The following is a 57186-nucleotide window of genomic DNA, read 5'->3' as shown; positions in this document are numbered from 1 at the left end:
GCGGCGCGCTGGCTTCCGTGCGCCCCGACGACCTCGCGGCCGTCGCCATCAAGGCGCTGGTGGCGCGCAACCCCGGCGTGCGCTGGGAAGAGCTCGACGATGCCATCATGGGCTGCGCCAACCAGGCCGGCGAAGACAACCGCAACGTCGCCCGCATGGCCACGCTGCTGGCCGGCCTGCCGGTCGAAGTGCCTGGCGCCACCGTCAACCGCCTGTGCGGTTCGGGCCTGGACGCCATCGGCAGCGCCGCGCGCGCCATCCGCGCCGGCGAAGCCGGCCTGATGCTGGCCGGCGGCGTCGAAAGCATGAGCCGCGCGCCGTTCGTCATGGGCAAGGCCGACAGCGCCTTCTCGCGCAACGCCGCCATCTACGACACCACCATCGGCTGGCGCTTCATCAACAAGCTGATGAAGGCCCAGTACGGCGTCGATTCCATGCCGGAAACCGCCGAGAACGTCGCCGACGATTTCAAGATCAACCGCGAAGACCAGGACCTGTTCGCGCTGGCCAGCCAGCAGAAGACGGCCCGCGCCCAGCAGGAAGGCTTCTTCGACGCCGAAATCGTGCCGGTCTCGATCGCCCAGAAGAAGGGCGATCCGATCATCGTCGCCAAGGATGAACACCCGCGCGAGACCAGCATCGAGGCGCTGGCCAAGCTCAAGGGCGTGGTGCGCGAGGGCGGCACGGTCACGGCCGGCAACGCCTCGGGTGTCAACGACGGCGCCGCCGCGCTGCTGCTGGCCGACGAAAAGGGCGCTGCCCGCCACGGCCTGACCCCGCGCGCCCGCGTCGTCGGCATGGCCACCGCCGGCGTCGCGCCGCGCATCATGGGCATCGGTCCGGCGCCCGCCACCCGCAAGGTGCTGGCCCAGACCGGCCTGACGCTGGACCAGATGGACGTGATCGAACTGAACGAGGCGTTCGCCGCCCAGGGCCTGGCCGTGCTGCGCCAGCTGGGCATCGCCGACAACGATCCGCGCGTCAATCCCAATGGCGGCGCCATCGCCCTGGGCCATCCGCTGGGCGCCAGCGGCGCGCGCCTGGCCACCACCGCGATCAACCAGTTGCATCGCACCGGCGGCCGCTATGCGCTTTGCACCATGTGCATCGGCGTGGGCCAGGGCATTGCCCTGATCATCGAACGCGTCTGATTTTGCGGCGGCCTCCGCCCGGGCCGCGTCCACCGGCGCAAGCCGCCCGGCGCGCCGGGCGGACATGAAAAAGGGAGCCCGCGGGCTCCCTTTTTGCATGCCTCGCGGCGGCCGTCTCAGGGCAGACCGTCGATCTTGCGGCCAGACTTGATGCCGTGCGCCTCGTACCAGCCCTGCGCCATTTCCAGCGCGTAGCGCACCGGTTTCTTGGAACAATGGGCGTCGTCGGTCTGCGGGGCCATGTCTTCGATGTTGACGATCGTGCCGTCGTCGGCGATAAAAGCGATCGACAGGGGCAGCAGGGTATTGCGCATCCAGAAGCACTGCACGTCGGGCTGTTCGAACACGAACAGCATGCCGTCGTTGCCGGGCAGTTCCTTGCGGAACATGAGGCCATCGCGGCGGGTGGCTTCCGTGTTGGCGACTTCTGCGCGGATAATATGGATACCGGCCGCCAGTTGCGTGGTGGGCAGCGGCGCCTGCGGACCCGACGGGACCTGGGCGCCGGCCGCCAGCGGCAGGGCCAGCGCGGCGGCGCTCAGCAGTGCCGTTGCCGTCCTGCGCGATGCCGCTTTAATGAACGCCGTCTTGAACAACGTACGACCGACATGAAACAAAGCAGCATTCTTCAGCATAACCCGACGCAGTAATAAGAAAATAACAAGGCGGGGCCCGAAAGCCCCGCCTGATAATGGCGCAACCTTACCGTTGCGCTGTAAAGGGTAACTCAGGCAGCGGTGATATTGAGCGCCTGTTTGCCTTTGGGCCCCTGGATTATCTCGAAAGCCACTTTCTGGCCTTCTTTCAGGGTTTTAAAACCATTCATCTGGATGGACGAGAAGTGGGCGAACAGATCTTCACCGCCGTCGTCGGGCGTAATGAAGCCGAACCCCTTTGCATCGTTGAACCATTTGACGGTACCCGTCGATTTGGGATTGTCCCCTTGGACGGCGGTTGCGGTCGTATCAGACATGCGGACTGCCTCATTGAATCGTATGTTGACAGAAGGGCATCGCGGCCTAGACCCCTGTCCCCCCTCCGGCTTCCTGGCAGATTTTCGATGAGTTGAAAACCCCAGAATGCGTGGATAATGCGCCGCTTTTCTTTGCGGAGTCAAGTATGGAAACTACGCATTTCTACGTGTAATTTTGCGTAAGTTACATGCAAGCCGTCCCCTGATTAAATAGAATAGCCGCCCTATGAGTTCTACCTTGGATACCCAGCACGATTTGGCCGTCGAAAAGGCACCGGCCCGCGCCGCGCCGCCTCCGATGTACCAGGTCCTGTTGCTCAATGACGACTACACCCCGATGGAGTTCGTCGTGAAGGTGCTGCAGAAGTTCTTCAATAAGAATCATGAAGAGGCCACGCGCATCATGTTGCAGGTGCATCACGAAGGCCGCGGCGTTTGCGGCGTCTATCCGCGCGACCTCGCCGCCACCCGGATCGCCCAGGTGGCGCAGTATGCGCGGGCCCGCCAGCATCCCTTGCAGTGCGTGATGGAACCGGTCTGAACTCGCAGGAACAGCGCCGCCACGACTGGCGGCGTTCTGCTGTACAGGGTTGCAAAAGCAGGAACCGCGCACCGAGAAGCGCGCGGCATTATCAGGTCGGCAGCTCCGCCGCAAAGGAGCATTGCATTCGAGTAGGCGGGGAGGTTTGCCGTGAGTGGAAAGAACAGCAAGACCTGGCTGGCGGTAGCCGGCGCGATCGTGGTGGCCGGCGCCATCGGCGTGGGATGGTGGATGGGCAAGGGCGGCCAACCGTCCGCGCCCGCAACGCCGCAGACGGCTACGCCGGCGGCGACCACGGCCGCGCCCGCCGCGACGGGCGGCGCCGCCAAGCCCGAGGCCCTGCCGGCCACGGCCACGGTTGGCACTGCCGACGCCTTCGCGGTGCTCAATTGCCAGCCGCGCCAGTACAACGATTCGCTGGCGCTGGCGGTCACCTTCACGCAGCCGGTCGAGGCCAAGGCCGACCTGAGCAAGTTCCTGCAGGTCACCGACACGGGCGCCGCCTCGGGCAAACCCGACCAGGACACCGAGCGCAGCGCCAACGGCCAGCAGCCGAGCTCCGTCCAGCCGGGCGACGCCGCGCCCAAGGGCAAGATCGTCCAGGGCAACTGGGTGGTCGGCTCCAATCCGCGCATGGTGTATTTCCCCTACGTCCAGCCGCAACGCTCGTATTCGGTTTCGGTGCGCGCGGGCCTGCCGGGCCAGGGCGACAAGGTTGCGCTGGCCACCGGCTCGCACTGCGACGTGGTGACCGACGCCATGCCGCCTTCGTTCTATTTCGCCAGCCGCGGCGTGGTGCTGCCGGCCGGCCAGAACGGCGGCCTGCCGGTGGCGACCGTCAACATGCCCGAAGTCGACGTGCAATTCCTGCGCGTCGCGCCCGAGCGCGTGCCGGAACTGTTCGAGTCGGTGCTGGGCATCGGCCGCAGCACGGCCTCGTCGGATGAAGAGGAATCCGGCGGCTACGACGAAGACGATTGGCGCTATGCCGGCAACCGCAGCCTGAAGGGCTCGGTCAGCAACTGGGACCTGGACCGCCTGAATACGCTGACCACCAGCGTCTACCAGGGCCGCTTCCTGACGGACGACAAGCCGAACCGCCGCCACGTCACCTTCCTGCCGGTCGAAGGCATCAAGGAATTGCAGGAACCCGGCATCTACGTCGCGGTGATGAGCCAGCCCGGCCGTTTCCGCTATGAGTACCAGGTCACCTATTTTTATGTCAGCGACATCGGCCTGCACGCGCGCCGCTACAGCGATCGCATCGAGGCCTACTCGGTGTCGCTCAAGAGCGGCCAGGCGATCTCCGGCGCGCTGTTCGAACTGGTGGACGGCGCCGGCAAGGTGCTGGCCAAGGCCCAGGCCGACGGCCAGGGCCACGTGCGCTTTGACGGCAGCTTCACCAACGCCCGCGTCATCCGCGCCTCGCGCGACAAGGAAATGACCGTGCTGGCGCTGGCCGAACCGGCGCTGGACCTGTCCGAATTCGATACCGGCGGGCATATCTCCCGCCCCAACAACCTGTTCGTCTACGCCGGCCGCAACCTCTATCGCCCCGGTGAAACCTTCCACGTGTCGGTGCTGCCGCGCGACCTCGACGGCCGCGTGATGCCGCCGTCGCCGCTGACAGCAACCCTCAAGCGCCCCGACGGCCGCGTGGTCTCGACCAATCTGTGGCAGCCCGCCAAGGACCTGCAGGGCTACGTCGAACGCGCCATCGATCTGCCGCCGGACGCCCAGACCGGCGCCTGGATGCTGGAATTGCGCGTCGATCCCGCTTCGCGCGCGCCGGATGCCTCCTGGAAGTTCCAGGTCGAGGAATTCCTGCCCGAACGCATGAAGATGGCGCTGACCTCCGACCAGGACGTGTTGTCGCCGGACGACACCCTGACCGTCGACGTGCAGGGCGACTATCTGTATGGCGCGCCGGCCGCCGGCAACCGCCTGCTGTCCAGCTTCCAGGTCAAGCGCGACCGCTACGCGTTGCCGCAGCAATGGCCCGGCTTCATTTTCGGCGACGTGGACGATGATTCGCGCCGCCATTTCGAGGAACTGCCGGAAGCGGCGCTGGATTCGACCGGCGCCGCGCAACTGGAGGTCGAACCGCGCACCGAAGGCACCCATTCGCCGATGAAGGTGCGGGTCTCGGCCAGCCTGCTGGAATCGGGCGGCCGCCCGGTGGTGCGCTCGATCGAGCGCAGCGTCTGGCCCGCCGACAAGCTGATCGCCGTGCGTCCGCAGTTCGACAGCGATGTCGCGCGCGAAGGCGCCCCGGCCGCCTTCGAAGTGCTGCGCGTGGACGCGCAGGGCAAGATCGCGCCGCTGGCGCAGGCCCAGATGCGCCTGTACCGCGAGGAACGCCAGTACTACTGGCGCTTCGACGACCAGCGCGGCTGGAACAGCGGCTACACCGAAACCGAGGAACTGCTGGACTCGCGCGAGATCGCGCTGAAGGACCGCAGCCAGTTCACGGTGCCGGTCAAGTGGGGCCGCTACCGCCTGGAAATCGCCGATCCCGAGACCGGCGAAACCCTGCGCTACCGCTTCTACGCGGGCTGGGACGCCCAGGACGCCGACGCCATGGGCAACCGCCCCGACCGCGTCCAGATGAAGCTGGAAGGCGTGCCCGCCAAGCCGGGCGACAGCGTCAAGCTGACCCTGACGCCGCCGCACGACGGCCAGGCCCTGATCACCGTCGAAGGCGACCGCATGCTGTGGTCGACCTGGGTGGCCGTGAAGGCGACCGGCACGCAAGTGGAAATCCCGATCGACAAGAGCTGGAAGCGCCATGACCTGTACGTGGCCGCGGCGGTGTTCCGCCCCGGCAGCGAAGGCGACCGCGTGACGCCGGCGCGCGCGCTGGGCCTGACGTTCCTGCCGATCGCTAGCGCCGACCGCAAGCTCGACGTCAAGCTGAGCGCCGCCGCCAAGACCGAGCCCGAGACCAAGACCACGGTCCGCGTGAAGGTCGATGGCGCGCAGGGCAAGCAGGCCATGGTGACGCTGTCGGCGGTCGACGTCGGCATCCTCAACATCAACCAGTACCGCACGCCCGATCCGCTGGACTTCTTCTTCGGCAAGCACCGCTACGCGCCCGAACTGCTGGACATGTACGGCAAGCTGATCGAGAAGATGGACGGCACCAAGGGCAAGCTGAAGTGGGGCGGCGACGCCGCCATGCGCGGCGACAGCAAGAGCCTGCCCAAGAAGGTCAAGCTGGTCGACCTGTTCTCGGGTCCGGTCAAGCTCAACGACAAGGGCGAGGCCGACATCCCGCTGGACCTGCCCGACTTCAACGGCACGCTGCGCCTGATGGCCGTCGCGTTCACCGCCGACAACTACGGCAGCACCGACACCGAAATGGTGGTGGCGGCGCCGATCGTGGCCGAGCTGAACACGCCGCGCTTCATCACCCCGGGCGACCAGGCCGCCATCGCGCTGGACGTGACCAACCTGAGCGGCTCCGACCAGAAGGTGACGGTCAAGCTGGAAGCGCTGGATCCGGTCGGCATCGTCGACGGCACCCGCACCGTGACGCTCAAGGACAAGCAACGCACCACGCTGCGCTTCACCGCCAGCACCACCGGCTCGTATGGCCTGGGCCTGATGCGCCTGACCGTGGACGGGCAGGGCGGCGCCAAGCCGATCCACATCGTGCGCGAATCGGTGCTGCAGGTGCAGCCGGCCTACGCGGCCGAGCGCCAGGTGCGCCGTCTGCGCCTGAACCCCGGCGAGTCGAACACGCCGCAGGCGTCGTGGGTGGCGTCCTACTATCCGGACTCCACCACGGTCAGCATGACGGTCTCGAACCGTCCGCCGATCAACGTCAACCGCGTGGTCGAAGGCCTGCTCAACTATCCCTATGGTTGCACCGAGCAGACGATCAGCGCGACCCTGCCGTGGGTGCTGATCGACGAAGAAGCGGCCAAGCAGTTCGGCCTCAAGCCGCGCACCCAGGCCGAGCGCGAAGCCAAGGTGGCTGGCGCCATCGGCCGCCTGTCCGGCATGCGCAACGCCGTCGGCTCCTACAACCTGTGGAGCAGCTCGTCGGCGCGCGACGTGTGGCTGACGGCCTACGCCGTGGGCTTCCTGCAGGATGCGCGCGACAAGGGCTTCACCATCCCCGAGGCCTCGCTGGACCGTTCGCGCCAGTGGCTGCTGGAGCAGGTGCAGCAGAGCAGCGGTTCGTTCGGCACCTGGTCGGCCAACCTGAAGCGCGACTTCGAGTCGGGCCGCCTGGACAGCAGCGGGCTGAGCGTGCTGCGCGAAGACCATCGCCGCTTCGCCGGCCTGGCCACGGCCGCCCTGGCGCTGGCGCGTGACAAGAAGGCGCCGCTGTCGACGGTGCGCCAGCTGTTCGACAACTACCAGGACCGCGCGCGTTCGCCGCTGCCCCTGATCCAGCTGGCCGCCGCGTTCAAGCTGATGGGCGACGAAGGGCGCATGAAGAGCGCGCTCGACCTGGCCATGACGCGCGAATACGGCATCACCCGCCGCGCCAACAGCTACTACGACGACTGGCTCGGCGACTACGGCAGCGCCGTGCGCGACTACGCGCTGGCGTACGCGCTGGCCAACCAGTACGAGCTGCGCCACGACCGCGTCGAGAACCTGATGACGCAGCTGGCCGCGCGCATGGGCAACCGTTCGTACCTGTCGACGCAGGAACAGATGGCCCTGCTGCTGGCCGCGCGCGCCGCCGGCGGCGACAAGTCGACCCCGTGGCAGGCCGCGCTGACCGTCAACGGCGTGCGCAAGGAGCTGGAAGGCGGCAGGTCCGACCGCACCGTGTCGCTGAGCGCGGCCGAGCTGGCCGGCACGCAGTTGCTCAACACCGGCAGCCAGTCGCTCTTCATCGAGTACGACATCCAGGGCAGCCCGACCACGGTGCCCGCGCCGCGCAACGACGTGATCCAGCTCAAGCGCGGCTGGTATCGTCCCGACGGCAAGCCGTGGGATGGCGGCACGCTGCAGACCGGCGACATGCTGGTGGTGTGGGTCCAGGCCAGCGCCAACCAGAACATCCCGGATGGCCTGCTGGTGGACCGCGTGCCTGCCGGCTTCGAGGTCGAGAACCTGAACCTGTCGCAAAGCCCCGAAATGCAGGACTGGAGCATCGGCGGGCGCCGCGTGGCCGACGCAATGGCCGACCCCAACATCAAGCACCGCGAATTCCGCGATGATCGTTATGTTGCGGCGGTTTCGCTGGGTCGCGGCAAGGTGGACGTGTTCTACCTGGTGCGGGTCGTGACGCCGGGCCGCTACGCGGTGCCGTCGACCGTGGCCGAAGACATGTACCGGCCCGAGATCCGTGGCGTAGGCGAGCAATGGAGCACGGTCGAGATCCGCGATCGCAGCGCCAAGCAGCGTCCTTGAACACCGCCGCCACCCCGCCGGCGGGCGCCTCGCGCGCCCGCCGCTGGCGGCGGCGCGGACTCTTCGCGGCCAGCGTGTTGTCAGCGCTGGCCGCGTTGTTATTCGTGCTCGACCGCCTCTATCCCTTGCCGGCCATCGACTCCGGCGGCGCGGCCGTGGTGGTCGCCGCCGACGGCACGCCGCTGCGCAACTATCCCAGCCGCGACGGCATCTGGCGCTACCCGGTCAAGCCTGACCAGGTGTCGCCGCACTATCTCGATACGCTGCTGACCTACGAGGACCGCTGGTTCTACTGGCACCCCGGCGTCAACCCGGTGTCGCTGGCGCGCGCCGGCTGGCAATGGGCCACCAACCGCCGCATCGTTTCGGGCGGTTCGACCCTGACGATGCAGGTGGCGCGCCTGATCGACCCGCAACTGGCCGGCAAGCCGTCGCGCTCGATGAACGCCAAGCTGCGCCAGGCGTGGCGCGCGGTGCAGTTGGAAATGCACTACAGCAAGGACGAGATCCTGTCGCTGTACCTGACCCACGCGCCCATGGGCGGCATCGTCGAGGGCGTGGAAATGGGGTCGCGCCTGTGGCTGGGCAAGCCGGCGCGCGACCTCAGTCCGGCCGAGGCCGCCATGCTGACCGCCTTGCCGCAGGCGCCGTCGCGGCTGCGGCCGGACCGCCATCCCCAGGCCGCGCAGGCGGCGCGCGACAAGGTCCTGGACCGCATGGTGGAGCTGGGCCGCTGGACGCCGGCCGAGGTCGCCGACGCCAAGATCGAGCAGGTAGTGGCGCCGCCGCTGCGGGCCCGCTGGCTGGCGCCGCTGGCGGCGCAGCGCCTGTTGCAGGAGGCCGGCCGGCCGCAGGCGGGTTCGCGCCGTCCCGGCAGCCGTCCGCCGCTGCTGACCTCGACGCTGGATGCGGACATGCAGGCCGCGGTCGAGCGCATGTTGTTGGATCGGGTCGACAACCTCCCGCCCAAGGTTTCGATGGCGGTGCTGGTGATGGACAACGACACGCTGGAGGTCAAGGCCTACGCCGGTTCCGCCGATTTTTCCGATGATTCCCGCTACGCCCACGTGGATATGGTGCGCGGCGTGCGTTCGCCCGGCTCGACCCTCAAGCCATTCCTGTATGCGCAGGCGCTGGACGACGGCCTGATCCACTCGGAAAGCCTGCTGATCGACGCGCCGTTGTCGTTCGGCGGCTACGCGCCGGGCAATTTCCAGGCGTCGTTTTCGGGGCCGGTCAGTGTGGCGCAGGCGCTGCAACGCTCGCTCAACGTGCCGGCCGTGGACCTGCTGGACCGCGTCGGGCCGACCCGTTTCGCGTCGGTTATGCTGACGGGCGGGGTCTGGTTACGTTTGCCGGCCGGGGCCGAACCGAATCTGAGCTTGATTTTGGGCGGGGGCGGCACCACATTGGAAGAACTGGTGGGTGCTTATCGGGCCCTGGCCCGTGGCGGCATTTCCGGGCGCGCGCGCCTGCGGCCGGAGCAGCCCCGGGTCGAGTCCCGTATGATGAGTGCTGGCGCGGCCTGGATCGTGCGTGACATCCTGGAAGGCGGCGGCCACCCGGACCGGCCCTTTTATCAGTCGGGCAGCCCGGCGCGGCAACTGGCCTGGAAAACCGGGACGAGTTTCGGATTTCGGGATGCCTGGGCGGTCGGTGTGACCGACAGCTGGACGATCGGCGTGTGGGTAGGCCGGCCGGACGGCACCCCCAACCCCGGATTTTTCGGGGCGAATGTGGCGGCGCCGCTACTGCAGGATATCGTCGCGGCCCTGCCGGAAGGCGCCCAGCACGTGCGCGTGCGGCCCGCCACGGTGCAGCCGGTCGTGACCTGCTGGCCGCTGGGTTACCGGCTGGGCAGCGTGCCGTCGGGCGAATGCCCCGAGCAGCGCGCGGCCTGGGCCTTGAATGACACGGTGCCGCCGTCGTTCGCCGGCTATGCCGATGCCACCCAAGGGCCGTTGCGCCTGGGGGGCGTGGCCACCGGGTCGGTATTGCGGCCGGTGCCTGGCAGCGCGCAGGTGGCGGTGGATGTGGATGTGCAGGGCGCCGAAGGCGAAGTTTGGTGGATGCTCGATGGTCGCGTGGTGGGTCATGCCGCGTCGGGTCGTCCGTTTAATCTGGTGCTGACGCGGGACGGACGGTATACGCTTACCGTCATGGACGCGCAAGGCCGTCATGACAGCGTGGTTTTTGAAATCGCTGGCGTTACGCCCTGATCGGCATAGAATATGAATCGTGTATTTGCCCGCTTCGATGCGTTACGGAGGAAGCGTGATTTCCCAAGAGCTTGAAGTCAGCCTGCATATGGCTTTTGTCGAGGCCCGTTCGGCCCGGCACGAATTTATTACCGTCGAGCACCTGTTGCTCGCGCTGCTCGATAACGCTTCCGCCGTCGAAGTGTTGCGCGCCTGCGCCGCCAACCTGGATGACCTGCGCCGCAACCTGCGTCAGTTCGTTTCGGAAAACACGCCGGTGATCCCCAGCGGCGCGGAAGTCGACACCCAGCCCACGCTGGGTTTCCAGCGCGTCATCCAGCGCGCGATCATGCACGTGTCCGCGGGCGGCACCGGCAAGAAGCCGGTCACCGGCGCGAACGTGCTCGTGGCCATTTTCGGCGAAAAGGATTCGCACGCCGTGTACTACCTGCAACAGCAGGGCGTGACGCGGCTGGACGTGGTGAATTTCCTGTCGCATGGCATTACCAAACAGCCACAGGTGGAGTCCGCCGCCGTGCAGAAAGAGCAGCAAACCAATGGTGAAGAACAGGGCGAATCGCGCCAGTCGCCGCTGGACCAGTATGCGACCGACCTGAACGCCGCGGCGTTGGCCGGGCGCATCGATCCGCTGATCGGGCGCGAGCACGAAGTCGAACGCGTGATCCAGGTGTTGTGCCGCCGCCGCAAGAACAACCCGCTGCTGGTCGGCGAGGCCGGCGTGGGCAAGACCGCGATCGCCGAGGGCCTGGCCTGGCGCATCACGCGCGGCGAGGTCCCCGAGATCCTGCAGGCGGCCCAAGTGTTCGCGCTGGACATGGGCGCGCTGCTGGCGGGCACCAAGTACCGCGGCGATTTCGAGCAACGCCTGAAGGGCGTGCTCAAGCAGATCCGCGGCAATCCCGACGCCATCCTGTTCATCGACGAAATCCACACGCTGATCGGCGCCGGCTCGGCGTCGGGCGGCACGCTGGACGCGTCCAACCTGCTCAAGCCGGCCCTGTCCTCGGGTCAGCTCAAGTGCATCGGCGCCACCACGTATACGGAATACCGCGGGGTCTTCGAGAAAGACCACGCGCTGTCGCGCCGCTTCCAGAAGATCGACGTGGCCGAGCCCAGCGTCGAGCAGACCGTGCAGATCCTGCGCGGCCTGAAGAGCCGCTTCGAGGAACACCACAACGTGCGCTACTCGGCCGCGGCGCTGTCCGCCGCCGCCGAGCTGTCGGCGCGTTTCATCAACGACCGCCACCTGCCGGACAAGGCCATCGACGTGATCGACGAGGCCGGCGCCGCGCAGCGCCTGTTGCCGCGTTCGCGCCAGAAGAAGGTGATCGGCAAGGTCGACATCGAGAACATCGTTTCCAAGATCGCGCGTATTCCGCCGCAGTCGGTTTCCAACGACGACCGCAGCAAGCTCGCCACGCTCGACCGCGACCTCAAGACCGTCGTGTTCGGCCAGGACAACGCCATCGAGGCCTTGTCCGCCGCCATCAAGATGGCGCGCTCGGGCCTGGGCAAGCCGGAAAAGCCGATCGGCGCCTTCCTGTTCTCCGGCCCCACCGGCGTCGGCAAGACCGAAGTCGCGCGCCAGCTGGCCTTCACGCTGGGCGTGGAGCTGCTGCGCTTCGACATGTCCGAGTACATGGAACGCCATGCGGTGTCGCGCCTGATCGGCGCGCCGCCGGGATACGTCGGTTTCGACCAGGGGGGCTTGCTGACCGAGGCCATCACCAAGCAGCCGCATTGCGTGCTGCTGCTCGATGAAATCGAAAAGGCCCACCCGGACGTCTTCAATATCCTGCTGCAGGTCATGGACCATGGCACGCTGACGGACAACAACGGCCGCAAGGCGGACTTCCGCAACGTCATCCTCATCATGACGACCAACGCGGGCGCCGAGACCTTGAACCGTCCGTCCATCGGCTTCGCCAATTCGCGTGTGGTGGGCGACGAAATGGCGGAAATCCGCCGCATGTTCACGCCCGAGTTCCGCAACCGGCTGGATGCGATCATCCCGTTCGCGCCGCTGGATCGCGAGATCATCCTGCGCGTGGTCGACAAGTTCCTGATGCAGCTCGAAGACCAGTTGCACGAGCGCCGCGTCGAAGCCGTGTTCACCACGGCCCTGCGCGAGCACCTGGCCAAGGAAGGCTTCGACCCGCTGATGGGCGCCAGGCCGATGCAGCGCCTGATCCAGGACACCATCCGGCGCGCGCTGGCCGACGAGCTGCTGTTCGGCAAGCTGGTCGATGGCGGCACCGTCACGGTGGACCTGGACGAGGCCGGCAAGGTCACGCTGGACTTCGACGACCACGGCAAGCCGCCGTCGGCCGCCCCGGACAAGCAGGAAGTCGAGCTCGTCGAATAGGCCTATGACGACCGCGGAGAGCCAGCCGCTGATCGAGTGCGAGCACTGCGCAAGCATCTATCGCCGACATCAGCTCGAACCTGGCGAGACCGCCAATTGCGCCCGCTGCGGTGCCACCCTGTGGCGCTACAGCGGGCTTACTTTGTCCAATTGGCTGGCGCTTGCCATCGCCGCGCTGATCATCTTCGGCGTGGCCAATGCCTATCCGGTCGCCTCAATGTCGGTGCAGGGCATGGTGCAGCAGGCCTCGCTGCTCGATGCCATCGACATCACCTGGCGCCAGGGGCATTACACCGTGGCCGTCATGACCGGGCTGGCGGGCTTCGTGCTGCCGCTGGTGCAGCTGGCGGTGTTGCTGTGGGTGCTGGGCCCGCTGTCGCGCGGCGTCGAGCCGGCGGCGTTCCGGGGCGCGATGCGATTGCTGGGCCTGTTGCGGCCATGGTGCATGGTGCCGGTGTTCCTGCTCGGCGTGCTGGTGGCGGTGGTCAAGCTGGCCGGCATGGCGGCCGTTTCGCCCGGCGTCGGCCTGTTCGCCTTCGGCGTGCTCACTATCTTCCTGACCATGCTGGGCCGCCTGACGCCGCACGTGCTGTGGCGCTACGCCGAAAGCGACGGGGTGGTGCCGGTGCATGTGCCCGAGGCCGGCCCCGACGTGGTGCTGACAGGCTGTCATGTCTGTGGCCAGGTGCAGGCCGTGCCGCGCGACGCCGATCCCGAGGAAGAACACCACTGCGTGCGTTGCCACGCTGTGGTCCATTACCGCAAGCCCGATCACCTGAATCGCACCTGGGCCCTGTTGCTGGCGGCCGTGGTGTTCTATATTCCCGCCAACGTGCTGCCGGTGATGAAAGTCAGTTCGGTGCTGGGCGACAGCGCCCACACCATCCTGGGCGGCGTGGTGGAACTGTGGGACATGGGCTCCTGGGACATCGCGCTGATCGTCTTCATCGCCAGCGTGGCGGTGCCGCTGACCAAGTTGCTGGCGCTGATCCTGTTATTGTTGACCGAGCAGTGGCGCAGCACCACCAACCTGCGCCCGCGCACGCGGCTGTACCAGATGGTCGAATTCATCGGCCAATGGTCGATGCTGGACGTGTTCGTCGTGATCCTGCTGGCGGCCCTGGCCGATTTCCAGGGCCTGATGGAAATCAGTGCCGGCGCGGGCGCCGCGGCCTTCGGCGTGGTGGTCATCCTGACCATGCTGTCGGCCATGAGCTTCGACCTGCGCCGCAGTTGGGACCTGGAAGCGGTGAGTGAGTTGGACGCCACGGAGCCGGCAGCGGGCCGGCGCCCGGCGTCCGCTGGCGTGGAAGCGGGCTGAGTCCGGCGCGGCGCTGTCTGCCGCCTGGCGTTGTTCAAGAAGAAAAGGAAAAACCGATGTCCGACCAAGCACCTGGATCTGGTGAAGGGAAGTACGCGTCACCCACGATCTCGCGCAAGCGCAAGAGCCGGATTTCATGGATCTGGCTGGTGCCCGTCGTCGCGGCGCTGATGGGCCTGTCGCTGGTGGTGCGCACCTGGATGCAGGCCGGCCCCGACCTGTCGATCGAATTCAATACGGCCGAGGGGCTGGAAGTCGGCAAGACCCAGCTGCGCTACAAGGACGTGAACGTCGGTACCGTCAGGTCCATCGGTTTCAACGCCGATCGCAGCAAGGTTGTGGTGCAGGCCGAGCTGTCCAAGGATGTGGCCGATCTGGCGCGCGAGGGCACCAACTTCTGGGTGGTGCGCCCGCGCCTGGACGTCAGCGGCGTGTCGGGCCTGGGCACCTTGTTGTCCGGCGCCTACATCGGCGTCGATGCAGTCGAGGGCAAGGACTCGTCCAAGAAGGCGACCAAGCTGCATTTCGTCGGCCTGGAAACGCCGCCCGCCGTGACGCATGACCGCGCCGGCAAGCGCTTCAAGCTCAAGGCGGCGGACCTGGGGTCGCTGGACATCGGTTCGCCGGTGTATTTCCGTCGCATCAACGTGGGCCGCGTGATCGGCTACGAACTCGACAAGACCGGCAACGCCGTCAATGTCGAGGTATTCGTCGACGCGCCCAACGACAAGTTCGTGACCAATGGCACCCGTTTCTGGAATGCCAGCGGCGTGGACTTCAGCGTCAACGCCGAAGGCCTGAAGGTGCGTACCCAGTCGCTGGTGTCGATGGCGGTGGGCGGCGTGGCGTTCGAGCCGGTCTACAGCGCGCGCGATGCCAACACCCCGGCGGCGGCCGATACGCACTTCGAGCTGTATGCCACCGAGGCGGCGGCCAAGGCCAACCCGGACGGCGAAGCCTTCCCGATCCGCATGCGCTTTGATCAGTCGATCCGCGGCCTGGCGGTGGGCGCGGCGATCGACTTCTCGGGCATCACGCTGGGCAACGTCACCCAGATCAACATGGATTTCGATCCCGTCAGCAAGCGTTTCTTCGCGCTGGTGGACGCCACGCTGTATCCGGAACGCCTGGGCCGGGTCTACGACGAGGTGCGCGAGCACGCCATCAAGGACGGCGACGAGGCCGGCGGACGCCTGCTGGGCATCATGATCAAGCATGGCCTGCGCGCCCAGTTGCGCACCGCCAACCTGCTGACCGGTCAGCTGTACGTGGTGCTGGACGAGTTCCCCAACGTCAAGCCGGTGGAATTCAAGATGACCACGCCGGCCATGATCCCGACCGTGCCGGGCCAGCTCGATCAGTTGCAGCAGCAGGTCAGCAATATCGTCGCCAAGATCGACAAGATTCCGTTCGACAAGATCGGCGAGGACCTGCGCACCACGCTGGCCAGCACCTCCAAGTTGATGAACCGCCTGGACAAGCAGGTCGCGCCCGAGGCCCAGGGCGTGCTCAGGCAGGCGCGCGACTCCATGGCCAACCTCAATGCGCTCCTGGCCTCGGATGCCTCGCTGCCGGTCAACGCCGAGAAGGCCATGCAGGAATTGAGCCGCGCCGCCCGTTCGCTGCGGGCGCTGGCCGACTTCCTGCAATCGAATCCCGAATCGCTGCTGCGCGGCCGCGGCCAGGACCCGATCCCCGGCGCCGGCCCCGTCAGGAACTGAACCCATGACCCGACTCCGTTTCCGCCCCCTCCCGACTTCCCGTTCCGGCGCGTTTGGCCGCGGCCTGGCGTTGCTGGCCCTGCCGCTGCTGCTGGCCGCCTGCGCCTCATCGCCGCCCGTGCATTACTACACGCTGCAAGGGCCGGCGCCGAAGCCCCCGGCCGTGCCCCGCGCAGCCGCGCCGTTCCTGCTGGAAGTGCAGGGTGTCAACGTCGCGTCGCAGGCGGATCAGCCGCAATTGATGGTGCGCACGGGCGACGGCAGCGTGGCGGCGATGTATTCCGAGCGCTGGAGTTCGCCCTTGGGTGACGAGATTCGCGGCGCGCTCTCCGACGCGCTCAAGCACGACCTGGGCGCGCTGGACGTGCAGGTGGTCAAGCCCGGCCCGGCCGCGCCGGTGTGGCGGGTCCAGACCGACGTGCAGCGGTTTGACCTGGTGTCGGGCAGCATGGCGCAACTGGACGCAACCTGGCGGGTGCGGCCGGTAAACCTCAAGGGCCAGGGTCTGCTGTGCCGCAGCGTCGTCACCGAAACCGTGACGCAGGCCGGCATACCGGCGCTGGTCGCCGCGCAGCAGCGCGCGGTGGCCGCGCTGGCGGGCGCCATGGCGTCCGCCATGCGCGGGCAGACCCCGGACAGCGGTGGCGCGGTACAGATGCTGGGCTGCTCGCCGCTACCCGATGCGGACAAGTCATAAACGGGGACGGGCAGGGTGCCAAAACCTGCCGTGATCTCAATCGGTTAACCTCTAGGGTTAACCTTAATACAAACCCGGTTGCAACCTGACTAGCATACGGTCCTACCGATGCCGGGCCCCTTTCGCGTGCCCGGTGTGACCTCTGCCATGCGACAGGAAGCAATCTCTTATGGCCAGCACCACCCTCGGCGTCAAGGTCGATGACGCGCTGCGCGACCGCCTGAAGGCCGCCGCGCAAAAACTCAATTGCACGCCGCACTGGCTGCACAAGCAGGCGATTCTCGCCTACCTGGACAAGATCGAGCGTGGCCATCTGCCGGCCGAGATGTCCCACCTGGGCGGCGACGAGGGAGGCGATGAAGACGGCGGTGAGCACCAGGCCGCCGCCACGCCGCCGTTCTACGAGTTCGGCCAGGACGTGCAGCCGCAATCGGTGTTGCGCGCGGCCATCACGGCGGCCTATCGCCGGCCCGAGCCCGAGTGCGTGCCGCTGTTGCTGGGCCAGGCTCGGATGCCGAACCTGGAAAAAGTGCATGCCATGGCCAGCGATCTGGTCAAGAAGCTGCGCGGCAAGCGCAGCGGCGGCGGCGTCGAGGGACTGATCCAGGAATTCTCGCTGTCCAGCCAGGAGGGCGTGGCGCTGATGTGCCTGGCCGAGGCGCTGCTGCGCATTCCCGACCGCGCCACGCGCGATGCGCTGATCCGCGACAAGGTCTCGCGCGGCGACTGGAAATCGCACATGGGCGGTTCGCAGTCGCTGTTCGTCAACGCCGCCACCTGGGGCCTGATGATCACCGGCAAGCTGGTGGCCGTGAGCAGCGAGCAGTCGCTGTCCAAGGCGCTGACGCGCCTGATCGGCAAGGGCGGCGAGCCGCTGGTACGCAAGGGCGTGAACATCGCCATGCGCATGATGGGCGAGCAGTTCGTGTCGGGCCAGACCATTTCCGAGGCGCTGGCCAACAACCGCAAGATGGAAGGCCGCGGCTTCCGCTATTCGTACGACATGCTGGGCGAAGCGGCCACCACGGCCGAGGACGCCGAGCGCTATTACGCTTCGTACGAGCAGGCCATCCACGCCATCGGCAAGGCCGCCGCCGGCCGCGGCATCTACGAAGGCCCCGGCATCTCCATCAAGCTGTCGGCGCTGCATCCGCGCTATTCGCGCGCCCAGCGCGAACGCGTCATGGCCGAGCTGCTGCCGCGCGTGAAGGCGCTGACCATCCTGGCGCGCAGCTACGACATCGGCCTGAACATCGATGCCGAAGAAGCCGACCGCCTGGAAATCTCGCTGGATCTGCTGGAGGCGCTGTGCTTCACGCCCGAGCTGGAAGGCTGGAATGGCATCGGCTTCGTGATCCAGGCCTACCAGAAGCGCGCGCCGTTCGTCATCGACTACGTCATCGACCTGGCGCGCCGCAGCCGTCATCGCGTGATGGTGCGCCTGGTCAAGGGCGCCTACTGGGACAGCGAGATCAAGCGCGCCCAGGTCGACGGCCTGGAGGGCTATCCGGTCTACACCCGCAAGGTCTACACCGACGTGGCCTACCTGGCCTGCGCCCGCAAGCTGCTGGGCGCGCCGGAAGCCGTGTATCCGCAGTTCGCCACCCACAACGCCTACACGCTGTCGGCGATCTACCAGCTGGCCGGCCAGAACTACTACCCGGGCCAGTATGAATTCCAATGCCTGCACGGCATGGGCGAACCGCTGTATGACGAGGTGGTCGGGCCGCTGGCGCAGGGCAAGCTGAACCGTCCGTGCCGCATCTACGCCCCGGTCGGCACGCACGAAACGCTGCTGGCCTACCTGGTGCGCCGCCTGCTGGAAAACGGCGCCAATACCTCGTTCGTCAATCTGATCGGCGACGAGAGCATTCCGGTCGAGACCCTGGTGGCCGACCCGGTCGAGGCCGCCTCGCGCATCGTGCCGCTGGGCGCGCCGCACGAGAAGATTCCGTTGCCGCGCGAGCTCTACGGCAATCCGCAACAGGGCGCGCGCGCCAACTCCGCCGGCCTGGACCTGAGCAACGAACACCGCCTGGGCTCGCTGTCGGCCGCGCTGCTGACCAGCGCCGCCACGCCCTGGCGCGCCGCGCCCATGCTGGGCGAGGGCGACGGCGCCTGGGACGCGGCGCGCGCCATCGAGGTGCGCAACCCCGCCAACCTGCGCGACGTGGTCGGCCATGTCATCGAGGCCAATGGCGAAGAAGCCGAGGCCGCCCTGCGCGCCGCGGCCAATGCCGCGCCCATCTGGCAGTCGACCCCGGTGGCCGAGCGCGCGCAATGCCTGCGCCGCGCCGCGCAACTGCTGGAAGAGCAGATGCAGACCCTGCTGGGCCTGATCGTGCGCGAGGCCGGCAAGTCGCTGCCCAACGCCATCGCCGAAGTGCGCGAGGCGGTGGACTTCCTGCGCTACTACGCCGACCAGGCCGACCGCGAATTCAGCAACGACACGCACCGCCCGCTGGGCACGGTGCTGTGCATCAGCCCCTGGAATTTCCCGCTGGCCATCTTCACCGGCCAGGTCGCGGCCGCGCTGGCCGCCGGCAACACCGTGCTGGCCAAGCCCGCCGAGCAGACGCCGCTGATCGCGGCGCAGGCGGTGGCGATCCTGCGCGCCGCCGGCGTGCCGGCGGGCGCGGTGCAACTGTTGCCCGGCCGTGGCGAGACCGTGGGCGCGCAACTGGTGGCCAGCCCCGGCGTGCGTGGCGTGATGTTCACCGGCTCGACCGACGTGGCGCGCATCATCGCGCGCACGCTGGCCGATCGGCTGGACGACGACGGCCATACCATTCCGCTGATCGCCGAGACCGGCGGCCAGAACGCCATGGTGGTGGATTCGTCGGCGCTGTCCGAGCAGGTGGTATTCGACGTGCTCAGCTCGGCCTTCGATTCGGCCGGCCAGCGCTGTTCCGCGCTGCGCGTGCTGTGCGTGCAGGAAGACAACGCCGATCACGTGCTGACCATGCTGCGCGGCGCGATGCGCGAACTGAGCGTGGGCAACCCGGACCGCCTGTCGGTCGACGTCGGCCCGGTCATCGACACCGAGGCGCGCAACGGCATCCAGCGCCACATCGACGCGATGCGCACGGCCGGCCACCGGGTGGACCAGGTCGAGCTGAACGGCGAATGCCGCCACGGCACCTTCGTGGCGCCCACCATCATCGAGATCGACCACATCAGCGAACTGACGCGCGAAGTGTTCGGCCCGGTGCTGCATGTGGTGCGCTACGCCCGCGATGAGTTGGACGCGTTGCTGGACGCCATCAATGGCACCGGCTACGGCCTGACCTTCGGCGTGCACACCCGCATCGACGAAACCATTGCCCACGTGACCGGCCAGGTCCATGCCGGCAACGTCTACGTCAACCGCAACATCGTCGGCGCGGTGGTCGGGGTGCAGCCCTTCGGCGGCGAGTGCCTGTCGGGCACCGGCCCCAAGGCCGGGGGCCCGCTGTATATGTACCGCCTGCTGGGCACGCGGCCCGAGGGCCTGCCGCCGGCGCTGGACGCGGCGGCGCCGCTGCCGCAGCGCATCGCGCTGCCGGGTCCCACGGGCGAGACCAACACCTATATGGTGGAACCGCGCGGCGCGGTCTACTGCGTGGCGGCCACCGAGGCCGGCGCGCGCGCCCAGTGGGCCGCGGCGCGCCTGACGGGCAACCACGCGTGGTTCGCCGACACGCCGGCGGCGCACGCGCTGCTGGCCACGCTGGATGCCGAGCAGCAGGGTCAGGCGGGTATCCTGGCCGATGCCGAGGTCGACCAGGCCGACTACCACGCGGTGCTGTTCGAGGGCGACGGCGACACGCTGCGCGCCCTGAACCAGCGCATCGCGCAGCGTCCGGGCGCGATCCTGGCGGTGCATGGGCTGACCTCGGACGCGTTGGCGGCCGGCGCCGCGTATGTGCCGGAACGCCTGCTTACCGAACGTTCCATCAGCGTCAATACGGCCGCGGCCGGCGGCAACGCCAGCCTCATGACCATCGGCTGAGCGTGACCGAGGGGTAACCCTTGGGAAACCAAGGGTTATCTCCAATATCTAGCGAGGTTGCACTGGAAGCAAAATCCGGTCGCACCTGAAGTTCGATTGTGGCAACCCGGCAATCGCACTCAAATAGATCACCTGGCCCAAAAGCCCAGGTATAACAAAGCCACATCCGACATACCGGAGGATTCCAATGAAGTTTCGCACCACTTTGAAGCTTGTCGCCGCCAGCATCGCCGCCGTCGGCATGGCCGCCGCCGCGCAGGCCGCCGACGTCAAGTTCGGCTTTGCCGCGCCCCTGACCGGTCCCCAGTCGCACTATGGCGAGGACATGCAGAACGGCCTGAACCTGGCGCTGGAAGAAGCCAACAAGAAGGGCGTGAAGGTCGACGGCCAGCCCGCCAAGTTCGTGCTGGTGTCGCGCGACGACCAGGCCGACCCGCGCGTCGGCGTGCAGGTGGCGCAGCAGCTGGTCGACGAGAACGTCGTCGGCATCCTGGGCCACTTCAACTCGGGCACCACGATTCCCGCTTCGCGCGTCTACCACGAAGCCGGCCTGCCGCAGATCGCCATGGCGACCTCGCCCGAGTACACCAAGCAGGGCTACGAAACCACCTTCCGCATGATGACCAGCGACACCCAGCAGGGCGCCGCGGTCGGCAAGTTCATGGTGCAGAGCCTGAAGGCCAAGAAGGTCGCCATCATCGACGACCGCACCGCCTACGGCCAGGGCCTGGCCGACGAGGTCGAGAAGGCCGTCAAGGCCGCCGGCGGCCAGGTGGTGCGCCGCGAGTACACGACCGACAAGGCCAACGACTTCACGGCCATCCTGACCAACATCAAGGGCTCGGCGCCCGACGCCATCTTCTACGGCGGCCTGGACGCGCAGTCCGGCCCGATGAAGCGCCAGTTGGCCACGCTCGGCCTGAAGGCGCCGCTGGTCTCGGGTGAAATGACCCGCAGCGACACCTTCATCAAGCTGGCCGGCGACGCCGCCGACGGCACCTACGCCTCGCTGGCCGGCGTGCCGCTGGACAAGATGGCCGCGGGCAAGGACTTCGAGCAGCGCTACCAGGCCCGCTTCAAGAAGGCCCCCGGCGTCTACGCGCCGTACGCCTATGACGGCGCCTGGAACATGATCGCGGCGATCGAAGCTGCCGGTTCGGCCAAGCCCGAGAAGTACCTGCCGGAACTGGCCAAGCTGAACCGCAAGGGCGCCACCAGCGAGCACATCGCCTACGACAAGAACGGTGACCTGAAGGAAATCTCGGTCACCATCTACGAAGTCAAGAATGGCAAGTGGGAGATGGTTGAAACGATGGTCAGCCAGGCCAACTAAGGCTGCCTGACCCGGCCAGGACGCGGCGCCGCCGCGCCTGGCCATCTTGATTGACCCCGCGCGCGCCGCCCGGCGCGGCGGCGATTTGCGCGAAGGCGGCCCCCGGGGGCCGCGCCGCATCCGATCCTCGCGCGATTTTTCCAGGCTTATTTCCACGGCCCCTATGGATATCTTCATTCAACAACTGATTAACGGCGTCACGCTCGGCAGCGTGTACGCCCTGGTCGCCCTTGGCTACACCATGGTGTACGGCATCATCGGGCTGATCAACTTCGCGCATGGCGACGTCGTCATGATCGGCGCGATGGCGGCCACCACGATCGCCATCTCGCTGGTCGGCGGCGACCCGTCCGCGTCCGCCTTCATGGTGCTGGGCCTGGGCCTGCTGGTGTCCGTGCCGCTGTGCATGGCCGTGGGCTGGACCGCCGAGCGCGTGGCCTACCGGCCGCTGCGCCGCGCGCCGCGCCTGGCCGCCCTGATCACCGCCATCGGCGTGTCCATCATCCTGCAGAACGTGGCGATGATGGGCTGGGGCCGCAACTATCTGAACTTCCCGCAGGTGCTGACGCCGCAGGTGTTCGAGATCTTCGGCGCGCGCATGAGCACGCTGCAGATCGCCATCGTTGCGATCGCCGCGCTCATCATGGGCGGGCTGCTGGCCGTGGTGCACAAGACGCGCCTGGGCACCGCCATGCGCGCCACCGCGCAGAACCGCGAAGTGGCTGGCCTGATGGGCGTGAACATCAACACCGTGATCTCGGCGGCGTTCCTGATCGGCTCGGCGCTGGCCGCGGTGGCCGGCATGATGGTCGCCACCTACTACGGCGTGTCGCAGTACACCATGGGCTTCATGCTGGGCCTGAAGGCCTTCACGGCCGCGGTGCTGGGCGGCATCGGCAACCTGGTCGGCGCCATGGCGGGCGGCCTGTTGCTGGGCATCATCGAATCGCTGGGCGCCGGCTACATCGGCGACCTGACCGGCGGCTTCCTGGGCAGCCACTACCAGGACGTGTTCGCGTTCTTCGTGCTGGTGCTGGTGCTGATTTTCCGTCCGTCCGGCCTGCTGGGCGAGCGTGTGGGGGACCGCGCATGAGCACCACCCTGAAAAACAGCGGGCTGTCGACCCGCAACCTGGTCGGCATCGCGCTGATCGGCATCGTGCTGGCGGTGCTGCCGTTCGTGATCGGCATGGCCGGCCAGAGCTGGGTCCGCATCCTGAACTTCGCGCTGCTGTACGTGATGCTGTCGCTGGGCCTGAACATCGTGGTGGGCTTTGCCGGCCTGCTGGACCTGGGCTACATCGCGTTCTACGCGGTGGGCGCCTACACCTGGGCGCTGCTGGCTTCGCCGCACTTCGGGCTGCACCTGCCGTTCTGGGCGATCCTGCCGATCGCGCTGGCGGTGGCGTGCCTGTTCGGGGTGCTGCTGGGGGCGCCGACGCTGAAATTGCGCGGCGACTACCTGGCCATCGTGACGCTGGGCTTCGGCGAGATCATCCGCATCTTCCTTAACAACCTGAACGCGCCGGTCAACATCACCAACGGCCCGCAGGGCATCAACCGCATCGATACCTTCAAGGTGGGCGAGTTCGCCTTTGGCCGCACCGAGAGCCTGCTGGGCATCCGCGTGACCGGGCCGGAGAAGTACTACTACCTGCTGCTGGCGCTGACGCTGATCATCATCCTGGTGTGCGTGCGCCTGCAGAACTCGCGCATCGGCCGCGCCTGGGAAGCCATCCGCGAAGACGAGATCGCCGCCAAGGCCATGGGCATCAACACCCGCAACATCAAGCTGCTGGCCTTCGCCATGGGCGCCTCGTTCGGCGGCGTGGCGGGCGCGCTGTTCGCGTCGATGCAGGGTTTCGTCAGCCCCGAGAGCTTCTCGCTGATGGAATCCATTTCCATCCTGTGCATGGTGGTGCTGGGCGGCATGGGCCACATCCCGGGCGTGATCCTGGGCGCGTTGATCCTGGCCGCATTGCCGGAATTCCTGCGCGCCGTGGTCGAGCCGGTGCAGCAGATGGTGTTCGGCGCGGTGGTGCTGGATCCCGAGGGCATCCGCATGCTGCTGTTCGGCCTGGCGATGGTGTGCGTGATGCTGTTCCGTCCCGCCGGCCTGTGGCCGTCGGCCGTGCGCAAGCGCGAGCTGGCCACCAAGACGCAGGGAGGCGCGGCATGAGCAAACTGCTGCAAGCCCAGGGACTGGGCAAACGCTTCGGCGGCCTGCAGGCCCTGTCGGACGTCAGTTTCGACATCGAGCAGGGCGAGATCTACGGCCTGATCGGCCCCAACGGCGCCGGCAAGACCACGCTGTTCAACGTGCTTACGGGCCTGTACATCCCGGAAGACGGCAGCTGCACCTTCAACGGCGCCTCGATGTCGGGCAAGAAACCGCACGAGGTGGCGCACGCGGGTCTGGCGCGGACCTTCCAGAACATCCGCCTGTTCGCCAACCTGAGCGCGATCGAGAACGTCATGATCGGCCGCCACATGCGCACCCGCGCCGGCGTGCTGGGCGCGGTGTTCCGCACCCGCGGCACGCGCGCCGAGGAAGCCGCCATCGAGGCCCGCGCCCAGGAGCTGCTGGACTACGTCGGCATCGGCCACCGCGCCAACGACGTGGCGCGTTCGCTGCCCTATGGCGACCAGCGCCGCCTGGAAATCGCGCGCGCCTTGGCCACCGATCCCAAGCTGCTGGCGCTGGACGAACCGGCCGCCGGCATGAACGCCTCGGAAACCGTGGTGCTGCGCAAGCTGATCGAGAAGATCCGCGACGACGGCGTCACGGTGCTGCTGATCGAGCACGACATGAAGCTGGTCATGGGCCTGTGCGATCGCGTGCTGGTGCTGGAATACGGCAAGGTGCTGGCCATGGGCAAACCCGCCCAGGTGCAGCGCGACCCCAAGGTCATTGAAGCGTATCTGGGCGCGGGCGCCGCCCAGGATCCGCTGATTCATCAGGAGCGCCCGGCATGACGACGGCAAGCAAACCCCTACTGGAACTGCGCGGCCTGCAGGTCGCGTACGGCGGCATCCGCGCGGTGCGCGGCATCGACCTGCGCGTGGACGAAGGCGAACTGGTGTGCCTGATCGGCGCCAACGGCGCTGGCAAGAGCACGACGCTGCGCGCCATCTGCGGCCTGGTGCCGCTGGCCGGCGGCGAAGTGGTCTACGGCGGCCAGTCCATCGGCGGCCAGAAGTCGCACGAGCTGGTGCGCCAGGGCCTGGTGATGGTGCCCGAGGGACGCGGCATCTTCGGCCAGCTCACCATCGAGGAAAACCTGGCGATGGGCGCCTACATCCGGCGCGATGCCGCGCAGGTGCGGCAGGACACCGACCGTGTGTTCACGCTGTTCCCGCGCCTGGCCGAACGCCGCAAGCAGGCGGCGGGCACGCTCTCGGGTGGCGAGCAGCAGATGGTGGCCATGGGCCGCGCGATGATCGCGCGTCCGAAGCTGCTGTTGCTGGACGAACCCTCGATGGGGCTGGCGCCGCTGATGGTCGAGAAGGTCTTCGAGGTGGTGCGCACCATCGCCAGCGAAGGCGTCACGATCCTCTTGATCGAGCAGAACGCGCGCCTGGCGCTGGAGAACAGCCACCGCGGCTACGTGATGGAATCCGGCGAGATTACCTTGTCGGGTCCTGCTGCCGACATGCTGCACGATCCCAAGGTGCGCGCCGCGTACCTGGGGGAAGTGGAAGAGGCGTAGCCGCGTTCCGCTTGCCACATGAGAAAAGCCCGGCCGCCAGGCCGGGCTTTTTTTTGTGCCGCGCTGGCGTGCTACGCGGGTTGCGCCACGACCCGCTCGCGCCCGATCAGCAGGGCGATGACGGCGGCGATGAGACCGGTGGCGCCGGCCGCGACGAAGGCCATCAGGTAGCTGCCTTGCGACTCGCGCACCACGCCCGCCATCCAGGCCGCGCTGGCCGCGCCCAACTGGTGGCCGGCGACGATCCAGCCGAACACGATGGGCGCCTCGCGATCGCCGAAGGCTTCAGTGGCCAGGCGCAGCGTGGGCGGCACGGTGGCGATCCAGTCCAGGCCGAAGAACACCGCGAAGATCGCCAGGCCGTAGAACGAGAAGTCGGAATAGGGCAGATAGATCAGCGCCAGGCCGCGCAGCCCGTAGTAGACGAACAGCAGCTTGCGCGGATCGTAGCGGTCGGTCAGCCAGCCGGAGGCGGTGGTGCCGAACAGGTCGAAGATGCCCATGATCGCCAGCAGCCCCGCCGCCTGCACTTCGGGCATGCCATGGTCGCCGCACAGCGCGATCAGGTGCGTGCCGACCAGCCCATTGGTGGTGAAGCCGCAGATGAAGAAGGTGGCGAACAGGAACCAGAAGGTGCGGGTGCGGGCGGCGCGGGACAGGGCGCCGAAGGTGGCGGCGATCATGCCGGTGCGCGGCGTGGCGGGCGCGGGCGGTTCATGCGGGTCGCTGCCGAAAGGAACCAGGCCGACGCTGGCGGGGCGGTCGGGCACCAGCCACCAGGCCACCGGCACCAGCGCGGCGGCGGCGCCCGCCACGGTCCAGACCACCCGGGTCCAGTCGCCGGACGACGCCAGCGCCGCGAGGATGGGCAGGAAGATCAGCGTGCCGGTGGCGGTGCTGGCGGTCAGCAAGCCCATCATCAGGCCGCGATGCTTCGTGAACCAGCGGTTGACCACCGTGGCGCCCATGACCACGGCGACCGCGCCCGAGCCGACGCCGGAGAACACGCCCCAGGTCAGCAGCAGGTGCCACGGCTGGGTCATGTAGGCGCTGGCGGCGGTCGAGAGGGACATCACCGAGAGCGCCGCGATCAGCACGCGGCGCACGCCGAAGCGTTCCATCGCGGCCGCCGCGAACGGCCCCACCAGTCCATACAGGAAGATGCCGACGGCGGCCGAGAACGAAGTGGTGCTGCGATTCCAGCCAAAGCTTTGCTCCAGCGGCACCAGCAGCACGCTGGGAGATGCGCGCAGGCCGGCCGAGACCAGGAGCGCCAGGAAGATCACGCCGACGACCACGAAAGCGTACTTCTGTCCCGCGCGGCGGAAGGGGATGGGAGGGTGGGCTATACTCATGTTACTGACCGGTACGTAATTGGGTTTGCGAATGGTACGTACCGGTCAGTAACGCCGTCAAGCGATATTTTCTGACGGCCGGTTTTCAGGGCTGCCGGCGTATGACGACCGGTCTCAGCAAGGAGTTTTCGAATGGCCAGCAAATCCCCCGCGGGCGGCAACGACGCCAAATCTGCCGCCACACCCACCGCCAAGCCGCCCCTGGCGGCCGACCGCATCCGCCAGACGGCGCGCGAGATGTTCTACCGCGACGGCATCCGCGCGGTGGGGGTGGACGCCATCGTCAACCAGGCCGGCGTCACCAAGCCCAGCCTGTATCGCAGCTTCTCGTCCAAGGACGAGCTGGCGGCGGCCTATCTGCGCGACTACGACGCCGAATTTTGGGCGCGTTTCAACGCCGCCTGCGATGCCCACCCGGGCGACCCGCAGGCGCAACTGCGCGCCTACCTGTCGGGCCTGAGCGTGCGGGCGGTGCAAAGCGGCTATCGGGGCTGCGGCCTGACCAACGCGGCGGTCGAGTATCCGGAGGCCGGCCACCCGGCGCGGGAAGTCGCCGTCGCGCACAAGCTGGAGCTGCGCCGGCGCCTGACCGCGATGGCGGCCGAAATGGGCGCGCCCGATGCCCAGGCCCTGGGCGACGGCTTGCTGCTCCTGATCGAAGGCGCCTTCGTGTCGAGCCAGTTGTTCGGCGAGGGCGGGCCGGCCGGCCGGGTGGCGGACATGGCGGACATGATGATCGACGCTCATCTCGGCCGCCGTTGATTGTTGCGATGCACAATAATGGTGCCGGATACGGTGCCGGATGCACCGATGTGGTGGTGTTTGTACCCATTTCGCAACGCCGAAAATAATGCTAGGCATTTTTATTGCAACGCAGCAACCACGGATCTAAGATGAATTCGTGTTGTTCCCCATCGCGCTTTCTCAAGGAGAGAATCATGAGCGATACCGCGTTGAAAAATGCCCGCATGTCGGATGCGCTGGAGCAGTCCTTGATCCGCGAGGCCATCAAGGCGGAAACCCTGTCCGGGCCGTTCTCGCGCTCGGGCTGGCGCCGGCTCAAGCTGCGCATGCGCCGGTTCGGCGGCGCCATCGGTGAAGTGCTGCACGACATGGACGCCGGCCGCCGCCAGCATCCTGTGATTTCCGCCCACCGTTGAGCGGCGCATCCGCGCCAGGAGAAAAACGCCAGCTTTCGCTGGCGTTTTTTTATGCCCGACAGCCTTCAGGCCGTGCCCGCCGCGGCGTCGATGATCCAATCCAGGAAGGCCCTGACTTCCGGCCGTTCGGCCGCGCCCGGCACGGTGACGGCGTAGTAGGCGAATCGCGCCGGCCACGGCTTGTCCAGCACCTGCGCCAGCCGGCCGGCGGCGATCTCCTGCTGCGCGTACTGCTGCGGCACCAGGGCCAGCCCCTGGCCGGATTCCGCCGCGCGGATCAGCAGGAAGTCATCCTCGAAGGCATTGCCGCGTTCGGCGCGCGCATCCGCCGCCACGCCGCTGGCCGCCAGCCACAGCGGCCAGTCGGCGCGGTCCGAGTCATGCAATAGCGGGTAATCCAGGCAGTCGGCGGGTTCGCGGATCGCGCCCGGCGGTACCAGTTGCGGACTGGCCACGGGCACCAGCACCGGCGCCATCAGGCGCACGCTTTCCAGTCCCGGGTAGTCGCCCAGGCCGTGGCGCAGGGCGACATCGACCCGGTCGCGGCGCAGGTCGGTCAATGCCGAGGTCGCCTCCACGCGGATCTCGATTCCCGGATGCAATTGCTTGAACGCGCCCAGCCGCGGCACTAGCCACGAGGCGGCGAAGGTGGCGACCGTGCTGATGGTCAGCGTGTGTTGCCCCTTGCTGGCCTCCAGCGCCGCCATGGCCTGGTCGATCTGCGCGAAGGCCTGCAACAGGGCGGGATGCAGTGTGGCGCCGGCCGGCGTCAGGCGCAGGCCCTGGCGTTCGCGGGTGAACAGCGCCAGGCCGACGCGGTCTTCCAGCAGGCGGATCTGCTGGCTGATCGCGCCCGGGGTGACGTGCAGCGCCTGGGCCGCGGCCTTGATGCTGCCGCGTTGGCTGACTTCGACGAAGGTGCGCAGGGTCTGAAGCGGGACGGAGGACATCGAGTTTAGTTTTTCTAAAGCATGAGGGCAGAAATCATCGCTTCTGATTATAGGAGCTTGTTGCCATCATGGCGCGGTCGGTTTGAATTTCCGACGCCACGAAAACTAAACCGAGAGGATCGCTTTGATGACCCCTGCAACCCGTGTCCGGCAGCCTGTCCAGGTCGGGGCACAGCCATGATCGACCTGTATACCGACAGCTCCCCCAATGGTTTCAAGATCACCATCGCGCTGGAGGAACTGGGCCTGCCCTATACCCTCAGGCACGTGCATATCGACGCGGGGGAAAACCGGCGGCCGGCTTTCCTGCGGCTCAATCCGCACGGCCGCATCCCGGTGCTGGTGGATCATGCCACCGGCATCACCCTGTTCGAGTCGGCGGCGATCCTGCTGTACCTGGCCGACAAGACGCGTCGGTTGTTGCCGATCGATCCCCAGGCGCGCTGGCAAGCGATCCAGTGGCTGATGTTTCATGCGGCCAGCGTCGGTCCCATCATCGGCCAGCGCGTGCACTTCGAGATTTTCTCCGCCACCCCGCAGCCCGAGGCGATCGAACGCTACCGCGGCCTGTGCGACGCCGCGTTCGGCGTGCTCGACGGGCAGCTGGCGCGGCATTCCCATGTCGCGGGCGAAGACTATTCGATTGCCGATATCGCGCACTTCGGCTGGACCCATATCGCCCGCATCGTCGGCTTCGATTTCAGCGCCCACGCCCATTTGAGCGCGTGGCACGAACGCGTCGCCGCCCGGCCGGCGGTGCAGCGTGGCGTCACCTTGCCCGCGCCGGCCGTCGGCGCCTGAACCTGCTCAATCATGGAAACGCAAAATGCTTGAATCCACCACGACGTCCTCCGTATCCATCCCCACCGGCGCTTCCGCGCCGGCGTTCGCAGCCCATCCGGGTTATTGCCGCATGTTCGCGCCCGGCCAGCTCACCCTCGGCATGTTCCTGCCGCTGCGCTTCTACAACGGCGACATGCAGGTGCTGGCGGGGCAGTCGGAGCTCGTGACCGAGATCGACCGGCTCGGCTTTGCCGCCGTCTGGGTACGGGACGTGCCCTTGATGGACCTGGGCTTCGGCGATGCCGGACAGGTGTTCGATCCCTTCACCTACCTGTCGTTCCTGGCGGCCCGGACCCGTTCGATCGCGCTGGCTACCGGCAGCGCCATTTTCTCGTTGCGCCATCCGATCGACCTGGCCAAGGCCGCAGCCACCATCGACCAGTTGTCGGGCGGCCGGCTGGTGATGGGCATCGCCTCGGGCGACCGGCCCTCGGAGTTTCCGGCCTATGGCATCGAACACGAGCAGCGGGCTGAGCGCTTCCGCGATGCGGTGGCGTACTTCCGGCGGCTGCTGGGTAGCGCGGGCGGCGCCATCGAATCGCCGTTGGGCCGCACCCTGAGCGGCACGCTGTTGCTGCCCAAGCCGGCAACGGGCGTGATCCCTCTGATGGTGACGGGCGGCTCCGGCCAGTCGCCAGCGTGGATCAGCGAACATGCGGACGGCTGGTTGAGCTATCCCGGTCCGTCGCACGACAAGAGCGGGCCGGCGCGGCTTGCCGACAAGATCCGTATCTGGCGCCAGGGCATTCCGGACGGCGGTTTCCGGCCGCACATGACCAACGAGTGGCTGGATCTGGTCGACGACCCCGACCATCCGCGCACGCCGCTGCAGGGCGGCTTCGTGTTGCGCACGGGCAGGAACGGCTTGATCGCGCTATTGCGGGAGTGGCAGGCCGCCGGGGTGAACCACGTGGCCCTGGGCATCCAGTTCTCGGAACGGCCGGCGGCCGAGATCATCCATGAGCTGGCCGAGGAGGTGCTGCCGCATTTTCCGTCGCTGCCGGGGCCGGCCCCGCGCGACGGCCGCTGGTGAGGATCACAGCGCCATGTCCACCAGCAGGTAGCCGTCCAGCAGGATGATGCCAACGGTGGCGACCACGGCCGCCCAGGCCCAGGCGCCGCGCAATACGTGGCGGCCCATCACCTGCCTGCGGCGGGCCAGCACCACCAGCGGACCCAGCGCGAAAGGCAGGGCCAGGCTCAGGATGACCTGGCTCAGCACCAGCAACTGGTCCGGGTCCTGGCCGCCGGTGAAGGCCAGCAGGGCGGCGGCCACGGCGCCGGCGATCAGCCGCGTGGCCAGCGCGCGGCGGCGGTCGGACCAGCCGCTGTTGATCTGGAAGCCTTGCGACAGCATGCGGCCGGCCAGCACGCCGGTGATGGTGGAGCTTTGGCCCGCCGCGTACAGCGCGATCGCGAACACGATGGCGGCGCCGATGCCGAAAGTCTGGCCGATCACGGCATGGGCGTCGTCCAGGCTGGAGACGATGATGCCGGAGCCGGACAGCGAGGCCGCGGCGACGATCATGATGGCCGAGTTGATCAGCATGGCCACGCCCAGCGACAGCACGGTGTCGTTGCGCGCCACGCGCATGGCCAGGTCGCGCGCGTCGGCCGGCAGCACGCGGGCGCGTTGCGCCAGCGAACCGGAGTGCAGGTAGAGGTTGTGCGGCATCAGGGTCGCGCCCAGGATGCCCAGCGCGATCAGGAAGCCCTGCGGATCGCGCAGTGCCTGGCCGGTGCGCGCCATGCCGTGGGCGACGTCGGTCCAGGCGGGATTGGCCTTGAACAGGAGGAACACGAACGAGGCCGCCACGATCGACAGCAGCACGGCGATGACGCGCTCGTGGCGGTCGGCGTTGCCGCGCGTCAGGGCCAGCACGGCGAAGGTGCCGACGCCGGTGACGGCCACGCCGCCCAGCAGCGGCAGGTTGAACAGCAGGCGCAGCGCGATGGCGCCGCCGATGAGTTCGGCCAGCGCGGTGGCCAGGATGGCGGCCTCGCCGGCCAGCCAGGCCGCCTTGGCGGTGCGCGACGACAGGTGGCGGGCGGTGAGGGTGGCCAGGTCTTCGCCGGTGGCCAGCGCCAGGCGCGAGACCAGCACCTGGAAGCCCAGCGCCAGGATCGCCGATGCGATCACCACCAGCAGCAGGCCGTAGCCGAAGCCGCTGCCGCCGGCGATGTCGGTGGCCCAGTTGCCCGGATCGATGTAGCCCACCGCCACCAGGATGCCGGAGCCGACCACGCGGCGCAGGTTGGCGGTGACCTGGGCGTCCTGGCCGTAGGCCGCATTGCCGCCTGAAATCGCGTAGATGAATCGGGTCATGGTGATTTCCTGAGAATGGTTCTCATTTTCCATTTCTCGGGCATGACCGTCAAATTGATTTTCAGCAAGCGCGGGATAGGGCGGGCCAATGGCGCCGCCCGTGCCGCGGGCCGGCCGCGGCCGTTCAGGCCTTGAGCTTGGCGTCCATGGTGATCTTGGCGTTGAGCACCTTGGAGACCGGGCAACCCTTTTCGGCCTTGCGCGCGGCATCCTCGAAGGCCTGGGCGCTGGCGCCGGGAATCACCGCTTCCACGGTCAGGTGGACGGCGGTGATGGCAAAGCCCCCCTCGACCTTGTCGAGCGTGACCTCGGCCTTGGTGTCCAGGCTTTGCGCCGTCAGGCCGGCTTCGCCCAGGATGTTGGACAGCGCCATGGTGAAGCAGCCGGCGTGCGCGGCGCCGAGCAGTTCTTCGGGATTGGTGCCCGGGGTGTCGCCGAAGCGCGTATTGAAGCCGTAGGGCTGGTTCTTGAGCGCGCCGCTCTGCGTGGAAATCGTACCCTTGCCCGTTTTCAGATCGCCCGACCAGGCGGCGGTTGCGGTTTTCTTCATGCGTGACTCCTGTTGAGGGAACGCGCCCGCGACGGACGCGTCCGGTTGGGGGAGAGCGCGGCCCGCCTGGCGGCGGCGCGCGTTGCCGGAAGGGGCACGCACCATGATACGGCGCGCGCGCCGGGGCGTCGCCTGCCTGGCGCCCGCATCCGGCAAGCCGATGTAACCGCCGCTTGCGCCGCCTTGCCAGCGCCGCGTGGCGCCGTCACACTTCGCCCCTGGATCAACCCGAACAGGCATTGGATACAGATGGTAGTGATCGACACCGAACAAACCCGCGGCGCATTGTCGTTCGACGCGGCGATCCCGGCCTTGCGCGAGGCGTTTCGCCAGGGCGCCCACGTGCCTCCGCGGCACGTCCACGCCATCGAGTCGGGCGGCGCGCACGGCACCACGCTGATCATGCCGGCCTGGAACGAGCAGGGGTATTTCGGCGTCAAGGTCATCAACATCTTTCCCGAGAACACGCGCCAGTCGCTGCCCGGCTTGCATGCTACCTACAACCTGTACAGCGCCCGCACCGGCGTGCCGCTGGCGCAGGTGGACGGCGACCTGGTGACGGTGTTCCGCACCGCCGGCGCGGCGGCGCTGGGCGCGTCCTACCTGGCGCGCGAGGATGCGCGGGTGCTGACCATCGTCGGCTCGGGACGCATTGCCGGGCTGGTGGCGCAGGCCATGCGCACGGTGCGGCCGATCGACAAGGTGTGGGTCTGGAACGTGCGTCCGGCCGGCGCCGAAGCGCTGGCGGCGGCGCTGCGCGAGCAGGGCTTCGACGCCAGCAGCACCGTCGACCTGGAACAGGCCGTGCGCCAGGCCGACATCGTCAGCTGCGCGACGCTGTCGACCGTGCCGCTGGTGCGCGGCGACTGGCTGCGCCCCGGCACGCACCTGGACCTGATCGGCAGCTTCAAGCCCGACATGATCGAGACCGACACCGCCTGCTTCGACGGCACCACGGTCTACGTGGACACGGACGAGGCGCCCACCAAGGCGGGCGACCTGCTGGCCGCGTTCGAGGCCGGCGTGCTGGCCCGCGACGAGATCCGCGGCAATCTCACCGACCTGGTGCTGGGACGCGCGCCCGGCCGCACGCAGGCGAGCGAAGTGACGGTGTTCAAGGCCGTCGGCAGCGCGCTGGAGGACCTGACGCTGGCCGCGCTGGTCTACGAGGCCTGCAGCGGTCAGGCAAAATAACGCCATCCGCTGTTTTTCCATCCTGCGAGCTGTCGTCATGTCCCGTTTCTTCCTTCGCTACGCCTGCGCTGTCGCGCTGGCGGTTCCCGCCCTGTCCGTCCAAGCCGAGATCGTGATCGGCGTGGATGTCTCCACCACCGGCCCGGCCGCGGCGATCGGCATCCAGACCAACAACGCCATCCGCCTGTGGCCCAGCACGCTGGGCGGCGAGCCGGCGCGCTACGTGGTGCTGGACGACGGCACGGACGTCAGCCGCGCGGTCAAGAACCTGCGCAAGCTGACCTCGGAAGACAAGGTCGACGCCATCGTCGGTCCCAACACCACCGCCGCGGCGCTGGCCGCGCTGGACGTGCTGGCCGAGACCCGCACGCCGATGATCGCCCTGGCGGCCTCCAGCGTGATCGTCGAGCCGCTGTCCGACCCCAAGCGCGCCTGGGCCTTCAAGATGCCGCAGAACGATTCGCTGATGGCGACCGTGCTGGTCGAGGACATGAAGAAAAAGGGCTTCAAGAATGTGGCCTTCATCGGCTTCGCCGATTCCTACGGCGACAGCTGGTGGAAGGAGTTCTCCGCGGCCGCCGGCAACGACGTCAAGGTCGTGGCGCAGGAACGCTTCCAGCGCACCGACGCGTCGGTGGTGGGCCAGGTGCTCAAGGTGATCGCCGCCAAGCCCGATGCCGTGCTGATCGCCGGCGCCGGCACGCCGTCGGCGCTGCCGCAGAAGACGCTGCTCGAACGGGGCTACACCGGCGCCATCTACCAGACCCACGGCATCGGCACGCTGGAATTCCTGCAGGTGGGCGGGCGCGATGTCGAAGGCACGCTGTTCCCCACGGGCCCGGGCGTGGTGGCGCGCGAGCTGCCCGACTCGAACCCGGTCAAGAAGGTGGCGGTGGACTTCGCCGACAAGTACGAGCGTCAGTACGGCGCCAACACCCTGACGCAGTTCGCCGGCGACGCCTACGGCGCCTGGATGCTGCTGGATTCGGCCGTGGCGCGCGCCCTCAAGACCGGCGCCAAGCCCGGCACCCCGGAGTTCCGCGCCGCGCTGCGCGACGCCCTGGAAAGCACCCGCGACCTGGTCGTGCCCAACGGCGTGCTCAATATTTCCAAGGACAACCACCAGGGCTTCGACGAACGGGCCCGCGTCATGGGCGTGGTGCGCAACGGCAAATTCTCGTATGCGGAGGCGGCCCCGGCGCAGAAATAGGGGACGACATAGTCGTCTACCCTTCGTAACGAGTTTTCACCCGCCATAGGGTGGAGATAGGGAAAAGCAGGCTTCGGCCTGCTTTTTTTCGTCCATATCATTAGAGGTGAAATGATTTAATGTCGTATCATTTTTAGCGAAGCGATGTACCTAGAAATAAATCAGGGAGAAAAAACCATGATCGTCCAACGCACCCGCCGCGTCCTGCTGGCCCTGGGCCTGGGCCTGCTGGCAGCCTGCTCAGACTCCGGTTCGGACAAGCCCGTCCAGGGGGCCAGCGCGCCCGCCGCCAGCGCCAGCACGCTGGAAGCCGCCAAGGCGGCCGGCAAGATCCGTATCGGTTACGCCAACGAAGCGCCGTTCGCCTTCATGGACAGCAAGGAGGCCAAGGTCACCGGTGAATCGGTGGAAATCGCCCGGGTAGTGCTCAAGCGCATGGGCATCAACGAGGTCGAAGGCGTGCTGACCGAATTCGGCTCGCTGATCCCCGGCCTGCAGGCCAAGCGCTTCGACATCATCGCGGCCGGCATGTACGTCACGCCGGAGCGCTGCGGCCAGGTGGCGTTCTCGAACCCGACCTATGGCGTGGGCCAGGCGTTCCTGGTCAAGCAGGGCAACCCGAAGAACCTGCACAGCTACGAGGACGTGGTGAAGAACCCCGACGCCAAGCTGGGCGTGGTGGTCGGCGCCATCGAGGCCGAATACGCCGCCAAGGTCAAGGTGCCCGCCGGCCAGATCGTGGTGTTCCCGGATGCGGTCAGCGCGCTGTCCGGCGTGCAGGCCGGCCGCGCCGACGCCTACGCGGCCACGGCATTGACGGTCAACGACCTGATGGGCAAGACCGACGCCGGCAGCGGCCTGGAGAAGGCCGAGCCGTTCACCGATCCGGTGATCGACGGCAAGGGCGTGCGCGGCTACGGCGCCTATGCCTTCCGCACGGACGACAAGGCCTTTGCAGATGCCTTCAACGCCGAGCTGGCCAAGTTCATCGGCACCGAGGAACACAAGAAACTGGTGGCGCCGTTCGGCTTCACGCCCGAGGAACTGCCCAAGGACGTTACGGCCGCCAAGCTCTGCGCCGCGAACTAGGGGGCGCCGATGCAGCTCATATCCGAACATATCGCCGAGCTGGTGCCGCCACTGCTGGAAGGCCTGGCGGTGACGCTGGAGATCATGGCGGGCGCCGTGGTGCTGGCGGTGCCGCTGGCGCTGGTGGCCGGGGTGGGGCGCCTGTCGACCGTGCGCCCCGTGCGCTGGCTGGCGTCGATCTACGTCGAGGTGTTTCGCGGCACCTCGGCGCTGGTGCAACTGTTCTGGTTCTATTTCGTGCTGCCGCTGTTCGGCGTGCAACTGCCGGCCATGCTGGTGGGCATCGTGGTGCTGGCGCTCAATGCCGGCGCCTATGGCGCCGAGGTGGTGCGCGGCGCGATCCGCGCGGTGCCGCCGGGCCAGCGCGAGGCCGGCGTGGCCCTGAACCTGACGCGTGGCCAGATCATGCGCCGCATCGTGGTGCCGCAGGCCATTCCGGCCATGCTGCCGCCGGCCGGCAACCTGCTGATCGAACTGCTCAAGAACACCGCGCTGGTGTCGCTCATCACGATCACCGACCTGACCTTCCGCGGCCAACTGCTGCGCAGCGAAACCCTGCGCACCACCGAGATCTTCACGCTCATGCTGCTGCTGTACTTCGCGGTGGCGCTGCTCATCACCGCCGGCGTGCGCCTGCTTGAACGGAGGGTCCGCGTCCGATGAAACCGATATTCGACTGGTCCTTCGCGCTGGAGATCCTGCCCACGCTGGGCTCGGCGCTACTCATCACCATCCAGGCCACGGTGCTGGGCATGCTGGTGGCCGTGACGCTCGGCCTGGCGCTGGCGCTGCTGCGGCGCTCGCGCCTGGCGGTGCTGTCCTTGCCCACGGCCTTCGTGATCGAGTTCGTGCGCAGCACGCCGCTGCTGGTGCAGATGTATTTCCTGTTCTACGTGCTCCCCCTGACCGGGGTGCAGATGTCGCCCCTGGCGACCGGCATCGTGGCGCTCGGGCTGCACTACGCCACCTATTGCGCCGAGGTCTACCGCGCCGGCATCGAGGCGGTGCCGCGCGGCCAACTGGAAGCGGCGCGGGCGCTGAACATGTCGCCGTGGCGCACGGCCGTGGGCGTGGTGCTGCCGCAGGCGATCCCGCCGGTGGTGCCGGCGCTGGGCAACTACCTGGTGGCCATGTTCAAGGACACGCCGCTGCTGTCGGCGATCACGGTGGTCGAGCTGCTGCAACAGAGCAAGATGATCGGCTCCACCACCTTCCGCTACACCGAACCCCTGACGCTGGTCGGCGTGCTGTTCCTGGCGTTGAGCCTGATCGCGGCCTGGGGTGTGCGCGGCCTGGAGGCCCGCCTGCAACGATATGGAGGAAAGCGATGAGTTCCAGCATCACCATCAAGAACCTGCACAAGCGCTATGGCGAGCTGGAGGTGCTCAAGGGCATCAACCTGGAGATTCCGGCGGGCCAGACGGTGGCCGTGATCGGGCCGTCCGGCTCCGGCAAGTCGACCCTGCTGCGCGTGTTGATGACGCTGGACCGGCCGACCAGCGGCGAGATCGAGATCGACGGCGAGCCGATGTGGACCGACGCCCAGGGCCGTCCGGCCGGCCCCAATTCCGAGCACCTGCGCAAGGTGCGCGGCAAGATCGGCATGGTGTTCCAGCACTTCAACCTGTTCCCGCACATGACGGCGCTGGGCAACGCCATGGAGGCGCCGGTGCACGTGCTGGGCCTGCCGCGCGACCAGGCGCGCGAGCGCGCGGTGGAATACCTGGAGATGGTGGGGCTGGGCGACAAGCTCGACGTCTACCCGGCGCAGTTGTCGGGCGGCCAGAAGCAGCGCGTCGGCATCGCCCGCGCGCTGGCGATGTGCCCGGAGATCATGCTGTTCGACGAGGTCACCTCGGCGCTCGACCCGGAGCTGGTGGGCGGCATCCTGCAGATCCTGCGCGACCTGTCGGCGCGCAAGAGCATGACCATGATCATCGTCACCCACCAGATGAAGTTCGCCGAGCGCAGTTCGGACCGCACGCTGTTCTTCGACGAGGGCAACATCGTCGAGGACGCCGAGTCGCAGACGCTGTTCAGCGCGCCCAAGGAAGCGCGCACGCGCCAGTTCCTGGACAGCGTGATCGAGGGGCAATAAGCCGCGGTAATAAAGGGCGGGCCTCGTCCCGCCCTAAACCCCCACGCGGGCGTCGGGATTGGCGGCGCGGGCGGATGCCGGCGCTATGCTGTGCATCCGCGTCCATCGCCCGGAGCCTTACGCATGAGTCATCTTTTCAGTCCCACGTCAGTCGGCAATGTCGAACTGGCCAACCGCATCGTCATCGCGCCCATGTGCGAATACTCGGCCGACGAGGGCCGCGCCACCGACTGGCACATGATCCACCTGGGCCACCTAGCCCTGTCCGGCGCGGCGCTGCTGTTTACCGAGGCGACCGCGGTCGAGGCCGATGGCCGCATTTCCCCGGGCGACCTGGGCCTCTGGTCCGACGAGACCGAAGCCGCGCTGGGCCGCGTGGTGCAGGCGGTGCGGCGCTATTCGCCGATCAAGCTCGGTATCCAGCTGGGCCACGCCGGCCGCAAGGCGTCGAGCCATGCGCCCTGGGAGGGCGGCCAACTGGTGCCGCCGGAGCAGGGCGGCTGGCAGGGCTGGGCGCCGTCGGCGCTGCCGCACAAGGCGTCCGAGCCGGCGCCGCGCGCGCTCGGCGCGGCCGGCCTGGCGCGGGTGCGCGACGCCTTCGTCGACAGCGCTCGCCGCGCCATCCGCCTGGGTTTCGACGCCATCGAGCTGCATGCGGCCCATGGCTATCTGCTGCACCAGTTCCTGTCGCCGCTGGCCAACCAGCGCGACGACAACTACGGCGGCTCGCTGGAGAACCGCATGCGCTTCCCGCTGGAAGTGTTCCGCGCGGTGCGCGAGGTGACGCCTTCGTCGGTGGCGCTGGGCGTGCGGGTGTCGGCCACGGATTGGGTCGAGGGCGGCTGGGATCCGGCGCAGACCGAGGCGTTCGCGCTGCGGCTCAAGGAATTGGGCTGTGAGTTCATCGACGTCTCCAGCGGCGGCGTTTCGCCATTGCAGAAGATCCCGGTGGCGCCGAACTACCAGGTGCCGTTCGCCGACGCCATCAAGCGCGCGGTCGGCCTGCCCACCATCACGGTGGGCCTGATCACCGAGGCGCAACAGGCCGAGGACATCCTGGCGCAAGGGCAGGCCGACATGGTGGCGCTGGCGCGCGGCATGCTGTACGACCCGCGCTGGCCCTGGCATGCCGCCGCGCAACTGGGCGGCCAGGTCAATGCGCCGCGCCAGTACTGGCGGTCGCAGCCGCGTGAGTTGAAGGACCTGTTCGGCGAAACGCACTTCGGCCAGCGCTAGCGGCCGAAGCTGTCGCGCAATGAAAAACGCCGCGTGACGCGGCGTTTTTTTCGGGCGGGCGTTGCGCCTACAGGCGCGAATAGGCCGCTTCCAGTTCGCGGTGCAGGACGTCAGCGAAGTCGGCGCGGGCGGCGTCGTGCTGCGCCAGCAGGCGCGCCAGCACCACGTTGTCTTCCTCGCCGTTCCAGATCTTGATGTAGGTGCCTTCCTTGTAGCCATGCTGCTGGCGGAAGATGTTCAGCACGTTCTTGGAAACGTACTGGGTATAGGCATCGTTCCAGCTCATTTCGCAGGCGGTCATGCTCTGCTCGAGCAGCTTGAAGCTGGCGCGGCCGCACACCGCCAGGCCGCCGATCAGTTCGAGCAGTTCGGGCACGTTCAGGCTGGCCAGCGCATAGCTCTTGCCGTCCAGCGTGATCGAGGCGGGGCCGGCCAGGTCGGCCACCAGCGCGGCGGCGGCGGCGTTGACGTCGCCCTTGGCCTGCACGATGGTATGCGACAGGTAGAAATGCAGGATGTCGACCAGTTCCATCTGCACCTGGGGCAGGTCGATGGTCTGCTTCTTCCACCACTTCCAGCCGTAGTGTTCCAGGGCCTCGGCCGATTCGACGAAGGCGGCGCGCAGGAAGCGGGCGCCGCCGTTGATCCAGTCCGGATTGATCATGCTGTTCAGGTCGCCTTGCAGCTTCAGCATCGTGGCCGCCTGGGCCTGGTTCAATCCGACAACGTTATTCACTTTCACTCCGGGTATTCATGGGGTCTATGCGAGGGCGGCGGAAATGTTAGCACCATTGCCGCCGAGGCCGGGCCGCTTCAGCCGTCCTTGCGGTACGACGAGGTCTTGAGCGGCGGCAGCTTTTCCAGCGGTCGCTTGCGCGGGTCGCGCGCGCCGCTGGCCGCCTTGAACAGCATCAGCGCGAAAAAGCCCAGGAACACCGCCGGCATGAAGTCGTCCAGGTCGAAGCGCGGCGCGTGCAGCGCCTTGAAGGCGACGTTGACGGCGGCCCAGCCGGCCACGGCGCCGGCGATGGTCAGGAAGATGCCCTGCTTGCGCTGGCGCGCGCGCTTGGCCAGCGAGACCGCTTCGGCGTCGGTCTGGCCCGGGGCGACGGTGGACGGCACGCTGTCGGCGCGGTGCGATTGCGGCGGCGCCGTCTTGCCCCAGGCCAGGTCATTCAGGGATCCCGGGCTCGGGGCGGGCGCCGGCGTGGGCGTGGCGACCGGCGCGGTCGCTTGGCGCCTGGTCTCGGCCTTGCTCGGCACCCGTCCGGGCGTGGCGCCGCCCGCGCGCGACAGGTTTTCGATGTAGCGCGCGAAGTCGCCGTTCTTCGGCTCCATGTCGATGGCCATGCTGTTCTCCGCTAATTGCCGCGACGGATGCGCGCCGGCTGCCGGCGTTTGCGCATCATCGCGACCAGGAGTCCGCATCCTAGCAGCACCGAGAGTCCCGCGCCGATCATCATGGCGATCTGTTGCGCGTTTTCGGCCGCGCCCAGGCTGCGCGCGGTGATGTAGCCGGGCGCCAGCATCAGCGGCATCCACAGGATCGCCGACAGCACGTTGGCCATCTGGAAGCGGCCGTGGGCCATGCCCATGACGCCGGCCACCGTGGGGATGGTCGAGCGGATCGGTCCCAGGAAGCGGCCGACCAGCACCGAGGCGAAGCCATAGCGGTAGAAAAACAGGCGCGCCCGTGCCACGGCGGTACGCTGCTGCTTGAGTGGCCAGCGCCGCAGCACGTTGGGGCCGGCCCAGCGCCCCAGCCCGTAGGACAGCGCATCGCCGACGATGGCGCCGGCGATGCCCCATGCCATGATGCTCCACGGATCCAGCGTGCCGGCGCCGATCAGGCCGCCGGTCAGCAGCATCAGCGCGGTGGCGGGAATGAACAGGCCCAGCAGCACCATCGATTCTCCCAGCGTCAGCAGGAAGGTGATGGGGCCGGCCCAGGCCTGGTTGGTCTCGATCAGCACGCCGATCTTGTCGATGTATTGGTCCATGAGGCGGAAGTTGAAAATTAGCTGAATGCAATCGGGTATCTTAACGCCTGCATTGTGGACGCCGCGTGAAAGCGGCGCGCCACGGAAGGCTATCGTCGGAGTTCTATGGATTCGGTTACACAAGCCGTGCTGGGCGCGGGCATACAGGGGGCGCTGCTGGGGCGCGTGCAGGGGCGGAGGGCGCTCATCTACGGCGCGGCGCTGGCCACCGTGCCGGACCTGGACGTACTGATGCGCTACCCGGATCCGGTCTCGCTGATGACCTACCACCGGGGCTTCTCGCATTCGATCTTCGTGTTGACCGGCTTGGCGGCGCTGCTGACATGGTTGATACGCAAGTACTGGCCGCAGGCGCAATACAGCGCGGGGCGGCTGTTCCTGACCCTGTGGCTGGTATTGGTGACGCATCCGCTGCTGGATGCTTTCACCGTCTATGGCACGCAGCTGTTCTGGCCATTGCCATCGATCCCGGAAAGCTGGTCGGCCATCTTCATCATCGACCCCGTCTATACCGTGCCATTGCTGTTGGGGGCGGTGTACGCGGTGATCGTCGGCATGACCCGCAACGCCCGCCGCTTCCTGGCCGGGGCGCTGATCTTCAGCACCGCCTACCTCGGGTTCGGGCTCGCCGGCCGCATCGCCGCCGAACACCGGGTGCGCGATGCGATGCAGGCGCAGGGCATCGCCATTACCGAGCTGCGGGCCATTCCCATGCCGCTCAATACCTTGCTGTGGCGCGTCGTCGCCAAGACGCCCGACGGCCATTACTACGAGGCCGTCAGCAGCTGGTTCGACCGCGAGCCACCGGAATGGCTGCGCCTGCCGCTCAACCCGGAACTGGGACAGGCGCTGGCCGATATGCCGCTGCTGCAGCGCCTGCGCTGGTTCACCGATGATTGGCTGCGTTATGACGCCGTGGGCGATGCGCTGGTGGTGACCGACCTGCGCATGGGCGTGGCCGGGCACTACAACTTCCGCTTCAAGATGGCCGAGCGGCAGGCCGACGGCGGCTGGCGGCCGGTGACCCCGTCCAGTTGGCCGGGCGACCGTGGCGGCTGGGCGGAGTTCAAACTGGTGCTGGGACGCATCCTGCACGCGCAACCGCCGCTGCCGCTGGCGCAATGGGCCGAGACCGCGACGCGCTAGAGCGCGCCGATCGGCGCCATCGGGAAGGCCCGCCCGACATGGCGGGCTTTTTTTCGTCCGGTCGGCATGGGGCCTGGTGAGAGGCCGCGCTTCGCGGACGGTGCTGCCGCCAACCCGAGGGACCGGCCGTATTGACCGGAAATCCGCCGTTGCATTATTCTTGTTCCCTATTAAGGAACAGAAGTTCCGATTTTTGGAACAATAATGAGCATTCTCGATGGCGTCCAGCGGGTGTTGGCGCTTTACGCGCAGGGCGAGGCGGAACTGAGCTTCACCGACGTGGCGCAGCGCCTGGCCATGCCCAAGAGCACGGCCTCGCGCCTGTTGAACCAGATGCAGCACTACGGCCTGCTGGACCAGGACGCGGCCACGCGCCGCTATCGCGCCGGCGCCTTGCTGTCGCAGGCGGTGCGCGCCGGGCAGGCCGCGACGCCGCTGGACGAGGCCTGCCGCAAGGTGCTGGCGCGCCTGTCCGACGACAGTGGCCTGACCGCCTACCTGTCCACCTTGAACCAGCGCGAAACCGTGGTGCTGCAACGCCTGAACGGCTCGCATCCGGTGCAGGTGCTGTCGCCGCCGGGTTCGCGCCGCGCCGCCTCGGACACGGCCATGGGACGCGCGCTGCTGTCGCGCCTGACCCAGGACGAGTTCGACGCGCTGTACGGCACCGATCCAGCCCGCCCCCTGCCGATGGAGGGCAAGGATTGCCCGGCCACCGTGGGCGAACTGGCGCAGCGCGTGGCGCAGATCCGCGCTGACCATTACGGCGTCGCCATCGACCAGGCCATGCCTGGCATCGGCGCCGTGGCGGCGGCGGTGCGCGATCCCTCAAGCGGCGAACTACGCGGCCTGTGCCTGTCCTTCGTGTCGTTCCAGGTCGACGCCGCCCGCGTGGCGGCGCTGCGCGAGTCGCTGACGCGGCAGGTCGCGGCGCTGGGCCGCGAATTGAACGATCCCTATTGGCTGGCCTGACGCGCCGGCGCGAACCCGATTGACCGTATTGCCCTATCCAGCCGCGCGTGCGCGACACCCCGACTTTCCCGATTCCACGGAACTCCACTCATGAACCTTCTGCTTCTCAGCAATTCCAGCAGCGACGCCGGCTACCTGGTGCACGCGTTGCCCGACATCCGCGAACTGATCGCCGCGCTGCCGGCCGGCGCGCCGGCGGTGTTCGTGCCGTACGCGGGCGTCACCCGCAACTGGGACGACTACACCACCTTGGTCACCACGGCGCTGGCCGACACCGGCCTGGACATCCAGCCGCTGCATCGCGCCGCCGATCCCATGGCCGCGCTGGAGAATGCCGCCGTCATCATCGTCGGCGGCGGCAACACCTTCAACCTGCTCGGCCAATTGCGCCGCCAGGGCCTGCTGAGCGTGGTGGCGCGCCGCGTGCGCGAAGGCGCCGCCTACCTGGGCTGGAGCGCCGGTTCCAACCTGGCGTGCCCCAGCATCTGCACCACCAACGACATGCCGATCACCGACCCCGAAGGCTTCGATGCGCTCGGCCTGCTGTCCTTCCAGATCAACCCGCACTACACCAATGCCCATCCTCCCGGCCATCGCGGCGAAACGCGCGCGCAGCGCCTGGCCGAGTTCTGCACGCTGAACCCGACCATGCCGGTGCTGGGCCTGCCCGAAGGCGCCGGGCTGCGCGTGCGCGGGGCCGCCATCACGCTTGTCGGCCCGCACGATGCGCCGCTGTTCATCGGCGCCGCCGAGCCGCGCGTGTTCACGCCCGGCCCGCTGGAGATCCCGGCATGAAGCAGGTCATCGACACCATCGAACTGCTGTCTTCGGCCCACATCACGGGCGATGCGGTGGCACAGGCGCTGCGCGCGGCCGGCGACTGCGAGGTCGAGGTCACGCCGCTGGAGCGCGACGGCGCGGCCACCGAGTTCCTCTCCATCGTCATCCCGGGCGCCGACCCCGCCGCGCCGCAATTGGGCATCGTCGGCCGCCTGGGCGGCATCGGCGCGCGTCCGGCCGTCACCGGCCTGGTGTCCGACAGCGACGGCGCCGTGGTCGCCATTGCCGCCGCGCTCAAGATCATGGCCATGGCGCGCCAGGGCGACGTGCTGCCCGGCACCGTGCGCATCCGCACCCACATCTGCCCGCGCGCCGGCACCCGTCCGCACCATCCCGTGCCGATGATGCGTTCGCCGTTCCCGATGCGCGAAATGATGTCGCACGAAGTCGATCCGCGCATGGACGCGATCCTGTCCGTCGACACCACCCGCGGCAACCGCCTGGTGAACCGCCGCGGCGTGGCGCTGACGCCGGTGGCCAAACAGGGCTATCTGCTGCGCATTCCGGAGACCATGCTGGACGTGATGGGCTGGGTCAGCGGCGAGCTGCCCCTGACGCTGCCGCTGACCACGCAGGACATCACGCCCTACGAAAACGGGCTGTGGCACGTCAATTCGCTGATGCAGCCGGCCATCGTCACCGGCGCGCCGGTGGTCGGCGTGGCGCTGACCGCGCAGACCACCGTGCCGGGTTGCGCCACCGGCGTGACCAACGCGGTCGACGCCGACGTGGCGATGCGCTTTTGCATCGAGATCGCCAAGCTCTTCGGGCAGGGCGCCATGACCTTCTTCGACGCCGCCGAATGGGACGCGCTGCAAGGCCGCTATGGCTCGATGGCGCACCTGCAGACCACCGGCCGCGAACCGGGCGCCGCGCAATGAGCGCGCGTCGCCCGCGCCGCGTGGCGTTCTTCACCATCGGCCAGTCGCCGCGCAGCGACGTGGTGCCGGAAATGGCGCCGCTGCTGGGCGAACACGTGCGCATCGACGAGTTCGGCGCGCTCGACGGCCTGGATGCCGCGGCGCTGGCCGCGCTGGCGCCGCGCCCGGGCGAGTATCGCTTCGCCACGCGCATGCGCGACGGCGCCCAGGTCGAACTGGACGCCGCCGCCGCCGAGGCGCGGCTGGCAGAGGTGATGCGCGAGGCCGACGCCGCCGGCTACGACGTGCTGGTGCCGCTGTGCACTGGCACCGCGATCGCGCCGATGCGCACGCTGGTGGTCGAGCCGCAGCAGGTCGTCGACCACCTGGTCGCCGGTTTGGCGCAGCACTGCCGCAAGGTTGGCCTGGTGGTGCCGCTGCAAGCCCAGGTCGACGCCTTCCACATGGCCGTGCCGCTGGAATGCGCGACCACGGTGGTGCACGCCTCGCCCTACGAGGCCGACGCGGGACGCGCGGCGGCCAGTTTCAAGCAGGCCGGCCAGGACCTGGCCGACTGTGATTTTGTCGTCATGCATTGCATGGGTTACGCCGAGCGCATGCGGCAGGCGGTGGCACAGGCATCGGGTCGCCCGGTGCTGTTGTCCAACCGCCTGGTCGCGCAGGCGCTCGCGCAAATATTGGAATAAGGGAATCGACTTCATGTTCAGCCGTACTTTGCAACGCGCCGCGGGCGCACTGTTCGCCGCCAGCACCCTGGCGGCCGCGCCGGCCCTGGCCGCCGACGCCTGGAAACCGACCAAGCCGGTGCGCTTGCTGGTGGGCTTTGCGCCCGGCGGTTCGGCCGACACGCTGGCGCGCCTGCTGGCCGAGCCGCTGTCGCAGCGCCTGGGCCAGACCGTGGTGGTGGAAAACCTGGCGGGCGCCGGCGGCAACATCATGGCCTTCCGCCTGTCGCAATCGCAGCCTGACGGCTACACCATCGGCATCGCCGCGGCCGGTTCCATGGCCATCACCCACGTGCTCAACGCCAAGGGCACCAGCTACAAGCCGACCGACTTCACGCCCATCACGCTGGCGGCGGTGCAGCCCAACGTGGTCATCGTCAACAAGGACGTGCCGGCCAACAACCTGGCCGAATTGAAGGACTACTTCCAGAAGACGCCGACCGCCACCTACGGCACCGCCGGCGTGGGCATCTCCAATCACCTGATCGCCGAAACCATGCTGTACAAGCTGGGCGTGAAGGTGCCGCACGCGGCCTATCGCGGCGCGGCGCCGGTCATCACCGACCTGCTGGGCGGCCACATCGCGATGACGATGGACAACATCTCCACCGCCGCGCCGCTGGCGCTGCAGGGCAAGGTCAAGGCCATCGGCGTGGCTTCGCTCAAGCGCTCGGCGCAGTTGCCCAACGTGCCCACGCTCGACGAGCAGGGCCTGAAGGGCTTCGATATGCCGACCTGGCAGGGCGTGTTCGCCCCGGCCGGCTTGCCGGCGGACGTGCTGGCCGCCTATTACGCGGCGCTGCAGGACGTGCTCAAGCAGCCCGCCGTGAAGGAAAAGATGGCCGGCCTGGGTTCGGAGCCCGTCACCGGCATGACGCCCGAGCAGTTCGGCCAGTTCCTGGAGAACGACCGCAAGCAGTGGGCCGACATCGTGCGCGCCGCCAACATCAGCCTGGAGCAATAAGCAGGCTGTCGCGTCCGCCGTTGCCGGCAGGCGCGGCGCGCGCCGCAAACAAAAACGCCAGACTCGCGTCTGGCGTTTTTTTTTGGCGGTTCGCGGATGGGCGGGATCAGGCCGGCAGCCGCGCCGCGATCTCGGCGATCAGGCGGCGCGCGGCGTCCAATTTGTCAGCCGCCGGCAGCGGGTGCGCGCCCTGCGCGTCGAACAGCACCAGTTCGGTGGTGTCCGCGTCCATCACCTTGTGCGCCAGGTTGCCCACCAGCAGCGGGATGCCCTTGCGCTGGCGTTTGGCCTCGGCGTGCTCGGCCAGCTTTTCGGTCTCTGCCGCAAAACCCACGCACCACGGCCCGTCCTTCAGTTTGGCTACTTCGGCCAGGATGTCCGGGTTGGGCTCGAACTCCATCTGCGGCGCGCCGCCGCCTTCGCTGGTCTTCTTCAGCTTCTGGTTGCTGACGTTCTTCACGCGCCAGTCGGCCACCGCGGCCACGGCGATGAAGATGTCGGCATCGGCGGCGCTGGCCATCACCGCGTCGTGCATCTGGCGCGCCGTCATGACCGACAGCGCGGTGACGCCGCGCGGCACCGGCAGGGCGGTGGCGCCGGTGATCAGCGTGACGCGGGCGCCGGCCTCGCGCGCGGCGCGGGCCAGGGCGTAGCCGGTCTTGCCCGACGAGCGGTTGCTCAGCACGCGCACCGGATCGACCGGCTCGGAGGTGGGGCCGGCGGTCAGCAGCACGTGGCGGCCGGCCAGCAGCTTGGGCTGGAAGAACGCGATCAGGTCGGCCAGGATCTCGTGGGCTTCGAGCATGCGGCCGTCGCCGGTCTCGCCACAGGCCTGTTCGCCGGCGGCCGGGCCCAGGATGCTGATGCCGTCGGCGCGCAGTTGCGCCACGTTGCGCTGGGTGGCCGGGTTGGCCCACATCTCGCGGTTCATGGCGGGCGCCACCAGCAGCGGGCAGGCGCGCGCCACGCACAGCGTCGACAGCAGGTCGTCGGCCATGCCGTGGGCCAGCTTGGCCATGAAGTCGGTGCTGGCCGGCGCGATCAGCACGGCGTCGGCGCCGCGCGTCAGGTCGATGTGCGCCATGTTGTTGGGCACCCGCGGGTCCCACGCATCCACGAACACCGGGCGGCCGGACAGGGCCTGCATGGTCACGGGCGTGATGAAGTGCGTGGCGGCTTCGGTCATCACCACGTCGACGATGGCGCCTTGTTCGGTCATGCGCCGCACCAGCTCGGCGATTTTGTAGCAGGCGATGCCGCCGGTCAGGCCGAGGACGATGCGTTTGCGGGCGAGGTCGAGCATGGGCGTCGGACGGCGTTTGGATACCGTCGAATCAGGGAACGGACAGTGATTTTATTCCGCATTGCCGCATCGCGCCGTTCGCCATGTATGCAGGGGGGCTCAAATAGACAAAAACCCGGCCGAGGGCCGGGTTTCGAAGGGGGGGGGAGGGCGCGTCAGGCGCGCGGCTTGCGGGCCCGCAGCAGCTCGTCCAGCACCAGCAGCACGGCGCCGCAGCTGATGCCCACGTCCGCCAGGTTGAAGGCCGGAAAATACCAGTCGCGCCAGTAGAACAGCAGGAAGTCCACCACGTGGCCATACACCACGCGGTCGATCACGTTGCCGATGGCGCCGCCCAGGATCATCGCCAGCGCCAGGCAGAAGCGCGGCTGGCCGCGGGTGCGGCGCAGGATCACGGTGATGACCACGGCGGCAACGATGCCCAGGCCGGTGAACAGCCAGCGCTGCCAGCCTTCCTCGGACGCCAGGAAGCTGAAGGCCGCGCCGCGGTTGTACAGCAGCGTGAAGTCGAAGAACGGCAGCAGGTTCAGGCGCTCGCCGTACTGGTACGAGGTGTTGAAGTACACCTTGGTCAGCTGGTCCAGCACGATGATGGCCAGCGCGATGCCCAGCCAGCGGCCCACCCTTGCGGGGGGCGCGCCGGCGGACGCCGCGGTGGCCGTGCCTTGAGGGCCGGCCATGCTCAGGCCTTGTCGCGGGCTTCGCCCGAGCCGAACAGGTTGGACACGCAGCGGCCGCAGATCTCGGGGTGGTCCGGGTCCTGGCCGACGTCCAGGCGCCAGTGCCAGCAGCGCTCGCACTTCTTGTGCTTGGAGGGCGTCACCTCGATGCGCGTCTCGCCTTCGCCGGCGTGCACGGTGGCGCGCGAGACGATCAGCACGAAGCGCAGGTCGTCGCCCAGGCTGGCCAGCAGTTGCTGGTCTTCGCCGCTGGCGTACAGGTCGACCTCGGCCTGCAGCGACGAACCGATGTCGCCGGCCGTGCGCACTTCTTCCAGCTTGCGCTGGACCTCGGCGCGGATGGCGCGCAGGCGCGCCCACTTGGCCGACAGGGCCTCGGCGTCCGCGAACGGCGGCAGCGCGTGGTAGACCTCGGTGAAGATGGTGACGCGGGCCGCGTCGGCCTGGTGCTTCAGGGCCGAGCCGACCAGTTCCTTCCAGGCCTCTTCGGCCGTGAACGACAGGATCGGCGCCATCAGCTTGAGCAGCGTCTGGGTGATGTCCAGCAGCGCGGTCTGGGCCGAGCGGCGGGCCACGCTGTCCACCTTCGAGGTGTACAGGCGGTCTTTCAGGATATCCAGGTAGAACGCGCCCAGGTCTTCCGAGCAGAACGTCTGCAGGCGCGAGACCGCCGGGTGGAAGTCATAGCGCTCGTAGTGGCCCTGCACCTCGGCCTGCATCTGCGCGGTCATGGCCAGCGCATAGCGGTCGATCTCGAACAGCTCGCCGTAGGGCACGGACTGCGACACGGCGTCGAAGTCGGCCAGGTTGGCCAGCAGGAAGCGCAGCGTGTTGCGGATGCGGCGGTAGCCCTCGACCACGCGCTTGAGGATTTCGTCGGAGATCGACAATTCGCCCGAATAGTCGGTGGAGGCGACCCACAGGCGCAGGATCTCGGCGCCCAGCGAATCGGACACCTTCTGCGGCGCGATCACGTTGCCGACCGACTTGCTCATCTTGCGGCCCTGGCCGTCCACCACGAAGCCGTGCGTCAGCAGGGCCTTGTAGGGCGGCTGGCCATACAGCATGCAGCCGGTCAGCAGCGACGAATGGAACCAGCCGCGGTGCTGGTCGGAGCCTTCCAGGTAGAGGTCGGCGGGCCAACCCAGTTCGGCGCCGTGCGAGCCGGCGAAATCGCCGTCCTTGCCGCCCAGCACGGTGGCGTGGGTGCTGCCCGAGTCGAACCACACGTCCAGCGTGTCGCGGTTCTTTTCGTACTGGTCGGCTTCGTCGCCCAGTAGCTCGCGCGGGTCCAGCGTCTGCCAGGCCTCGATGCCGCCTTGCTCGACGCGTTGCGCGACCTGTTCCAGCAATTCGGAGGTGCGCGGATGCAGCGCGCCGGTTTCCTTGTGCACGAAGAAGGCCATCGGCGTGCCCCACTGGCGCTGGCGCGACAGGGTCCAGTCCGGACGGTTGGCGATCATGGCGTGCAGGCGGGCGCGGCCCCAGGCCGGGTAGAAGGCGGTGGCGTCGATGCCGGCCAGCGCCGATTCACGCAGGGTCGGGCCGCCGTTCTTGGGCTTGATGTCCATGCCGGCGAACCATTGGCTGGTGGCGCGGTAGATGATGGGCGTCTTGTGGCGCCAGCAGTGCATGTAGCTGTGCTTGTGCTTTTCGACGTGCATCAGCGCGCCGGCTTCCTTCAGGGCCTCGACGATCTTGGGGTTGGCGTCCCAGATCGACAGGCCGCCGAACAGCGCCAGGCTGTCGACGTACTTGCCGTCGCCCATGACGGGGCTGATGAAGTCGGTGTCCTTCATGCCGTGCTCCTTGCACGAGATGAAGTCCTCGATACCGTAGGCGGGGGCCGAGTGCACCACGCCGGTGCCGGAGTCGGCCGTGACGTAGTCGCCCAGGTAGACCGGGGCCTTGCGGTCGTAGGCGGCTTCGAACTGCGCCAGCGGATGCCGGAATTCGATGCCCGACAGCGCCGCGCCGGGGGCGGTGGCGATGACTTCGCCTTCCAGGTTCCAGGCCTTCAGGCAGGCTTCGACGCGCTCGCGCGCGATCAGCAGCAGCGGGCCGAACTTGGGCGCGGGCGACACGCGCACCAGCGCGTATTCGATTTCGGGGTGCAGGTTCAGCGCCTGGTTGGACGGGATGGTCCAGGGCGTGGTGGTCCAGATGACGATGGCGCCATCGTCGACCTTGTCCAGGCCGAAGGCCTTGGCCAGCTTGTCGTGCTCGGCGAACGGGAAGGCCACGTCCACCGCCGGGTCGACGCGGTCGGCGTATTCGACCTCGGCCTCGGCCAGCGCCGAGCCACAGTCGAAACACCAGTTCACGGGCTTGAGGCCGCGGAACACGTAGCCCTTGTCCAGGATGCGGCCCAGGGCGCGGATCTCGTCGGCTTCATTGCTGAAGTTCATCGTCATGTAGGGACGATCCCACTCGCCCAGCACGCCCAGGCGCTTGAAGTCCTTGCGCTGGCGGTCGATCTGCTCGAGCGCGTAGGCACGCGCCTTGGACTGCACCTCGGCCACGGGCAGGTGCTTGCCGTACTTCTTTTCGATCTGGATCTCGATCGGCATGCCGTGGCAATCCCAGCCCGGCACGTAGTGCGCGTCGTAGCCGGCCATGTTGCGGCTCTTGACGATGATGTCCTTCAGGATCTTGTTGACCGCGTGGCCGATGTGGATGTCACCGTTGGCGTAGGGTGGGCCGTCGTGCAGCACGAAGCGCGGACGGCCGCGGCTGGCGGCGCGAATGGCCTGGTAGACGTGGTTTTCCTCCCACTGCGCAATCCAGGCGGGCTCGCGCTTGGCGAGGTCGCCCCGCATGGGGAAGGGGGTATCGGGCAGGTTGAGGGTCTTTTTATAGTCCATGAACGGCAAAATAGGCGCGCGCGTTTCGCGCGTCTTCGGCGATGGCGGCAGTCAGGGAAGGGAGATCAGGAAATTTTTCTTCGTCCCGCAGCTTTTGCAGGAATTCGACACGCACGAGTTTACCGTATGCGTTGACGGTCTCGTCGAGCAGGTGCGCTTCCAGCAGCACGCGGCCGCGGTCCTCGACCGTCGGGCGCACGCCCAGGCTGGCCACCGCGGGCAGGGCGCGTTCGGCCAGGCCGTAGACCTGCACCACGTAGATGCCGGAACGGGCCGCGCAGCGTTCGGCCACCCGCAGGTTCATGGTTGGAAAGCCCAGGGTGCGGCCCAGTTTCTGGCCGTGGATCACGTGGCCGCTGATATGGAAGGGGTGGCCCAGCAGGTGGCGGGCGCGGTCCAGGTCGCCCACGGCCAGGGCGGTGCGCACCTCGGAACTGGAAATGCGGTGGCCGTGGCGGTCGGTGACGTCGGCCAGGGTCTGCACCTCGAAGCCATGGCGCAGGCCGGCTTCGCGCAGCAGGTCGATGTCGCCGCTGCGCTTGTGGCCGAAGCGGAAGTCCTCGCCCACCAGCAGCCACTTGGTATCCATCCCCCGCACCAGCAGGTTCTCGATGAAGGCGTTGGCCGACATTTCGGCCAGGCGGGCGTTGAAGCGCTCGACCACGACCTGGGAAATGCCGTAGCGCGCCAGCGCCGCCAGCTTGTCGCGCAAGCCGGAAATGCGGGTCGGCGCCAGTTCGGGGCGCTGGTTGAGCGTGGCGAAGTACTCGCGCGGGTGCGGCTCGAAGGTCATCACGGCAGGCGTCAGGCCCCGGTCGCGCGCGACCTGGCAGACGCGCGCCAGCATGGCCTGGTGTCCTCGGTGGACGCCGTCGAAATTGCCGATGGTCAGCGCGCTGGGAGCGCGCTGGGCGGGCGGCGGAAGGGATCGGTGGATGCGCAGCGGTGGTTTCACGAGCGAGAGTTTACAATTTTGGATTACGGGATTGTTCGTCATCCCCAATTTGGATCGCTCATCTTGCCGGAAACCTCTACACCACCGCGTCGCATCGTCATCCTGATCTCGGGACGAGGCAGCAACATGCAGGCGCTGGTCCAGGCCTGTCGCCAACAGGGCTGGCCCGCCACGATCGCCGCCGTGATCGCCAGCCGCCCGGACGCCGCCGGCCTGGAATGGGCCGCGGCGCAGGGCATCGCCACCGCGGCCCTTTACCACAAGGACTACGCCAGCCGCGAGGCCTTCGACGCAGCACTGGCCGCTGAAATCGACCTGCACGCGCCGGATTACGTCATTCTGGCCGGCTTCATGCGGGTGCTGACCCCGGGCTTCGTCAACCGCTACAGCGGCCGGCTCGTCAACATCCATCCGTCGCTGCTGCCGGCGTTTCCGGGGCTGCACACTCACGCGCAGGCGCTGGCCACCGGCGTGCGCGTGCATGGCTGCACCGTGCATTTCGTGACGCCGGTGCTGGACCACGGCCCCATCATCGCCCAGGGCTGCGTGCCGATCCTGGCCGGCGATACGCCGGAAAGGCTGGCCGAGCGCGTGCTGGAAGTCGAACACCAGGCTTTTCCGGCCGCCGTGCGCTGGCTGGCCGAAGGCCGGGTTACCCTGACGAATGACCACCGGGTGGACGTGCAGGGCGATCCCGACCGCCTGTTCACCTGGTCCGCGGCGGCCTGAGCCGACGCCCGCCGCGCAGCCGGGCCGCCGACGGCCCTGAATCGCTTTTATCGGGCGGCACCTGTCCGCCCCACTGGAATACACCATGAGCAAACCCCAATCTCCGCGTTCCCGCCCGGCAGCCCCCGGAGAGCGTGACGGCCGGTCCTTCTTCTCGCGCCCCAAGGGCGAGGCCCGCGCCGCCCAGGAGCGGGCGCCGCGCCCCGAGCGCGCCGCCGGTGGCCGGGAAGGCCGCGAAGGCCGTTCGGACGAGCGCCGCGACAGCCGTCCGACCCCGCGTCCGTCCTACGACGCGCCGCGTGGCGAAGGCCGCGGCGAACGCGGTTCCTTCGGCGGCGACCGGCGCGAAGGCGCGGGCCGCCCGACGCCGCGCCCTTCCTATGACGCGCCGCGTGGCGAGCGTGGCGCGTATGGCTCGGACCGCCGCGAAGGCCAAGGCCGTGGCGGTGAACGGGGTTCCTTCGGCTCGGACCGCCGTGAAGGCCAGGGCCGCCCGGATTCACGTCCCTCCTATGGCTCCCCGCGTGGCGAAGGCCGTGGCGGCGAGCGCGGCTCCTTCGGTTCGGACCGTCGCGAAGGCCAAGGTCGCCCGGATTCACGTCCCTCCTATGGCTCCCCGCGTGGCGAAGGCCGTGGCGGCGAGCGTGGTTCCTTCGGTTCGGACCGCCGTGAAGGCCAGGGCCGCCCGGATTCGCGCCCGTCCTACGGCGCTCCGCGTGGCGAAGGCCGTGGCGGCGAGCGCGGCTCCTTCGGTTCGGACCGCCGTGAAGGCCAGGGCCGCCCGGATTCACGTCCCTCCTATGGCTCCCCGCGTGGCGAAGGCCGCGATGGCGAGCGTGGGTTCCACGGTTCCGACCGCCGCGAAGGCCATGGCCAGCGTGACGCCGCCCCGCAGAAGCCGCAATTCAACCGGCCGCGCCTGTCGTATGCCGCCAGCCGCATCGACCAGGTGCAGCGCGTGCTGGGCGAGATCCTGCAATGGACCTACCCGGCCGACGCGGCCCTGTCGCACTGGCTGCGTGGCCATCCCGGCCTGGGCGCGCGCGACCGCTCGGAAGTGGCCGAAGCCGTCTACGATGTGCTGCGCCACCTGCGCCGCTACCGCCAGTTCGGCGAAAGCGGCGTCGGGCCGGCTTCGCGCCGCCTGGCCATCCTGGGCCTGGCCGCCACCCTGGGCAAGGAAACGCTGCAGGAAGGCCTGGACCCGGCCGAAGCCGAATGGCTCCAGCGCGTCCTGCAGATCGACCTGGCGACGCTGCCGCGCGCCGTCCGTGGCAGCATCCCCGACTGGCTCGACGAGCGCCTGGGCGCCATGGACAGCCCCGAAACCTTGATCGAGGCGCTCAACCGCCAGGCCAGCCTGGACCTGCGCGTCAATCCGCTCAAGGTCGAGCGCGACGCCATGCTCGCCGAACTGCAACAGAGCGCCGGCCGCTACGAACCCGTGGCCATGCCATACTCGCCCTGGGGCATCCGCATGGAAGGCCGCCCGGCCATCAACCGCTGGCCGCAGTTCGAGAACGGCAGCATCGAAGTACAGGACGAGGGCAGCCAGTTGCTGGCCCTGCTGGTAGCCCCGCGCCGCGGCGAAATGATCATCGACTTCTGCGCCGGCGCGGGCGGCAAGACCTTGCTGCTGGGCGCGCTGATGCGGTCCACCGGCAGGCTCTACGCCTTTGATGTCTCGGCCGCCCGCCTGGCGCGCGCCAAGCCGCGCTTTGCCCGCAGCGGCCTGTCCAACGTGGTGCCGGTGGCGATCGACAGCGAAAACGATGCCCGCGTCAAGCGCCTGGCCGGCAAGGCCCAGCGCGTGCTGGTCGACGCGCCGTGCAGCGGCATCGGCACGCTGCGCCGCAATCCCGACCTGAAATGGCGCCAGCACCCCGAAGCGCTGGCCGAGCTTGGCCAACTGCAGGAACGCATCCTCAACAGCGCCGCGCGCTGCGTCGCGCCCGGCGGGCGGCTGGTCTATGCCACCTGCAGCCTGCTGGCCGAGGAAAACGAAGTGCAGGCAGAACGCTTCCTGGCCAGCCATCCGGACTTCGAGCGCCTGGACGCCGCCGAGATCCTGGCGGGCCGTTGCGACAACCTGAAGCTCGAAGGGCCGTACGTCCAGCTGCGTCCGGACGTCCACGGCACCGACGGCTTCTTCGCCGCCGTTTTCGAGCGCCGCAAGAAGAACGCCGCCGCGGCCGAGGACGCGACGCAGGCCGCCATCGAGGCCGATGCCGAGGTGCTGCCGGAAGAAGAGGCCGAAGCGGCGGTTGCGGATGCGGATGAGACTGTCCCCGCAAGCGCTGCCGCCGACCAGGACAAGCCTTCGGCTTGAATCCGCTGCCGGTCAGGCCAACGGCGGGTCCATCGATGGGCCCGCCGGCGGCGGCACGGCCGCCTTCCCGGCGGATGACTTGCGGAAGCGGCGCGGCAGCCGCGCACGGCGGCCATGCGGGGAGGCGCTGAAAGAGCAGCTCAGGGTGCCGCTCAGGCGCCGCTCGGGGGCGTTCGGGGTGGGGAAGCGCTCAGGGAGCCGGCGCGATGCCGAGCGTGGCGCTGTAGCGGCGCGTTCCCACCGTCTTATTCTGGTATTTGACTTCCCAGGCCAGCGAATCGGACCCAGGCTGCCTGGCCTGGTAGACCAGTTGCGCGATCGGCACTGTCTTATATGCGCAACGTCCCGAGTCGCTGGACTGGCCGCGGGTCTGCACGATGCTGGCGGTGCCCAGTCGCGGCTGTAGGGTGATGGTCACGCGCGGCGCGCGCAGCGCCAGGCAGTCCGACCCGCGGATCTCGTAATAGGACGCCAATACGGCTATGTCCCCGGTTTTCAGCGACTGCGCGGCGGCCGGTGCAGCCACGGACGCGATTGCGGCGCTCAAGGCGGCAAATAAATGGGGACGGGTTATTTTGCAGAACATCGTATGACGGTGGGAGCGGTGACGGCGGACCGAAGTGTGCGCCAGGCGCGTGGCGCCTGCAAGACAGCGGCCCAGCCTGACAGGAACTTTAATCGCGAAAGAAGGCCAAAACCCAGTGACTGCGCGAAGACGATTCCCCGCCAGGAAAGCGCCAGTCGCGCCGCGAACGGGCCGCCAACCCGGCCGCGAACTTGCCGTCAAAATGTCAAAAGCAGGGCTTAGTCCTTGATTTCGCTCAACAACTATTTTGAAACTCCGTTGTCATAAGGCGGCAAAGGTAAGCTAAACTTCAGGCACTCTTCAAGCGAGGCTCACTACAGCTTTATGGATTACATCCTCTCCTTCATTGCCGGCGGTTTGACCCAAGCCACTTGGTGGCAGATCGTCGTTTTCACCCTGGTCATGACGCACATCACCATTGTGTCCGTCACCGTCTTCCTGCACCGCAGCCAGGCGCACCGGGGCCTGGATCTGCATCCGGCCGTCATGCACTTCTTCCGCTTCTGGCTCTGGATGACGACCGGCATGGTCACCAAGGAATGGGTTGCCATCCACCGCAAGCATCACGCCAAGTGCGAAAAGGAAGGCGATCCCCATTCGCCCATCCTGTTCGGCATCTGGAAGGTGCTGTTCCGCGGCGCCGAGCTCTACCGCGAAGAATCCAACAACAAGGAAACCATGGCCAAGTTCGGCCACGGCACGCCTGACGACTGGCTCGAACGCAACGTCTACAGCAAGCACAGCCTGTGGGGCGTGCTGACCATGCTCGCCATCGACATCGCCCTGTTCGGCGCGATCGGCGTC

Annotated in this window: 48 protein-coding genes (2 of these 48 running past the window's edge); 34 read left to right on the top strand and 14 right to left on the bottom strand. The window is 68.0% G+C overall.

The features are described 5' to 3' along the window. On the top strand, window positions 1-1151 hold the 3' portion of the coding sequence (gene pcaF / locus AC6CR5_RS09685) for a 3-oxoadipyl-CoA thiolase (RefSeq protein ID WP_006383991.1). The gene continues 55 nt to the left of window position 1, outside the view; 1151 of the gene's 1206 nt are visible here — the last part of the coding sequence; the start codon falls outside the window, past its left edge; the stop codon is at window positions 1149-1151. A 116-nt stretch (window positions 1152-1267) separates the two neighbouring features. On the opposite strand, the gene AC6CR5_RS09680 is transcribed toward pcaF, so the two are convergent. Together AC6CR5_RS09680 and AC6CR5_RS09675 are read right to left on the bottom strand one after the other, a co-directional pair. Beyond that, entirely contained in the window at window positions 1268-1786 is a 519-nt protein-coding gene (locus AC6CR5_RS09680) for a DUF192 domain-containing protein (RefSeq protein WP_006383990.1), read from the bottom strand. A gap of 92 nt (window positions 1787-1878) precedes the next feature. Next, window positions 1879-2124 (bottom strand): cold-shock protein, encoded by a 246-nt coding sequence (locus AC6CR5_RS09675; protein ID WP_006220277.1) that lies wholly within the window; start codon window positions 2122-2124, stop codon window positions 1879-1881. A gap of 226 nt (window positions 2125-2350) precedes the next feature. Between AC6CR5_RS09675 and clpS the strand changes: the two genes are divergently transcribed. From clpS to AC6CR5_RS09610, 13 genes are all read left to right on the top strand, one after another. After that, on the top strand, window positions 2351-2665 hold the full coding sequence (gene clpS / locus AC6CR5_RS09670) for an ATP-dependent Clp protease adapter ClpS (protein WP_006383989.1): 315 nt from the start codon (window positions 2351-2353) through the stop codon (window positions 2663-2665). 231 nt (window positions 2666-2896) lie between these two features. Continuing rightward, on the top strand, window positions 2897-8041 hold the full coding sequence (locus AC6CR5_RS09665; RefSeq protein WP_227740062.1) for an alpha-2-macroglobulin family protein: 5145 nt from the start codon (window positions 2897-2899) through the stop codon (window positions 8039-8041). Then, window positions 8038-10260: a penicillin-binding protein 1C gene (pbpC, locus tag AC6CR5_RS09660; protein WP_109862155.1), complete on the top strand. Its 2223-nt coding sequence runs from the start codon at window positions 8038-8040 to the stop codon at window positions 10258-10260. Before AC6CR5_RS09665 ends, pbpC begins: the two co-directional genes overlap by 4 nt. A 55-nt stretch (window positions 10261-10315) precedes the next feature. Next, window positions 10316-12625, top strand: coding sequence for an ATP-dependent Clp protease ATP-binding subunit ClpA (gene clpA / locus AC6CR5_RS09655; RefSeq protein ID WP_024069529.1), 2310 nt, complete (start codon window positions 10316-10318; stop codon window positions 12623-12625). Between the two features lie 4 nt (window positions 12626-12629). Continuing rightward, window positions 12630-13946 carry a paraquat-inducible protein A gene (locus AC6CR5_RS09650; protein ID WP_498085569.1) on the top strand — a complete coding sequence of 439 codons (1317 nt, stop codon included), beginning with the start codon at window positions 12630-12632 and terminating at the stop codon, window positions 13944-13946. A gap of 56 nt (window positions 13947-14002) precedes the next feature. Further along, window positions 14003-15667, top strand: coding sequence for a PqiB family protein (locus AC6CR5_RS09645; RefSeq protein ID WP_150100707.1), 1665 nt, complete (start codon window positions 14003-14005; stop codon window positions 15665-15667). Window positions 15668-15671: 4 nt separating this feature from the next. Continuing rightward, a complete protein-coding gene (locus tag AC6CR5_RS09640) occupies window positions 15672-16364 on the top strand; it encodes a PqiC family protein (RefSeq protein WP_150100706.1) in 693 nt (230 codons plus the stop codon). A 169-nt stretch (window positions 16365-16533) separates the two neighbouring features. Continuing rightward, window positions 16534-20355 carry a trifunctional transcriptional regulator/proline dehydrogenase/L-glutamate gamma-semialdehyde dehydrogenase gene (gene putA, locus AC6CR5_RS09635; RefSeq protein WP_498085568.1) on the top strand — a complete coding sequence of 1274 codons (3822 nt, stop codon included), beginning with the start codon at window positions 16534-16536 and terminating at the stop codon, window positions 20353-20355. 187 nt (window positions 20356-20542) lie between these two features. After that, window positions 20543-21688 carry a branched-chain amino acid ABC transporter substrate-binding protein gene (locus tag AC6CR5_RS09630; RefSeq protein ID WP_006383980.1) on the top strand — a complete coding sequence of 382 codons (1146 nt, stop codon included), beginning with the start codon at window positions 20543-20545 and terminating at the stop codon, window positions 21686-21688. Window positions 21689-21851: 163 nt separating this feature from the next. After that, window positions 21852-22781: a branched-chain amino acid ABC transporter permease gene (locus AC6CR5_RS09625; RefSeq protein ID WP_006383979.1), complete on the top strand. Its 930-nt coding sequence runs from the start codon at window positions 21852-21854 to the stop codon at window positions 22779-22781. Continuing rightward, a complete protein-coding gene (locus tag AC6CR5_RS09620; protein ID WP_020928434.1) occupies window positions 22778-23866 on the top strand; it encodes an ABC transporter permease subunit in 1089 nt (362 codons plus the stop codon). The genes AC6CR5_RS09625 and AC6CR5_RS09620 overlap by 4 nt, the downstream gene beginning before the upstream one ends. Continuing rightward, the gene (locus AC6CR5_RS09615; protein WP_006383977.1) at window positions 23863-24663 is read left to right on the top strand and encodes an ABC transporter ATP-binding protein; all 801 of its coding nucleotides are present in this window, start codon (window positions 23863-23865) and stop codon (window positions 24661-24663) included. Before AC6CR5_RS09620 ends, AC6CR5_RS09615 begins: the two co-directional genes overlap by 4 nt. After that, on the top strand, window positions 24660-25397 hold the full coding sequence (locus tag AC6CR5_RS09610) for an ABC transporter ATP-binding protein (protein ID WP_006383976.1): 738 nt from the start codon (window positions 24660-24662) through the stop codon (window positions 25395-25397). The genes AC6CR5_RS09615 and AC6CR5_RS09610 overlap by 4 nt, the downstream gene beginning before the upstream one ends. 71 nt (window positions 25398-25468) lie before the next feature. Here AC6CR5_RS09610 and AC6CR5_RS09605 read toward each other — a convergent pair whose 3' ends face one another. Beyond that, complete coding sequence (locus AC6CR5_RS09605; RefSeq protein ID WP_026384476.1) at window positions 25469-26752, bottom strand: MFS transporter; 1284 nt, start codon at window positions 26750-26752, stop codon at window positions 25469-25471. A 132-nt stretch (window positions 26753-26884) separates the two neighbouring features. Between AC6CR5_RS09605 and AC6CR5_RS09600 the strand changes: the two genes are divergently transcribed. Both AC6CR5_RS09600 and AC6CR5_RS09595 read left to right on the top strand, forming a co-directional pair. Next, window positions 26885-27514, top strand: a complete 630-nt coding sequence (locus AC6CR5_RS09600; protein ID WP_429942080.1) for a TetR/AcrR family transcriptional regulator — start codon at window positions 26885-26887, stop codon at window positions 27512-27514. A gap of 176 nt (window positions 27515-27690) precedes the next feature. Then, a complete protein-coding gene (locus AC6CR5_RS09595) occupies window positions 27691-27912 on the top strand; it encodes a hypothetical protein (RefSeq protein WP_006383972.1) in 222 nt (73 codons plus the stop codon). Window positions 27913-27977: 65 nt separating this feature from the next. Here AC6CR5_RS09595 and AC6CR5_RS09590 read toward each other — a convergent pair whose 3' ends face one another. Beyond that, entirely contained in the window at window positions 27978-28862 is an 885-nt protein-coding gene (locus AC6CR5_RS09590; RefSeq protein ID WP_047991195.1) for a LysR substrate-binding domain-containing protein, read from the bottom strand. A gap of 177 nt (window positions 28863-29039) precedes the next feature. Here AC6CR5_RS09590 and AC6CR5_RS09585 point away from each other — a divergent pair, with 177 nt between their 5' ends. Beyond that, window positions 29040-29663 carry a glutathione S-transferase family protein gene (locus AC6CR5_RS09585; protein WP_047991194.1) on the top strand — a complete coding sequence of 208 codons (624 nt, stop codon included), beginning with the start codon at window positions 29040-29042 and terminating at the stop codon, window positions 29661-29663. A gap of 25 nt (window positions 29664-29688) precedes the next feature. Further along, complete coding sequence (locus AC6CR5_RS09580) at window positions 29689-30738, top strand: LLM class oxidoreductase (RefSeq protein ID WP_049050840.1); 1050 nt, start codon at window positions 29689-29691, stop codon at window positions 30736-30738. Between the two features lie 3 nt (window positions 30739-30741). Here AC6CR5_RS09580 and AC6CR5_RS09575 read toward each other — a convergent pair whose 3' ends face one another. Next, a complete protein-coding gene (locus AC6CR5_RS09575; RefSeq protein WP_110059090.1) occupies window positions 30742-32031 on the bottom strand; it encodes an Nramp family divalent metal transporter in 1290 nt (429 codons plus the stop codon). 124 nt (window positions 32032-32155) lie between these two features. Beyond that, window positions 32156-32581: an OsmC family protein gene (locus AC6CR5_RS09570; protein ID WP_006383967.1), complete on the bottom strand. Its 426-nt coding sequence runs from the start codon at window positions 32579-32581 to the stop codon at window positions 32156-32158. Between the two features lie 249 nt (window positions 32582-32830). Between AC6CR5_RS09570 and lhpI the strand changes: the two genes are divergently transcribed. From lhpI to AC6CR5_RS09535, 7 genes are all read left to right on the top strand, one after another. Continuing rightward, the gene (gene lhpI / locus AC6CR5_RS09565) at window positions 32831-33775 is read left to right on the top strand and encodes a bifunctional Delta(1)-pyrroline-2-carboxylate/Delta(1)-piperideine-2-carboxylate reductase (protein WP_054445268.1); all 945 of its coding nucleotides are present in this window, start codon (window positions 32831-32833) and stop codon (window positions 33773-33775) included. 37 nt (window positions 33776-33812) lie between these two features. After that, window positions 33813-34985: an ABC transporter substrate-binding protein gene (locus AC6CR5_RS09560; RefSeq protein ID WP_006383965.1), complete on the top strand. Its 1173-nt coding sequence runs from the start codon at window positions 33813-33815 to the stop codon at window positions 34983-34985. 177 nt (window positions 34986-35162) lie between these two features. After that, on the top strand, window positions 35163-36074 hold the full coding sequence (ehuB, locus tag AC6CR5_RS09555; RefSeq protein ID WP_054471746.1) for an ectoine/hydroxyectoine ABC transporter substrate-binding protein EhuB: 912 nt from the start codon (window positions 35163-35165) through the stop codon (window positions 36072-36074). Between the two features lie 9 nt (window positions 36075-36083). Then, window positions 36084-36737: an ectoine/hydroxyectoine ABC transporter permease subunit EhuC gene (gene ehuC, locus AC6CR5_RS09550; RefSeq protein ID WP_006383963.1), complete on the top strand. Its 654-nt coding sequence runs from the start codon at window positions 36084-36086 to the stop codon at window positions 36735-36737. Beyond that, complete coding sequence (gene ehuD / locus AC6CR5_RS09545; protein ID WP_024069518.1) at window positions 36734-37405, top strand: ectoine/hydroxyectoine ABC transporter permease subunit EhuD; 672 nt, start codon at window positions 36734-36736, stop codon at window positions 37403-37405. Before ehuC ends, ehuD begins: the two co-directional genes overlap by 4 nt. Further along, complete coding sequence (gene ehuA / locus AC6CR5_RS09540) at window positions 37402-38172, top strand: ectoine/hydroxyectoine ABC transporter ATP-binding protein EhuA (RefSeq protein ID WP_006383961.1); 771 nt, start codon at window positions 37402-37404, stop codon at window positions 38170-38172. The genes ehuD and ehuA overlap by 4 nt, the downstream gene beginning before the upstream one ends. 123 nt (window positions 38173-38295) lie before the next feature. Next, window positions 38296-39408: an NADH:flavin oxidoreductase/NADH oxidase gene (locus AC6CR5_RS09535; RefSeq protein ID WP_173011195.1), complete on the top strand. Its 1113-nt coding sequence runs from the start codon at window positions 38296-38298 to the stop codon at window positions 39406-39408. Between the two features lie 67 nt (window positions 39409-39475). Here the strand turns inward: AC6CR5_RS09535 and AC6CR5_RS09530 are convergent, their stop codons facing one another. From AC6CR5_RS09530 to AC6CR5_RS09520, 3 genes are all read right to left on the bottom strand, one after another. After that, window positions 39476-40126 carry a dUTPase gene (locus tag AC6CR5_RS09530; RefSeq protein WP_035181018.1) on the bottom strand — a complete coding sequence of 217 codons (651 nt, stop codon included), beginning with the start codon at window positions 40124-40126 and terminating at the stop codon, window positions 39476-39478. A gap of 95 nt (window positions 40127-40221) precedes the next feature. Continuing rightward, a complete protein-coding gene (locus AC6CR5_RS09525) occupies window positions 40222-40758 on the bottom strand; it encodes a hypothetical protein (RefSeq protein ID WP_006383957.1) in 537 nt (178 codons plus the stop codon). Window positions 40759-40769: 11 nt separating this feature from the next. Continuing rightward, complete coding sequence (locus AC6CR5_RS09520; RefSeq protein WP_006383956.1) at window positions 40770-41408, bottom strand: DedA family protein; 639 nt, start codon at window positions 41406-41408, stop codon at window positions 40770-40772. Window positions 41409-41513: 105 nt separating this feature from the next. Here AC6CR5_RS09520 and AC6CR5_RS09515 point away from each other — a divergent pair, with 105 nt between their 5' ends. From AC6CR5_RS09515 to AC6CR5_RS09490, 6 genes are all read left to right on the top strand, one after another. Then, window positions 41514-42554, top strand: a complete 1041-nt coding sequence (locus AC6CR5_RS09515) for a metal-dependent hydrolase (protein ID WP_006383955.1) — start codon at window positions 41514-41516, stop codon at window positions 42552-42554. Window positions 42555-42758: 204 nt separating this feature from the next. After that, a complete protein-coding gene (locus AC6CR5_RS09510) occupies window positions 42759-43526 on the top strand; it encodes an IclR family transcriptional regulator (protein ID WP_006383954.1) in 768 nt (255 codons plus the stop codon). 90 nt (window positions 43527-43616) lie between these two features. Further along, complete coding sequence (gene pepE, locus AC6CR5_RS09505; protein ID WP_498085567.1) at window positions 43617-44321, top strand: dipeptidase PepE; 705 nt, start codon at window positions 43617-43619, stop codon at window positions 44319-44321. Next, window positions 44318-45247 carry a DUF1177 domain-containing protein gene (locus AC6CR5_RS09500; protein WP_150100698.1) on the top strand — a complete coding sequence of 310 codons (930 nt, stop codon included), beginning with the start codon at window positions 44318-44320 and terminating at the stop codon, window positions 45245-45247. The genes pepE and AC6CR5_RS09500 overlap by 4 nt, the downstream gene beginning before the upstream one ends. After that, on the top strand, window positions 45244-45933 hold the full coding sequence (locus AC6CR5_RS09495) for an AroM family protein (protein ID WP_047991186.1): 690 nt from the start codon (window positions 45244-45246) through the stop codon (window positions 45931-45933). Before AC6CR5_RS09500 ends, AC6CR5_RS09495 begins: the two co-directional genes overlap by 4 nt. 13 nt (window positions 45934-45946) lie before the next feature. Continuing rightward, the gene (locus AC6CR5_RS09490) at window positions 45947-46936 is read left to right on the top strand and encodes a Bug family tripartite tricarboxylate transporter substrate binding protein (protein WP_047991185.1); all 990 of its coding nucleotides are present in this window, start codon (window positions 45947-45949) and stop codon (window positions 46934-46936) included. A 106-nt stretch (window positions 46937-47042) separates the two neighbouring features. On the opposite strand, the gene coaBC is transcribed toward AC6CR5_RS09490, so the two are convergent. The 4 genes from coaBC to AC6CR5_RS09470 form a co-directional block, all read right to left on the bottom strand. After that, on the bottom strand, window positions 47043-48239 hold the full coding sequence (coaBC, locus tag AC6CR5_RS09485; RefSeq protein WP_006383949.1) for a bifunctional phosphopantothenoylcysteine decarboxylase/phosphopantothenate--cysteine ligase CoaBC: 1197 nt from the start codon (window positions 48237-48239) through the stop codon (window positions 47043-47045). Between the two features lie 155 nt (window positions 48240-48394). After that, window positions 48395-48919: a signal peptidase II gene (gene lspA / locus AC6CR5_RS09480; RefSeq protein WP_006383948.1), complete on the bottom strand. Its 525-nt coding sequence runs from the start codon at window positions 48917-48919 to the stop codon at window positions 48395-48397. A gap of 2 nt (window positions 48920-48921) precedes the next feature. Beyond that, window positions 48922-51783, bottom strand: coding sequence for an isoleucine--tRNA ligase (ileS, locus tag AC6CR5_RS09475; RefSeq protein ID WP_498085566.1), 2862 nt, complete (start codon window positions 51781-51783; stop codon window positions 48922-48924). Beyond that, window positions 51773-52738, bottom strand: a complete 966-nt coding sequence (locus AC6CR5_RS09470; protein ID WP_026384487.1) for a bifunctional riboflavin kinase/FAD synthetase — start codon at window positions 52736-52738, stop codon at window positions 51773-51775. Before AC6CR5_RS09470 ends, ileS begins: the two co-directional genes overlap by 11 nt. Before the next feature lie 63 nt (window positions 52739-52801). Here AC6CR5_RS09470 and purN point away from each other — a divergent pair, with 63 nt between their 5' ends. Together purN and AC6CR5_RS09460 are read left to right on the top strand one after the other, a co-directional pair. Beyond that, the gene (gene purN / locus AC6CR5_RS09465; RefSeq protein ID WP_006383945.1) at window positions 52802-53467 is read left to right on the top strand and encodes a phosphoribosylglycinamide formyltransferase; all 666 of its coding nucleotides are present in this window, start codon (window positions 52802-52804) and stop codon (window positions 53465-53467) included. A gap of 958 nt (window positions 53468-54425) precedes the next feature. Continuing rightward, on the top strand, window positions 54426-55796 hold the full coding sequence (locus tag AC6CR5_RS09460) for an RsmB/NOP family class I SAM-dependent RNA methyltransferase (RefSeq protein WP_349666354.1): 1371 nt from the start codon (window positions 54426-54428) through the stop codon (window positions 55794-55796). Window positions 55797-55986: 190 nt separating this feature from the next. Here the strand turns inward: AC6CR5_RS09460 and AC6CR5_RS09455 are convergent, their stop codons facing one another. After that, the gene (locus AC6CR5_RS09455; protein ID WP_223821439.1) at window positions 55987-56322 is read right to left on the bottom strand and encodes a hypothetical protein; all 336 of its coding nucleotides are present in this window, start codon (window positions 56320-56322) and stop codon (window positions 55987-55989) included. 384 nt (window positions 56323-56706) lie between these two features. On the opposite strand from AC6CR5_RS09455, the gene AC6CR5_RS09450 reads away from it, so the two are divergent. After that, window positions 56707-57186, top strand: the start of a protein-coding gene (locus AC6CR5_RS09450) for a DesA family fatty acid desaturase (protein ID WP_006384332.1). 729 nt of this gene lie beyond the right edge of the window; 480 of the gene's 1209 nt are visible here — the first part of the coding sequence; the start codon lies at window positions 56707-56709; the stop codon falls past the right edge of the window.

This window comes from Achromobacter sp. EG18, assembly GCF_059759395.1.
Note: the sequence above shows the minus strand (reverse complement) of the source record. Positions and strands in the feature narration are given on the sequence as shown.

Excerpts from the sequence above, each read along its gene's own strand:
- AC6CR5_RS09490 (WP_047991185.1), top strand. The coding sequence starts at position 45,947 with ATGTTCAGCCGTACTTTGCAACGCGCCGCGGGCGCACTGTTCGCCGCC.
- putA (WP_498085568.1), top strand. The coding sequence starts at position 16,534 with ATGGCCAGCACCACCCTCGGCGTCAAGGTCGATGACGCGCTGCGCGAC.
- AC6CR5_RS09570 (WP_006383967.1), bottom strand. The coding sequence starts at position 32,581 with ATGAAGAAAACCGCAACCGCCGCCTGGTCGGGCGATCTGAAAACGGGC.
- AC6CR5_RS09515 (WP_006383955.1), top strand. The coding sequence starts at position 41,514 with ATGGATTCGGTTACACAAGCCGTGCTGGGCGCGGGCATACAGGGGGCG.
- AC6CR5_RS09625 (WP_006383979.1), top strand. The coding sequence starts at position 21,852 with ATGGATATCTTCATTCAACAACTGATTAACGGCGTCACGCTCGGCAGC.
- AC6CR5_RS09610 (WP_006383976.1), top strand. The coding sequence starts at position 24,660 with ATGACGACGGCAAGCAAACCCCTACTGGAACTGCGCGGCCTGCAGGTC.
- AC6CR5_RS09575 (WP_110059090.1), bottom strand. The coding sequence starts at position 32,031 with ATGACCCGATTCATCTACGCGATTTCAGGCGGCAATGCGGCCTACGGC.
- AC6CR5_RS09560 (WP_006383965.1), top strand. The coding sequence starts at position 33,813 with ATGTCCCGTTTCTTCCTTCGCTACGCCTGCGCTGTCGCGCTGGCGGTT.
- AC6CR5_RS09620 (WP_020928434.1), top strand. The coding sequence starts at position 22,778 with ATGAGCACCACCCTGAAAAACAGCGGGCTGTCGACCCGCAACCTGGTC.
- clpS (WP_006383989.1), top strand. The coding sequence starts at position 2,351 with ATGAGTTCTACCTTGGATACCCAGCACGATTTGGCCGTCGAAAAGGCA.
- coaBC (WP_006383949.1), bottom strand. The coding sequence starts at position 48,239 with ATGCTCGACCTCGCCCGCAAACGCATCGTCCTCGGCCTGACCGGCGGC.
- AC6CR5_RS09645 (WP_150100707.1), top strand. The coding sequence starts at position 14,003 with ATGTCCGACCAAGCACCTGGATCTGGTGAAGGGAAGTACGCGTCACCC.
- AC6CR5_RS09500 (WP_150100698.1), top strand. The coding sequence starts at position 44,318 with ATGAAGCAGGTCATCGACACCATCGAACTGCTGTCTTCGGCCCACATC.
- AC6CR5_RS09585 (WP_047991194.1), top strand. The coding sequence starts at position 29,040 with ATGATCGACCTGTATACCGACAGCTCCCCCAATGGTTTCAAGATCACC.
- AC6CR5_RS09590 (WP_047991195.1), bottom strand. The coding sequence starts at position 28,862 with ATGTCCTCCGTCCCGCTTCAGACCCTGCGCACCTTCGTCGAAGTCAGC.
- AC6CR5_RS09605 (WP_026384476.1), bottom strand. The coding sequence starts at position 26,752 with ATGAGTATAGCCCACCCTCCCATCCCCTTCCGCCGCGCGGGACAGAAG.
- AC6CR5_RS09520 (WP_006383956.1), bottom strand. The coding sequence starts at position 41,408 with ATGGACCAATACATCGACAAGATCGGCGTGCTGATCGAGACCAACCAG.
- pepE (WP_498085567.1), top strand. The coding sequence starts at position 43,617 with ATGAACCTTCTGCTTCTCAGCAATTCCAGCAGCGACGCCGGCTACCTG.
- AC6CR5_RS09675 (WP_006220277.1), bottom strand. The coding sequence starts at position 2,124 with ATGTCTGATACGACCGCAACCGCCGTCCAAGGGGACAATCCCAAATCG.
- ehuB (WP_054471746.1), top strand. The coding sequence starts at position 35,163 with ATGATCGTCCAACGCACCCGCCGCGTCCTGCTGGCCCTGGGCCTGGGC.
- AC6CR5_RS09600 (WP_429942080.1), top strand. The coding sequence starts at position 26,885 with ATGGCCAGCAAATCCCCCGCGGGCGGCAACGACGCCAAATCTGCCGCC.
- AC6CR5_RS09630 (WP_006383980.1), top strand. The coding sequence starts at position 20,543 with ATGAAGTTTCGCACCACTTTGAAGCTTGTCGCCGCCAGCATCGCCGCC.
- ehuC (WP_006383963.1), top strand. The coding sequence starts at position 36,084 with ATGCAGCTCATATCCGAACATATCGCCGAGCTGGTGCCGCCACTGCTG.
- AC6CR5_RS09495 (WP_047991186.1), top strand. The coding sequence starts at position 45,244 with ATGAGCGCGCGTCGCCCGCGCCGCGTGGCGTTCTTCACCATCGGCCAG.
- AC6CR5_RS09510 (WP_006383954.1), top strand. The coding sequence starts at position 42,759 with ATGAGCATTCTCGATGGCGTCCAGCGGGTGTTGGCGCTTTACGCGCAG.
- ehuD (WP_024069518.1), top strand. The coding sequence starts at position 36,734 with ATGAAACCGATATTCGACTGGTCCTTCGCGCTGGAGATCCTGCCCACG.
- lhpI (WP_054445268.1), top strand. The coding sequence starts at position 32,831 with ATGGTAGTGATCGACACCGAACAAACCCGCGGCGCATTGTCGTTCGAC.
- ehuA (WP_006383961.1), top strand. The coding sequence starts at position 37,402 with ATGAGTTCCAGCATCACCATCAAGAACCTGCACAAGCGCTATGGCGAG.
- AC6CR5_RS09680 (WP_006383990.1), bottom strand. The coding sequence starts at position 1,786 with ATGCTGAAGAATGCTGCTTTGTTTCATGTCGGTCGTACGTTGTTCAAG.
- AC6CR5_RS09615 (WP_006383977.1), top strand. The coding sequence starts at position 23,863 with ATGAGCAAACTGCTGCAAGCCCAGGGACTGGGCAAACGCTTCGGCGGC.
- AC6CR5_RS09535 (WP_173011195.1), top strand. The coding sequence starts at position 38,296 with ATGAGTCATCTTTTCAGTCCCACGTCAGTCGGCAATGTCGAACTGGCC.
- ileS (WP_498085566.1), bottom strand. The coding sequence starts at position 51,783 with ATGGACTATAAAAAGACCCTCAACCTGCCCGATACCCCCTTCCCCATG.
- AC6CR5_RS09665 (WP_227740062.1), top strand. The coding sequence starts at position 2,897 with ATGGGCAAGGGCGGCCAACCGTCCGCGCCCGCAACGCCGCAGACGGCT.
- lspA (WP_006383948.1), bottom strand. The coding sequence starts at position 48,919 with ATGGCCGGCCCTCAAGGCACGGCCACCGCGGCGTCCGCCGGCGCGCCC.
- AC6CR5_RS09580 (WP_049050840.1), top strand. The coding sequence starts at position 29,689 with ATGCTTGAATCCACCACGACGTCCTCCGTATCCATCCCCACCGGCGCT.
- AC6CR5_RS09525 (WP_006383957.1), bottom strand. The coding sequence starts at position 40,758 with ATGGCCATCGACATGGAGCCGAAGAACGGCGACTTCGCGCGCTACATC.
- AC6CR5_RS09640 (WP_150100706.1), top strand. The coding sequence starts at position 15,672 with ATGACCCGACTCCGTTTCCGCCCCCTCCCGACTTCCCGTTCCGGCGCG.
- AC6CR5_RS09595 (WP_006383972.1), top strand. The coding sequence starts at position 27,691 with ATGAGCGATACCGCGTTGAAAAATGCCCGCATGTCGGATGCGCTGGAG.
- AC6CR5_RS09650 (WP_498085569.1), top strand. The coding sequence starts at position 12,630 with ATGACGACCGCGGAGAGCCAGCCGCTGATCGAGTGCGAGCACTGCGCA.